Annotated in this window: 61 protein-coding genes, 5 tRNA genes, 3 rRNA genes and 2 pseudogenes (1 of these 71 running past the window's edge); 16 read left to right on the forward strand and 55 right to left on the reverse strand. The window is 40.3% G+C overall.

Annotated features, from left to right (window positions below; all coding sequences use genetic code 11):
* Positions 1–17 precede the first annotated feature (17 nt).
* The 8 genes and pseudogenes from rrf to F968_RS01320 form a co-directional block, all read right to left on the reverse strand.
* Positions 18–132 (reverse strand): 5S ribosomal RNA (gene rrf / locus F968_RS01285).
* Positions 133–311: 179 nt separating this feature from the next.
* Positions 312–3204, reverse strand: a 23S ribosomal RNA gene (locus tag F968_RS01290).
* 352 nt (positions 3205–3556) lie between these two features.
* Positions 3557–3632 (reverse strand) — tRNA-Ala (locus tag F968_RS01295).
* 55 nt (positions 3633–3687) lie between these two features.
* A tRNA-Ile gene (locus F968_RS01300) sits at positions 3688–3764 on the reverse strand.
* Positions 3765–3823: 59 nt separating this feature from the next.
* Positions 3824–5361: ribosomal RNA gene (locus tag F968_RS01305) — 16S ribosomal RNA — on the reverse strand.
* Together the 16S, 23S and 5S rRNA genes with 2 tRNA genes alongside form the textbook arrangement of a ribosomal RNA operon.
* 452 nt (positions 5362–5813) lie before the next feature.
* Positions 5814–6891: pseudogene (locus F968_RS01310) on the reverse strand (DUF6670 family protein).
* A gap of 17 nt (positions 6892–6908) precedes the next feature.
* Positions 6909–7742, reverse strand: a complete 834-nt coding sequence (gene pssA, locus F968_RS01315; protein WP_004789558.1) for a CDP-diacylglycerol--serine O-phosphatidyltransferase — start codon at positions 7740–7742, stop codon at positions 6909–6911.
* Between the two features lie 41 nt (positions 7743–7783).
* Complete coding sequence (locus tag F968_RS01320; RefSeq protein ID WP_004789560.1) at positions 7784–8641, reverse strand: 23S rRNA (adenine(2030)-N(6))-methyltransferase RlmJ; 858 nt, start codon at positions 8639–8641, stop codon at positions 7784–7786.
* Positions 8642–8758: 117 nt separating this feature from the next.
* On the opposite strand from F968_RS01320, the gene F968_RS01325 reads away from it, so the two are divergent.
* Entirely contained in the window at positions 8759–9364 is a 606-nt protein-coding gene (locus F968_RS01325; RefSeq protein WP_004789561.1) for a 2OG-Fe(II) oxygenase, read from the forward strand.
* 67 nt (positions 9365–9431) lie between these two features.
* On the forward strand, positions 9432–9959 hold the full coding sequence (locus F968_RS01330; RefSeq protein WP_004789562.1) for a hypothetical protein: 528 nt from the start codon (positions 9432–9434) through the stop codon (positions 9957–9959).
* 63 nt (positions 9960–10022) lie between these two features.
* On the opposite strand, the gene F968_RS01335 is transcribed toward F968_RS01330, so the two are convergent.
* The 4 genes from F968_RS01335 to F968_RS01350 all read right to left on the reverse strand — a co-directional run bounded on the left by F968_RS01335 (position 10023) and on the right by F968_RS01350 (position 14305).
* Positions 10023–10268, reverse strand: a complete 246-nt coding sequence (locus tag F968_RS01335) for a DUF2789 family protein (protein ID WP_002119522.1) — start codon at positions 10266–10268, stop codon at positions 10023–10025.
* 176 nt (positions 10269–10444) lie between these two features.
* Positions 10445–11431, reverse strand: a complete 987-nt coding sequence (locus F968_RS01340; protein WP_003653591.1) for a malate dehydrogenase — start codon at positions 11429–11431, stop codon at positions 10445–10447.
* A 211-nt stretch (positions 11432–11642) separates the two neighbouring features.
* Positions 11643–12305, reverse strand: coding sequence for a ribonuclease T2 family protein (locus F968_RS01345; RefSeq protein ID WP_004789563.1), 663 nt, complete (start codon positions 12303–12305; stop codon positions 11643–11645).
* A gap of 56 nt (positions 12306–12361) precedes the next feature.
* A complete protein-coding gene (locus F968_RS01350) occupies positions 12362–14305 on the reverse strand; it encodes a lytic transglycosylase domain-containing protein (RefSeq protein ID WP_004789565.1) in 1944 nt (647 codons plus the stop codon).
* A gap of 287 nt (positions 14306–14592) precedes the next feature.
* On the opposite strand from F968_RS01350, the gene miaB reads away from it, so the two are divergent.
* Genes miaB through ybeY form a run of 3 tightly spaced genes read left to right on the forward strand, consistent with a single transcriptional unit; the run spans position 14593 to position 17662 of the window.
* The gene (gene miaB, locus F968_RS01355; protein ID WP_004789567.1) at positions 14593–16044 is read left to right on the forward strand and encodes a tRNA (N6-isopentenyl adenosine(37)-C2)-methylthiotransferase MiaB; all 1452 of its coding nucleotides are present in this window, start codon (positions 14593–14595) and stop codon (positions 16042–16044) included.
* 37 nt (positions 16045–16081) lie between these two features.
* On the forward strand, positions 16082–17170 hold the full coding sequence (locus F968_RS01360; RefSeq protein ID WP_004789570.1) for a PhoH family protein: 1089 nt from the start codon (positions 16082–16084) through the stop codon (positions 17168–17170).
* Between the two features lie 9 nt (positions 17171–17179).
* On the forward strand, positions 17180–17662 hold the full coding sequence (ybeY, locus tag F968_RS01365; protein ID WP_004789571.1) for an rRNA maturation RNase YbeY: 483 nt from the start codon (positions 17180–17182) through the stop codon (positions 17660–17662).
* A 101-nt stretch (positions 17663–17763) separates the two neighbouring features.
* On the opposite strand, the gene F968_RS01370 is transcribed toward ybeY, so the two are convergent.
* Complete coding sequence (locus tag F968_RS01370) at positions 17764–18648, reverse strand: energy transducer TonB (RefSeq protein WP_004789574.1); 885 nt, start codon at positions 18646–18648, stop codon at positions 17764–17766.
* A gap of 232 nt (positions 18649–18880) precedes the next feature.
* On the opposite strand from F968_RS01370, the gene F968_RS01375 reads away from it, so the two are divergent.
* The 3 genes from F968_RS01375 to F968_RS01385 all read left to right on the forward strand — a co-directional run bounded on the left by F968_RS01375 (position 18881) and on the right by F968_RS01385 (position 21071).
* Entirely contained in the window at positions 18881–19552 is a 672-nt protein-coding gene (locus F968_RS01375) for a hypothetical protein (RefSeq protein ID WP_004789576.1), read from the forward strand.
* A 158-nt stretch (positions 19553–19710) separates the two neighbouring features.
* Positions 19711–20424: a DUF3108 domain-containing protein gene (locus tag F968_RS01380; protein ID WP_004789577.1), complete on the forward strand. Its 714-nt coding sequence runs from the start codon at positions 19711–19713 to the stop codon at positions 20422–20424.
* Positions 20425–20495: 71 nt separating this feature from the next.
* Positions 20496–21071 carry a xanthine phosphoribosyltransferase gene (locus F968_RS01385; protein WP_004789579.1) on the forward strand — a complete coding sequence of 192 codons (576 nt, stop codon included), beginning with the start codon at positions 20496–20498 and terminating at the stop codon, positions 21069–21071.
* Between the two features lie 47 nt (positions 21072–21118).
* Here F968_RS01385 and wrbA read toward each other — a convergent pair whose 3' ends face one another.
* Positions 21119–21727, reverse strand: coding sequence for an NAD(P)H:quinone oxidoreductase (wrbA, locus tag F968_RS01390; RefSeq protein WP_004789581.1), 609 nt, complete (start codon positions 21725–21727; stop codon positions 21119–21121).
* A gap of 360 nt (positions 21728–22087) precedes the next feature.
* Here wrbA and F968_RS01400 point away from each other — a divergent pair, with 360 nt between their 5' ends.
* Entirely contained in the window at positions 22088–23335 is a 1248-nt protein-coding gene (locus F968_RS01400) for a YihY family inner membrane protein (RefSeq protein ID WP_004789583.1), read from the forward strand.
* A 107-nt stretch (positions 23336–23442) separates the two neighbouring features.
* Here the strand turns inward: F968_RS01400 and F968_RS01405 are convergent, their stop codons facing one another.
* Both F968_RS01405 and F968_RS01410 read right to left on the reverse strand, forming a co-directional pair.
* Positions 23443–24084 carry a fumarylacetoacetate hydrolase family protein gene (locus F968_RS01405; RefSeq protein WP_004789584.1) on the reverse strand — a complete coding sequence of 214 codons (642 nt, stop codon included), beginning with the start codon at positions 24082–24084 and terminating at the stop codon, positions 23443–23445.
* Positions 24085–24123: 39 nt separating this feature from the next.
* A complete protein-coding gene (locus F968_RS01410) occupies positions 24124–24621 on the reverse strand; it encodes a YcxB family protein (protein WP_004789586.1) in 498 nt (165 codons plus the stop codon).
* 223 nt (positions 24622–24844) lie between these two features.
* Between F968_RS01410 and F968_RS01415 the strand changes: the two genes are divergently transcribed.
* Entirely contained in the window at positions 24845–25537 is a 693-nt protein-coding gene (locus F968_RS01415; RefSeq protein WP_004789589.1) for a nitroreductase family protein, read from the forward strand.
* A gap of 113 nt (positions 25538–25650) precedes the next feature.
* Here F968_RS01415 and F968_RS01420 read toward each other — a convergent pair.
* Positions 25651–25727, reverse strand: a tRNA-Arg gene (locus F968_RS01420).
* Positions 25728–26307: 580 nt separating this feature from the next.
* Between F968_RS01420 and F968_RS01425 the strand changes: the two genes are divergently transcribed.
* The gene (locus tag F968_RS01425) at positions 26308–28488 is read left to right on the forward strand and encodes a beta strand repeat-containing protein (RefSeq protein WP_004789591.1); all 2181 of its coding nucleotides are present in this window, start codon (positions 26308–26310) and stop codon (positions 28486–28488) included.
* 70 nt (positions 28489–28558) lie between these two features.
* On the opposite strand, the gene F968_RS01430 is transcribed toward F968_RS01425, so the two are convergent.
* The 3 genes from F968_RS01430 to F968_RS01440 form a co-directional block, all read right to left on the reverse strand.
* Positions 28559–29152 (reverse strand): HAD-IB family hydrolase, encoded by a 594-nt coding sequence (locus F968_RS01430; RefSeq protein ID WP_004789593.1) that lies wholly within the window; start codon positions 29150–29152, stop codon positions 28559–28561.
* 106 nt (positions 29153–29258) lie between these two features.
* A tRNA-Arg gene (locus F968_RS01435) sits at positions 29259–29335 on the reverse strand.
* Positions 29336–29345: 10 nt separating this feature from the next.
* A tRNA-Ser gene (locus F968_RS01440) sits at positions 29346–29436 on the reverse strand.
* A gap of 261 nt (positions 29437–29697) precedes the next feature.
* Here F968_RS01440 and rnr point away from each other — a divergent pair.
* From rnr to F968_RS01460, 4 genes are all read left to right on the forward strand, one after another.
* Positions 29698–32112: a ribonuclease R gene (gene rnr / locus F968_RS01445; protein ID WP_004789594.1), complete on the forward strand. Its 2415-nt coding sequence runs from the start codon at positions 29698–29700 to the stop codon at positions 32110–32112.
* A gap of 134 nt (positions 32113–32246) precedes the next feature.
* On the forward strand, positions 32247–34301 hold the full coding sequence (locus tag F968_RS01450; protein WP_034596063.1) for a M3 family metallopeptidase: 2055 nt from the start codon (positions 32247–32249) through the stop codon (positions 34299–34301).
* Between the two features lie 40 nt (positions 34302–34341).
* On the forward strand, positions 34342–34551 hold the full coding sequence (locus tag F968_RS01455; protein ID WP_004639498.1) for a YheV family putative zinc ribbon protein: 210 nt from the start codon (positions 34342–34344) through the stop codon (positions 34549–34551).
* 11 nt (positions 34552–34562) lie between these two features.
* On the forward strand, positions 34563–34988 hold the full coding sequence (locus F968_RS01460; protein ID WP_004789596.1) for a hypothetical protein: 426 nt from the start codon (positions 34563–34565) through the stop codon (positions 34986–34988).
* Between the two features lie 162 nt (positions 34989–35150).
* Here F968_RS01460 and F968_RS01465 read toward each other — a convergent pair whose 3' ends face one another.
* The 5 genes from F968_RS01465 to F968_RS01485 form a co-directional block, all read right to left on the reverse strand.
* Complete coding sequence (locus tag F968_RS01465) at positions 35151–37346, reverse strand: TRAP transporter large permease subunit (RefSeq protein WP_004789597.1); 2196 nt, start codon at positions 37344–37346, stop codon at positions 35151–35153.
* A gap of 178 nt (positions 37347–37524) precedes the next feature.
* Entirely contained in the window at positions 37525–38100 is a 576-nt protein-coding gene (gene rrtA / locus F968_RS01470) for a rhombosortase (protein WP_004789598.1), read from the reverse strand.
* An 83-nt stretch (positions 38101–38183) separates the two neighbouring features.
* Positions 38184–39272, reverse strand: a complete 1089-nt coding sequence (locus tag F968_RS01475) for a hypothetical protein (protein WP_004789599.1) — start codon at positions 39270–39272, stop codon at positions 38184–38186.
* Between the two features lie 769 nt (positions 39273–40041).
* The gene (locus F968_RS01480) at positions 40042–40431 is read right to left on the reverse strand and encodes a hypothetical protein (RefSeq protein WP_034596065.1); all 390 of its coding nucleotides are present in this window, start codon (positions 40429–40431) and stop codon (positions 40042–40044) included.
* A gap of 6 nt (positions 40432–40437) precedes the next feature.
* Positions 40438–40695, reverse strand: a complete 258-nt coding sequence (locus F968_RS01485) for an FAD assembly factor SdhE (RefSeq protein ID WP_004789602.1) — start codon at positions 40693–40695, stop codon at positions 40438–40440.
* Between the two features lie 189 nt (positions 40696–40884).
* Between F968_RS01485 and F968_RS01490 the strand changes: the two genes are divergently transcribed.
* Positions 40885–42057 (forward strand): acyl-CoA dehydrogenase family protein, encoded by a 1173-nt coding sequence (locus F968_RS01490; RefSeq protein ID WP_004789603.1) that lies wholly within the window; start codon positions 40885–40887, stop codon positions 42055–42057.
* 51 nt (positions 42058–42108) lie between these two features.
* Here F968_RS01490 and F968_RS01495 read toward each other — a convergent pair whose 3' ends face one another.
* The 30 genes and pseudogenes from F968_RS01495 to F968_RS01640 form a co-directional block, all read right to left on the reverse strand.
* Positions 42109–43599, reverse strand: a complete 1491-nt coding sequence (locus F968_RS01495; protein WP_004789605.1) for a flavin-containing monooxygenase — start codon at positions 43597–43599, stop codon at positions 42109–42111.
* Between the two features lie 181 nt (positions 43600–43780).
* The gene (rplQ, locus tag F968_RS01500) at positions 43781–44158 is read right to left on the reverse strand and encodes a 50S ribosomal protein L17 (RefSeq protein WP_002049717.1); all 378 of its coding nucleotides are present in this window, start codon (positions 44156–44158) and stop codon (positions 43781–43783) included.
* An 18-nt stretch (positions 44159–44176) separates the two neighbouring features.
* On the reverse strand, positions 44177–45184 hold the full coding sequence (locus F968_RS01505; protein ID WP_003653641.1) for a DNA-directed RNA polymerase subunit alpha: 1008 nt from the start codon (positions 45182–45184) through the stop codon (positions 44177–44179).
* A gap of 17 nt (positions 45185–45201) precedes the next feature.
* Entirely contained in the window at positions 45202–45828 is a 627-nt protein-coding gene (gene rpsD, locus F968_RS01510; protein WP_003653643.1) for a 30S ribosomal protein S4, read from the reverse strand.
* 12 nt (positions 45829–45840) lie between these two features.
* The gene (gene rpsK, locus F968_RS01515; protein ID WP_001040166.1) at positions 45841–46227 is read right to left on the reverse strand and encodes a 30S ribosomal protein S11; all 387 of its coding nucleotides are present in this window, start codon (positions 46225–46227) and stop codon (positions 45841–45843) included.
* A gap of 19 nt (positions 46228–46246) precedes the next feature.
* Positions 46247–46603 carry a 30S ribosomal protein S13 gene (gene rpsM / locus F968_RS01520; protein WP_004789609.1) on the reverse strand — a complete coding sequence of 119 codons (357 nt, stop codon included), beginning with the start codon at positions 46601–46603 and terminating at the stop codon, positions 46247–46249.
* A gap of 105 nt (positions 46604–46708) precedes the next feature.
* Positions 46709–46825 (reverse strand): 50S ribosomal protein L36, encoded by a 117-nt coding sequence (gene rpmJ, locus F968_RS01525; protein ID WP_000867907.1) that lies wholly within the window; start codon positions 46823–46825, stop codon positions 46709–46711.
* 20 nt (positions 46826–46845) lie between these two features.
* Positions 46846–48165: a preprotein translocase subunit SecY gene (secY, locus tag F968_RS01530; RefSeq protein WP_171056864.1), complete on the reverse strand. Its 1320-nt coding sequence runs from the start codon at positions 48163–48165 to the stop codon at positions 46846–46848.
* A gap of 45 nt (positions 48166–48210) precedes the next feature.
* Positions 48211–48651, reverse strand: a complete 441-nt coding sequence (rplO, locus tag F968_RS01535) for a 50S ribosomal protein L15 (RefSeq protein WP_004789613.1) — start codon at positions 48649–48651, stop codon at positions 48211–48213.
* Positions 48652–48654: 3 nt separating this feature from the next.
* Positions 48655–48831: a 50S ribosomal protein L30 gene (gene rpmD / locus F968_RS01540; RefSeq protein ID WP_000849088.1), complete on the reverse strand. Its 177-nt coding sequence runs from the start codon at positions 48829–48831 to the stop codon at positions 48655–48657.
* A 6-nt stretch (positions 48832–48837) separates the two neighbouring features.
* Positions 48838–49335: a 30S ribosomal protein S5 gene (gene rpsE, locus F968_RS01545; RefSeq protein WP_003653653.1), complete on the reverse strand. Its 498-nt coding sequence runs from the start codon at positions 49333–49335 to the stop codon at positions 48838–48840.
* 2 nt (positions 49336–49337) lie between these two features.
* On the reverse strand, positions 49338–49688 hold the full coding sequence (rplR, locus tag F968_RS01550; RefSeq protein WP_003653654.1) for a 50S ribosomal protein L18: 351 nt from the start codon (positions 49686–49688) through the stop codon (positions 49338–49340).
* 14 nt (positions 49689–49702) lie between these two features.
* Positions 49703–50236 carry a 50S ribosomal protein L6 gene (rplF, locus tag F968_RS01555; protein WP_004789615.1) on the reverse strand — a complete coding sequence of 178 codons (534 nt, stop codon included), beginning with the start codon at positions 50234–50236 and terminating at the stop codon, positions 49703–49705.
* Between the two features lie 13 nt (positions 50237–50249).
* Positions 50250–50645, reverse strand: coding sequence for a 30S ribosomal protein S8 (rpsH, locus tag F968_RS01560; protein ID WP_004789617.1), 396 nt, complete (start codon positions 50643–50645; stop codon positions 50250–50252).
* An 11-nt stretch (positions 50646–50656) separates the two neighbouring features.
* Positions 50657–50962 (reverse strand): 30S ribosomal protein S14, encoded by a 306-nt coding sequence (gene rpsN / locus F968_RS01565; RefSeq protein WP_004789619.1) that lies wholly within the window; start codon positions 50960–50962, stop codon positions 50657–50659.
* Between the two features lie 9 nt (positions 50963–50971).
* Positions 50972–51508: a 50S ribosomal protein L5 gene (gene rplE / locus F968_RS01570; protein ID WP_004789621.1), complete on the reverse strand. Its 537-nt coding sequence runs from the start codon at positions 51506–51508 to the stop codon at positions 50972–50974.
* 15 nt (positions 51509–51523) lie between these two features.
* Positions 51524–51841 carry a 50S ribosomal protein L24 gene (gene rplX, locus F968_RS01575; protein WP_002116820.1) on the reverse strand — a complete coding sequence of 106 codons (318 nt, stop codon included), beginning with the start codon at positions 51839–51841 and terminating at the stop codon, positions 51524–51526.
* 9 nt (positions 51842–51850) lie between these two features.
* Positions 51851–52219, reverse strand: coding sequence for a 50S ribosomal protein L14 (gene rplN / locus F968_RS01580; protein ID WP_001982634.1), 369 nt, complete (start codon positions 52217–52219; stop codon positions 51851–51853).
* A gap of 92 nt (positions 52220–52311) precedes the next feature.
* A complete protein-coding gene (gene rpsQ / locus F968_RS01585; RefSeq protein ID WP_001291845.1) occupies positions 52312–52569 on the reverse strand; it encodes a 30S ribosomal protein S17 in 258 nt (85 codons plus the stop codon).
* Positions 52566–52763: a 50S ribosomal protein L29 gene (gene rpmC / locus F968_RS01590; protein WP_000849928.1), complete on the reverse strand. Its 198-nt coding sequence runs from the start codon at positions 52761–52763 to the stop codon at positions 52566–52568. Before rpmC ends, rpsQ begins: the two co-directional genes overlap by 4 nt.
* Positions 52763–53176: a 50S ribosomal protein L16 gene (rplP, locus tag F968_RS01595; protein ID WP_002049688.1), complete on the reverse strand. Its 414-nt coding sequence runs from the start codon at positions 53174–53176 to the stop codon at positions 52763–52765. Before rplP ends, rpmC begins: the two co-directional genes overlap by 1 nt.
* Positions 53116–53932 (reverse strand): annotated as a pseudogene (gene rpsC, locus F968_RS01600) (30S ribosomal protein S3). Before rpsC ends, rplP begins: the two are co-directional and overlap by 61 nt.
* A 1-nt stretch (position 53933) precedes the next feature.
* Positions 53934–54263 (reverse strand): 50S ribosomal protein L22, encoded by a 330-nt coding sequence (gene rplV, locus F968_RS01605; RefSeq protein WP_004639524.1) that lies wholly within the window; start codon positions 54261–54263, stop codon positions 53934–53936.
* An 11-nt stretch (positions 54264–54274) separates the two neighbouring features.
* Positions 54275–54550: a 30S ribosomal protein S19 gene (gene rpsS / locus F968_RS01610; RefSeq protein ID WP_001138119.1), complete on the reverse strand. Its 276-nt coding sequence runs from the start codon at positions 54548–54550 to the stop codon at positions 54275–54277.
* A 13-nt stretch (positions 54551–54563) separates the two neighbouring features.
* Positions 54564–55388, reverse strand: a complete 825-nt coding sequence (gene rplB / locus F968_RS01615; protein WP_004789629.1) for a 50S ribosomal protein L2 — start codon at positions 55386–55388, stop codon at positions 54564–54566.
* A gap of 11 nt (positions 55389–55399) precedes the next feature.
* Positions 55400–55720 carry a 50S ribosomal protein L23 gene (rplW, locus tag F968_RS01620; protein ID WP_003653662.1) on the reverse strand — a complete coding sequence of 107 codons (321 nt, stop codon included), beginning with the start codon at positions 55718–55720 and terminating at the stop codon, positions 55400–55402.
* Positions 55717–56319: a 50S ribosomal protein L4 gene (gene rplD, locus F968_RS01625; RefSeq protein ID WP_003653663.1), complete on the reverse strand. Its 603-nt coding sequence runs from the start codon at positions 56317–56319 to the stop codon at positions 55717–55719. Before rplD ends, rplW begins: the two co-directional genes overlap by 4 nt.
* Before the next feature lie 11 nt (positions 56320–56330).
* Complete coding sequence (gene rplC / locus F968_RS01630) at positions 56331–56969, reverse strand: 50S ribosomal protein L3 (protein ID WP_004639526.1); 639 nt, start codon at positions 56967–56969, stop codon at positions 56331–56333.
* Positions 56970–57027: 58 nt separating this feature from the next.
* Positions 57028–57339, reverse strand: coding sequence for a 30S ribosomal protein S10 (rpsJ, locus tag F968_RS01635; protein WP_000070912.1), 312 nt, complete (start codon positions 57337–57339; stop codon positions 57028–57030).
* Between the two features lie 252 nt (positions 57340–57591).
* On the reverse strand, positions 57592–57671 hold the final stretch of the coding sequence (locus tag F968_RS01640) for a type 1 glutamine amidotransferase (protein ID WP_004789634.1). It continues 649 nt past the right edge of the window; 80 of the gene's 729 nt are visible here — the last part of the coding sequence; the start codon falls outside the window, past its right edge; it ends in the stop codon at positions 57592–57594.

The raw sequence follows: 57671 nt of genomic DNA on the forward strand, positions 1-57671 counted from the left end.
GGGGTGTTTGAATAATGAGCTGGCGATGACTTACTCTCACATGGGAAACCCCACACTACCATCAGCGCTAAGAGGTTTCACTTCTGAGTTCGGGAAGGGATCAGGTGGTTCACTCTTGCTATGGTCGCCAGCACAACTGGTATGGATACTTGCATTGGTCTTAATATGCCGATGCGTTTTCCAAATCTTTACAGATGGGCTGATTGAATCTTACTTTATTTGTTCATTTTAGCTAAGCATATAACTAAATCAAGTTGCTTTGCATATTAATGAATCGATTGATGCTTTATATACAACTGCTTGGGTGTTGTATAGTCAAGCCTCACGAGCAATTAGTATTGGTCAGCTTCACATATCACTATGCTTCCACATCCAACCTATCAACGTCCTAGTCTCGAACGGCTCTTTAGAGGACATAAAGTCCTAGGGAAATCTTATCTTGAGGTAGGCTTCCCGCTTAGATGCTTTCAGCGGTTATCCCTTCCGAACATAGCTACCCGGCGATGCGACTGGCGTCACAACCGGTACACCAGAGGTTCGTCCACTCTGGTCCTCTCGTACTAGGAGCAGATCCTCTCAAATTTCCAGCGCCCACGGTAGATAGGGACCGAACTGTCTCACGACGTTCTAAACCCAGCTCGCGTACCTCTTTAAATGGCGAACAGCCATACCCTTGGGACCTGCTTCAGCCCCAGGATGAGATGAGCCGACATCGAGGTGCCAAACACCGCCGTCGATATGAACTCTTGGGCGGTATCAGCCTGTTATCCCCAGAGTACCTTTTATCCGTTGAGCGATGGCCCTTCCATACAGAACCACCGGATCACTAAGACCTACTTTCGTACCTGCTCGACTTGTGGGTCTCGCAGTTAAGCGCGCTTTTGCCTTTATACTCTACGCGTGATTTCCGACCACGCTGAGCGCACCTTCGTACTCCTCCGTTACTCTTTAGGAGGAGACCGCCCCAGTCAAACTACCCACCAGACATGGTCCTCGCCCCGGATTACGGGGCAGAGTTAGAACCTCAACATTACCAGGGTGGTATTTCAAGGACGGCTCCATTGGAACTAGCGTTCCAACTTCAAAGCCTCCCACCTATCCTACACAAGTAAGGTCAAAGTTCAATGTCAAGCTGCAGTAAAGGTTCACGGGGTCTTTCCGTCTAGCCGCGGGTACACTGCATCTTCACAGCGATTTCGATTTCACTGAGCCTCTGCTGGAGACAGCGCCGCCATCATTATGCCATTCGTGCAGGTCGGAACTTACCCGACAAGGAATTTCGCTACCTTAGGACCGTTATAGTTACGGCCGCCGTTTACTGGGGCTTCGATCAAGAGCTTCGCTTACGCTAACCCCATCAATTAACCTTCCAGCACCGGGCAGGCATCACACCCTATACGTCCACTTTCGTGTTTGCAGAGTGCTATGTTTTTAATAAACAGTTGCAGCGGCCTGGTTTCTGTGGCTGCCAATAGCTCAGACCGCGAGGGTCATCACCGTCAGCAGCGTACCTTCTCCCGAAGTTACGGTACCATTTTGCCTAGTTCCTTCAGCAGAGTTCTCTCAAGCGCCTTGGTCTACTCGACCTGACCACCTGTGTCGGTTTCGGGTACGATTCCTGTGTAACTGAAGCTTAGAGACTTTTCCTGGAAGCATGGTATCAGCCACTTCGCTGTACAAGTACAGCTTGCTATCAGATCTCAGCATAGAGCACCCCGGATTTGCCTAAGATGCATGCCTACTTCCTTCCACCTGGACAACCAACGCCAGGCTGACTTAACCTTCTCCGTCCTCTCATCGCATTACACAGAAGTATTGGAATATTAACCAATTTCCCATCGACTACGCCTTTCGGCCTCGCCTTAGGGGTCGACTCACCCAGCCCCGATTAACGTTGGACTGGAACCCTTGGTCTTTCGGCGAACGGGTTTTTCACCCGTTTTGTCGTTACTCACGTCAGCATTCGCACTTCTGATACCTCCAGCATACTTCTCAATACACCTTCATCGGCTTACAGAACGCTCCCCTACCACTTGACTAAAAGTCAAATCCGCAGCTTCGGCACATAGTTTTAGCCCCGTTACATCTTCCGCGCAGGCCGACTCGACTAGTGAGCTATTACGCTTTCTTTAAAGGGTGGCTGCTTCTAAGCCAACCTCCTAGCTGTCTATGCCTTCCCACATCGTTTCCCACTTAACTATGATTTTGGGGCCTTAGCTGGCGGTCTGGATTGTTTTCCTCTTGACTACGGACGTTAGCACCCGCAGTCTGTCTCCCGGATAGTACTCATAGGTATTCGGAGTTTGCATCGGTTTGGTAAGTCGGGATGACCCCCTAGCCGAAACAGTGCTCTACCCCCTATGGTATTCGTCCGAGGCGCTACCTAAATAGCTTTCGGGGAGAACCAGCTATCACCAGGCTTGATTAGCCTTTCACCCCTATCCACAAGTCATCCCCTGGCTTTTCAACGACAGTGGGTTCGGTCCTCCAGTTAGTGTTACCCAACCTTCAACCTGCTCATGGATAGATCGCCTGGTTTCGGGTCTATACCCAGCAACTAAACGCCCTATTAAGACTCGATTTCTCTACGGCTCCCCTATACGGTTAACCTCGCTACTGAATATAAGTCGCTGACCCATTATACAAAAGGTACGCAGTCACCGAACAAGTCGGCTCCCACTGCTTGTATGCATGCGGTTTCAGGATCTATTTCACTCCCCTCACAGGGGTTCTTTTCGCCTTTCCCTCACGGTACTGGTTCACTATCGGTCAGTCAGGAGTATTTAGCCTTGGAGGATGGTCCCCCCATATTCAGACAAGGTTTCACGTGCCTCGCCCTACTCGTCATCATTATGTGTGCCCTTTCGTGTACGGGAATATCACCCTCTACGTTCGCACTTCCCAGAGCGTTCCACTAAAACACACATAACTTAATGGGCTGATCCCCGTTCGCTCGCCGCTACTAAGGGAATCTCAATTGATTTCTTTTCCTAAGGGTACTGAGATGTTTCACTTCCCCTCGTTCGCCTTGCAACACTATGTATTCATGTTGCAATACCTACCTTAAAGTAGGTGGGTTCCCCCATTCAGAAATCTCCGGATCAAAGGATATTTGCCGCCTCCCCGGAGCTTATCGCAGGCTATTACGTCTTTCATCGCCTCTGACTGCCAAGGCATCCACCACATGCACTTAATTACTTGACTATACAACCCCAAACAGTCGTCAACACTTACAAGTGAGTGTTGTCCGTGCGATTCTTCATCGCTACTATCTGTTGTCTGTGTACTTAAACACTGTACAGCTTCAATCTAAATTCATATACCAAAACGCTTGATTCAGTTAATTTGCTAGTTCTCAATTCATCTAGATTAATTGCTTAATCTAAACTCTTGAGTGAACAATTTATTTCAGACTCAATTTTGCCAATCTGTTAATGAATAAACACGCCTTCGTCAGGTCATGCTTAATACCGTGATACTTAAATCACAGAAGTTAATAAACTAAGATCTAAATCTTTATTTACTAATTTCTGTAATCCGAACTTCTCTTAAGTTCTGGTGGAGACTAGGAGAGTCGAACTCCTGACCTCCTGCGTGCAAAGCAGGCGCTCTACCAACTAAGCTAAGTCCCCAGCTTACATCATCAGTCATGTATCTTTTATCTATAACTTCAACCAGTCAAAGTCATGGTGGGTCTGACAAGACTTGAACTTGTGACCCCACGCTTATCAAGCGTGTGCTCTAACCAACTGAGCTACAGACCCTCAGATACATCTATGAAGAACAACTTGTTGTGGATTCTTACCAATCGTCAATCTTTCGTTAAGGAGGTGATCCAGCCGCAGGTTCCCCTACGGCTACCTTGTTACGACTTCACCCCAGTCATCGGCCACACCGTGGTAACCGCCCTCTTTGCAGTTAGGCTAGCTACTTCTGGTGCAACAAACTCCCATGGTGTGACGGGCGGTGTGTACAAGGCCCGGGAACGTATTCACCGCGGCATTCTGATCCGCGATTACTAGCGATTCCGACTTCATGGAGTCGAGTTGCAGACTCCAATCCGGACTACGATCGGCTTTTTGAGATTAGCATCCTATCGCTAGGTAGCAACCCTTTGTACCGACCATTGTAGCACGTGTGTAGCCCTGGCCGTAAGGGCCATGATGACTTGACGTCGTCCCCGCCTTCCTCCAGTTTGTCACTGGCAGTATCCTTAAAGTTCCCGACATTACTCGCTGGCAAATAAGGAAAAGGGTTGCGCTCGTTGCGGGACTTAACCCAACATCTCACGACACGAGCTGACGACAGCCATGCAGCACCTGTATGTAAGTTCCCGAAGGCACCAATCCATCTCTGGAAAGTTCTTACTATGTCAAGGCCAGGTAAGGTTCTTCGCGTTGCATCGAATTAAACCACATGCTCCACCGCTTGTGCGGGCCCCCGTCAATTCATTTGAGTTTTAGTCTTGCGACCGTACTCCCCAGGCGGTCTACTTATCGCGTTAGCTGCGCCACTAAAGCCTCAAAGGCCCCAACGGCTAGTAGACATCGTTTACGGCATGGACTACCAGGGTATCTAATCCTGTTTGCTCCCCATGCTTTCGCACCTCAGCGTCAGTGTTAGGCCAGATGGCTGCCTTCGCCATCGGTATTCCTCCAGATCTCTACGCATTTCACCGCTACACCTGGAATTCTACCATCCTCTCCCACACTCTAGCTAACCAGTATCGAATGCAATTCCCAAGTTAAGCTCGGGGATTTCACATTTGACTTAATTAGCCGCCTACGCGCGCTTTACGCCCAGTAAATCCGATTAACGCTTGCACCCTCTGTATTACCGCGGCTGCTGGCACAGAGTTAGCCGGTGCTTATTCTGCGAGTAACGTCCACTATCTCTAGGTATTAACTAAAGTAGCCTCCTCCTCGCTTAAAGTGCTTTACAACCATAAGGCCTTCTTCACACACGCGGCATGGCTGGATCAGGCTTCCGCCCATTGTCCAATATTCCCCACTGCTGCCTCCCGTAGGAGTCTGGGCCGTGTCTCAGTCCCAGTGTGGCGGATCATCCTCTCAGACCCGCTACAGATCGTCGCCTTGGTAGGCCTTTACCCCACCAACTAGCTAATCCGACTTAGGCTCATCTATTAGCGCAAGGTCCGAAGATCCCCTGCTTTCTCCCGTAGGACGTATGCGGTATTAGCATTCCTTTCGAAATGTTGTCCCCCACTAATAGGCAGATTCCTAAGCATTACTCACCCGTCCGCCGCTAAGTGATAGTGCAAGCACCATCACCCCGCTCGACTTGCATGTGTTAAGCCTGCCGCCAGCGTTCAATCTGAGCCATGATCAAACTCTTCAGTTAAAAATCATTTTGCACCTTATTAAAGACAAGGTGCCAATTCTGGCTCATCAATTTTCTGACTTAAATTTCGCTCAAATAAACTTCGAGTAATTTAAACCAATCAATCAATGATAATATTTCGATTAATCAATCAGTAAAAATCCACACAAGTTGTTCTTCAATTCTCTTAATGATCTTCTTCCTGGTTCATCACCAGCAAGCTAGGTCGGCTATATTACTCTTAATCTCTTAAAAGTCAACAGGTAATTTCGATATTTTTAAAACTTATTCTCAAAACCAACTTCTCATCAAATTCATCACTTAAAGCAACCAATCTAATTCCAAGTAACTGTTTTTCAACAAGTTCTTATCTGCATCACCGCCGATGGATGTGCATTATAGACCATTAAAAACCTTTGGCAACCCCTTTTTTAATATTAGTGCAACAACAGTTCGCTTTTTAATCAAAAATGCTAAAAATAATCATTTTTTATATAAACATGGCTGTAAAAGCATCAATTTATCTAAAATTTTCTCGTCTTGATTCTTTTCCTGCCACCTAAGTGGGCGACAATCGATATATTCACAATATCCACCTTCACCTTGTAGACATTGTTCATTCCAACTTAATTGGTATTGAAAGCTTCCTGCATATCCCGCAGCTAATCCAAACTTGTAGTCACCACGGCTTTGTGCATAGAGTTCAAAAATAATTTTTCCATTTTTTTTACACTGCCAAGAAAATTCTCTGGGTAAATACATCTCTTTACCGTTCGGTGTTCTAACTTTTGGATAAACGCGATGGATATGTAAATTTACATCTTCAGTAAAGCTCTCAACAGGCTTCCCAAATTCTTGAATATCTAATCTTGAACATAAGATGATATTCCACTGATTTCTTATTTGTAAAAATGCAAGCTGAGTCGTTTCATTTAAATTAATAATTTGGCATGTGTAAAAACATAAAGATAAGAACGGTAAATGCAGGGCTCTTGCGTGTTTAAATCGTCCCAACCCTTCAACTTGATACTTTTGCCCTTTATAAAAAACTTCACCTTCACATAAACATAGTGTTGACCAATAGTCCGAAACACCCCACTGTAATGCAGAATTATTAGAGATATTTTCTGAAATATGAATAGTAAGATTACAACCCATTTCTAGGTCTAATCTCTGAAGATGGATCTTTGGGATTTTCCACTCAATCAAGTCTGTTTTATCAAACTTGTATTGTTCTGAGTCAAACTGGCACTGCCGCCGAATAGAATAAGTTTTTAAATGTCCCACACTATGTTGGCTATTACTTACAAGCACAGTTGCAGTATCAATTGCCGAAGTTGTAATGGTGTGAGCGTTATAACAAAGGGGAATTCGTGGCTGTCCAACTAGACTAATATAATTAAAGTAGCGCAGTGGAGCAGGAAGATTTGGTAGGATTAAGCCTTGATAAACTATTTTAAAAAAGCCGCGAGAAGGCTGATATACAACCCCCTCCTTAGCATTCAGGCCCAGCTGCTGTAATTGATTAATTTGACTTATCAACTTAGGCATACTGAACCTCTTCTATTTTATGTTTTTATTGTTTCGTTACTCTTGCGTGCAAATAGTGTCGTAACAAAACCAGAAAGAGCATAGAGAATTGAAACCGTCAAAATGCCCATTGGAATATTATAAGTGATTGCTGCAAAAATCAGTACTACTGGCAACATAACTACAAAGGGAACGCGTTTACGGTCCATTTGTTTGAAAGAGTAATATTTAATATTGGAAATCATGAGCAACCCCACAACAACCATAATCACAGCATTAATAGATTTAATCGCTATATCACGTAAATCAAAAATGAAAGGATAATCGCGAGCAACCCAAACAAGGGAAATAATGATAATGGCAGCGAGTGGGCTTGCAATTCCAATAAAATAGCGCTTATCAACAACACCAATTTGTACATTGAAGCGTGCTAAACGGAAAGCTGCACATGCTGTATAAACAAAACAACATGCTAACCCAATACGGCCTAAATCATGCAAACTCCAGCTATACATCAGCATTGCCGGAGCCACACCAAAAGCTAATAAATCAGAAAGAGAATCATATTGCTCGCCAAAAGCACTTTGTGCACCAATTGCGCGAGCAACTCGACCATCTAGACCATCTAGAAGCGCTGCTATAAAAATGGCATAAATAGCCTGGGTAAAATCCCCATTCATACTTGCAATGATAGAATAGAAACCAGACAACAAAGCGGCTGTCGTAATTAAGTTAGGCCAAAGATAAATACCTCGGCGCTTCACTTTTTGTCCTTCTGGATTATCCTCTTCTTCAACCACTTCGAATGTAATCCCATCAAATGAATGTTCATTATGAGTTAAATCTTGCTCTGGTTTAGGCGCATTTGTCATTATTTTCTATTCCAAACATGTGCATTGATTTAAGTTAACTGTTACTCACCTACTAACCAGCGAACAGCAGCGTGACCACCAGTTTCTTGCATGCGTAGATGCGGGAATAACCACTGTAGAGCCTGGTCAGCTTGTTCAGAGAACTGCCAAGGTGGGTTAATCACTAATAGACCACAACCATTCAAACCTACAGGTGTGTCATCTGGCCATACACAAATTTCGCAGACTAACTGACGGCGAATTCCTGTTTTAAACATTTTCTTTTCAAAACGTTCAATCATCGCTCGGTCTTTAATTGGATACCAAACTGCAAAAACGCCTGTTGGCCATTTCTTATGAGCTTGTTGTAACAGTTCAACTAATTGCGGAAAATCTTTACGCTCTAATTCGTAAGGCGGGTCGATCATGACCAAACCACGTTTTTCTTTCGGCGGAATTACGCCGAGCAGACCTTCGTAGGCATCACGTTCATGTAAACCTGCACGTTTATCATAAATGTTGTGTCGCAATTGTTGAAAGACATCGCGTTGCATTTCAAAAATTGTTGCCTTATCAATTTCACGCATGCCTTGCAAAGCAAACCATGGTGAGCCCGGATAACTACCTTTGCCTTCTTCAGAGCGTAGCTGTTCTACCAACTTCAAATATTGTTGGATTGCTTCAGGTGCCTGACGCTTTTCCATTTCAGATATTTGAACTAGACGGTGAATGCCTGTAAGAAACTCTCCAGACTTTTGTGCAGGTGCCAGAGATAAATCATATTTTCCTGCACCTCCATGCGTATCGATATAACGATAAGGTTTATCTTTAGCATTTAAACGGTTGAGAAGCTGTAGCAAAAGCACATGCTTCATAACATCTGCAAAGTTGCCCGCATGGAAATGGTGACGGTAATTCATGTTGACTTTAATTCCTCAATTCAACAAATAGTTTAACATGAAAAAAATATTCTTTCGTAAGGTTGTGATCATCTAAAATAGAGCGGCTTGATATTTTTACGATCTACTCGAGGTTATATGCTCTCTCACCCGCTTCCAGACTCATGGGATCTGGATCAAATTCTAGATGATTTAAATACGCATGGCTTTGCGATTATTAATCAAGCCTATTCGGATCAATATCGCGCTCAAGTCGCTAACGAGTGTAGCCATCATATTGATGAGTTTAGAGAAGCTGGCATTCAAAACGGCGTGATGAGTAATATTCGTAGCGATCATATTCTCTGGATTAATGATCAACTTCCTATTGCTCAACAGCATATTGAGACCTTAACTTCTTTCTCACAAAATCTAAATCAAGCATTCTATTTAGGAATTAAAGAAGTGGAAGCTCATTTCGCCCGTTATGGTTTGGGTGAGTTTTATGCTTTACACCGAGACAATCCTCAGCAAAAAAATGATCGTATTATCTCAACCGTTTATTATTTACATCCAGAATGGCAAGAAGATTGGGGTGGTCAACTGCGACTGCAAGATAAAAATGAGAAGTGGCATATTGTTAATCCAGAGCCCAATCGACTTGTAATATTTCAAAGCAATTTATTACATGAAGTATTAACTTCAAAACAACAAAGACTCTCTATCACAGCTTGGCTTCGTAGCGGAAATTCGATTTGGGTTTAATGATTACTCTTTAAATTTGGTAAATGAACCCGATATAAAAGCTATTGATTAAAGAAGGTAATGGCGTATGTCTATTGAAAGTAAAACAATTGTGAACCGAATTGGTGAAACAGACCAACTTTATTTGACTGAAAATACGCCTGAACTTGCTTTGGAGCGTGCAGAGTTACGCATGCAACTTGTCGTATTAAGTCGTGTTCGCCAAGAACAACTTCATTTTTTACAAGAAGCGATTGTTTTGCTTGAACAAGCTCGTATGGAATATGAAGAAATGCCATTGAGCTTATATCTTAATTTGTCTCTACACTTGGCCAAAGCGTATATGCTTTATTTTGAACTAAATAAAGAAAAACGTTTTGCGTTGATTACTCAACAAATTTTGAAGCCATTAGCACATCATGAACATGCTGATATTTATTTCTTCTTGGCTTATGCGTCAGCCGCTCGACAAGAGTCGGCATTGACACGCCATTGGTTAACTAAATATCTATCAACAAGCACGTGTGATCTTGAATTGCTTCATGGCCAACCTGTATTTGACCTTGTGCGTCATGAGCCATGGTACAAGGATCAATTAAAAATAAAGACACATTAAACAGTTAATGTAATTAGGCCTGTTTTATATATTGAATATAAAACAGGCCTTTGTTTTATTCGTTTATTTTTTCACACTATCTTCATGTAGTTGTTCATTAAGTTCATCAATTACCACAATCCATTCATCATCTTTTTCCCAATGACTCTTTAAAAAATCACTTTGACCTTTTGACCAAAAAGAGGCTTCATGCAATTTCTGTTCAGCAGGCAATTGATGTGTTTTGATAAAGTTTTCGATGCTTGCTTCATCTGAATCTAAACCCAGCTGATCAAATAAAAGCTCTAAAGTAGGTTGCTGCTCAAACATTGTTATTCTCCTATAACTTGTTTTAAATCATCTATTAACTAATCTAACAATAAAACCTTTTTATATGCATGATAATGTTTATATTTTCTTGTTGTTTTTTGTGTTTTGTTTCAAATGATTAAATATAAAAAAGCACTCTAAAAAGAGTGCTTTTTTTAACTTATCAAAAAGATAAATTATTTCAACATGTCAGCAATTGCTGCACGTTCTTCTTCAAGCTCATTTAACGTAAAGTTAATACGTTCACGGCTGAATTCATCAATTTCTAAACCTTGAACGATTTTGTATTCACCGTTTTCAGTTGTTACAGGGAAACCAAACATAACGCCTTCTGGAATACCATAAGAACCGTCAGATGGAATACCCATAGTTACCCATTTGCCGTTTGTGCCAAGTGCCCAGTCGCGCATATGGTCAATTGCAGCGTTAGCAGCAGAAGCAGCAGAAGACAAACCACGTGCTTCGATAATCGCAGCACCACGTTTACCAACAGTTGGAAGGAACACATCTTTGTTCCATGCCGCATCGTTGATTTTGTCTTTTAAGCTTTCGCCATTTGCAGTTGCAAAACGGTAGTCAGCATACATTGTCGGAGAGTGGTTGCCCCAAACTGTTAAGTGTTCGATATCAGCAACAGCAACACCAGCTTTTTGAGCAACTTGAGTCAACGCACGGTTGTGGTCAAGACGCAACATAGCAGTAAAGTTTTTCGCTGGAAGGTCTGGAGCAGAGTTCATAGCGATGTAAGCGTTAGTGTTTGCAGGGTTACCTACAACTAATACTTTAACGTCACGACTAGCAACTTCGTTTAATGCTTGACCTTGACCGATGAAAATTTCACCGTTAACTTTTAACAAGTCAGCACGTTCCATACCAGGACCACGTGGACGAGAACCTACCAATAAAGCGTAGTCAGCATCTTTAAATGCAACTTTCGGATCATCAGTCCCGATCATGCCAGCCAATAAAGGGAAAGCACAGTCATCAAGTTCCATCATTACGCCTTTAAGCGCTTGTTGAGCTTTTTCAACTGGAACTTCAAGCAATTGTAAAATAACAGGTTGATCTTTACCTAACATTTCACCGCTTGCGATACGGAATAATAAGCTGTAACCAATTTGACCTGCAGCGCCAGTCACGGCAACACGAACGGGTTGCTTCATGTAATTGTCTCCAATGAGTGTCCTTAATCGGGCTAAATAGGAATTCCATCTAACCAAATCATCATAAACGGCAAAGATTGTACTCTAAAGATGTGGCAGATGCATGTAAAAGCGACTCATTTTCACCAAAAGTCTGATAGAAAATACAAATTAATCTTTACAAATAGATTCAATGTATGGTCAGCATTTTTTTACGAAATGATAGTTACCTTTAATAACTACCTTTAATCGTGATTTCACCTGGGCAATTCGATACCACATGATTTGCACATTGTTTATATTGGCCTTTTACCGTGTAACACACCTTCACTTCTGTTAAAACAACATCTGAACGTGATAACTGACAAGTCAAACGAATACCATTTTGAGGCAAGCTCGGATTAAGACGAGTAAATTGCTGTTTTAAGGCCGACTGTTGAATTTCAACATTTGTCGAACTGGTAAGGCTAGCTGGAATTTTTAAACGTTCAGCAAAGTTAATGACTGTCCGGAAATATTGACTTGCATTCATAGGAACGCATCCCCCTACACTTTTCCAAAGCTGTACACGCGCATTATTGTCAGGCATGACCCGAGCTACGACTTTGGCTTGCAATGGGGAAAGAGCGGCCGAACTTTCTGTTGAACAATCGGTCTGATTTGTTTCAGGCATAAGGCCCGTAATTGTCAGTGAATATCCTTCAAGACATTTACGTTGTTTTTGTTTAGAGGGATCTAACGCACATGCGGCAGGTGTCATTTGTACGTGCATAACATATCCCTGTAAATTAACAGGTTCGGCATGCAAAACGGAACTCATCAATCCTACCCCTGCACAGATAAGCCACCATGCAAGTTGCAAAATTGAACGAAGTTCCAAATATCTATATTTCATTTAATTAAAACTTGAATATGCCAATTAAAAGAAGATCCATCATCAACCACCTAAACTTAAGGCGATGTACGCATTGGAATGACTTTCATACGTTGTGATAATGATTGAGCTCCTTGCCCCAATATCACACCATAATGTGTTGCATTCGTCATAACATGCTTGACATAGTCTCTGGTTTCTAACAATGGAATTGTCTCTGTATATTGGTCAGCCGAAATTGATTGAAAGTCCGGTTGCCAACGTCTTGCCCGATTAGGTCCAGCATTATAACCTGCCGTTGCCAAAACTGGATTATTACTTAATTGTCCCTGAATCATCGACAAATAAAATGTACCATAACGAATATTGGTATTCATTTCATTTAATGCCGCTGGATTATAGGTTTCGCCCATTTGACGTGCAATCAACTTTGCCGTATCAGGCATAATTTGCATAAGACCGCCCGCTCCGACATGAGAACGCGCAGAAGTCACAAAGCGACTTTCTTGACGCATTAAACCATAAGCCCACGCTGGATCAATTCCCGCATTGTAACTATGGCTTACGACATTAGTCTTATGAGGCGTGACATAACGATAAGTATCGTTATGTTTATTTGTTGTACGATCTGCTGCATAAATTGCACGATCATACCAGCCCATGTCATGAGCACGTTTTGCCGCAGCAAGTAACACACCATCGTCATGTTGAAGATAAGCTTGTCGAACCGCCCAGTTCCACTCTCGATTGGTATAGGTTGGATTTGCATTAATACGTCGTAAAGTAAAAGCACGATTAAAATGAATATTCTGGTCTAAACGGCGTAAATCACTTGCTGTAGGTTGATCATCATAAGGTTGGTGATTATAACGTTCGCCCAAACGATCTTTTGCTAAAAGGTTATGATAGTCATCGCCACTTTCAGCTAACTTCTTATAAATACGTTGCGCAGTATTTTTTGAATTACTGTCATTGCGCTGCTCTGTTGCACGAGCAAGCCAATATTGCCAGCGATCTTCTTGTTTTTGTGTCACGCTCATAGCATCAATGGCACGAATTAAACTTTCCCACGCACCAAATCGAATTGCCTGACGTGCATAAATTTCAGCCTCTTCAGGACTTAGAGGGTAACCATAACTGGCATCAAAATATTGAAGAACTTCACGATTGAAATTATTTTTCATGACCGTGGTGCCACCAATATAAGCCACGGTTCTATATAAATACTTTTGTATATTCTCTGGTGTACCTTGAGCGACACGTTGGACGTTCGAAAAAGCATTAGGTAAGTCATTATTAGCCAAACGACCTAATGCAAAAATCAAATAAGCATAGTCTGTATCATTTGTTTTAGGCGCACTCCACAAATAATTGAGTGGGTTAGCCTGAATTTGATTAAGCTGAGCCAAAGACAAATTCATACCTAAAGTCTGCGCCGTAGCAAGTGCCTGCCCCGTTAAACCAGAACGTAATTGCACCCAAAGGCGCTGTTGCTTATCTTGCTGACTCATTAATGGGCTAGATAACATCAAGCGTCCTAGACCCACACAAGACTCAGGTTGCGATTCGGTGGCTAACCATACATCTTTATATTCAGCAAAAACTAATGCATCACCGGTTTTGGCTCTCACCTGTGCCAATGCACAATTTTCAGCCTGATCAGGATTAGTGACATAAGATAGTAAAGGTTGTGCAGATGCGAAGTCAGCTTGTTTAACTTTTTCTTCAACATAATCGGCTGCTAATTTCTCAGCCATTGCTGATTGAGGATAACGTTGAGCAAAACTTACAATCGAAGCTGAAGGTTGAAAGCCAAGATTGGTATTAAGTTTCCAATATTCTGGATAGTACCCCAACACATCATTTTGCATAGCAAGCTGATATTGGTCTAATAACGCGGTATTGCCACTATTTGCAGCATTTAATGCATCATTGAACTGCTCTTCGGCAGCATAGGTAAATGAACAACCAAGTAAACACATAGCTCCTAACCAGCTACGATGCATATATTTATTTTTCATTAGACGACTATGGATTGATGAGCTCTTTCTACTTGGTCTCATAAATGTGTTAAACCCTGACTATTCACCTTCAAAGCATAGTTTAATTAGTCTTCGTGCTTTCTTTTGTTGTGTTATGTAACTCTATGATTCAACATCATTAAAATTCACATAATTTACTTCAAAAAAATGGTGTCACCTTCTAAAGGTTTACTGTTATGGGTTCAGTCCAAATGCTGCTATAATGAATGGTTTGACCCATTTTGGGCAAATTTATTCTTTTTTAGATCGATCTGTTAGGAGCCTGCATGACGGTTCAAACCTTCATTCCCAATGGTGCCAAAGCTGCCTCAGAAAACACTGTTACCCAGCCAACGCACACCTCTGATGTTTCAATAAAAAAACTTTATATTGAAACTCAAGGGTGTCAGATGAATGAGTATGACAGTCACCGTATGGCAGACCTTTTAGGGGACTCTCACGGTTACATTTTAACGAGCAACCCTAATGAAGCAGACATTCTGCTCATGAATACGTGTTCTATCCGTGAAAAAGCACAGGAAAAAGTATTTAGTGAATTAGGGCGCTGGCGTAAACTAAAAGACAAAAATCCAGATCTTGTGATTGGTGTCGGTGGATGTGTTGCCTCTCAAGAAGGCGACAATATTCAAAAACGTGCGCCTTATGTCGACATGATTTTTGGCCCTCAAACATTGCACCGTTTACCACAAATGCTTGATCAACATAATGCTCAAGTAGAAAAGCCCAAAAAAGACAAAATCAAACTCGTTGATATTTCTTTTCCAGATATTGAAAAGTTCGACTTTTTACCAGAACCACGCGTAGAAGGCTTTAAAGCATTTGTTTCTATTATGGAAGGCTGTTCTAAATACTGTTCTTTCTGTGTAGTTCCATATACACGCGGTGAAGAAGTTTCTCGACCTCTAGACGATGTACTTGCAGAAATTGCAGGCCTTGCTGAAAAAGGTGTGCGTGAAATTTCACTTCTTGGTCAAAATGTAAATGGTTATCGTGGTGAAACCTTCGAAGGTGGCATCTGTACTTTCCCTGAATTGTTACGACTCGTTGCAGAAATTCCGGGTATTGGACGCTTACGCTATACAACATCGCACCCACTTGAGTTCTCTGATGAGCTAATTCAGTGCTATGAAGATTTACCTCAAATGGTGTCACATTTACATTTGCCTGTTCAAAGTGGTTCGAATGACGTTTTACAGGCAATGAAGCGAAATCACACGATTGATGTTTATATCGATAAAATTGCGAAGCTACGTAAAATTCGTCCAGATATGCATTTATCAAGTGATTTTATTATTGGCTTCCCTGGTGAAACTGATGAAAATTTTGCAGAAACATTGCAATTTATCAAAGATTTAGACTTCGACCATTCTTATAGTTTTGTTTATTCGAAACGCCCAGGTACACCTGCATCGGACTTGCCAGACACCACACCTGAGCAAGTTAAAAAAGAGCGTTTAGCTCAAGTTCAGAAAGTCATTAAACAGTCTAGTATTGAAAAAACAGATGCCATGTTAGGTAAAATTGAACGTGTACTTATTGAAAAAGTATCTGATCAAGACCCTAATATTTTAATTGGTACTGCTGACAATACACGTCTAGTCACTTTCGTTGGTGATGCAACTTGGGTTGGTCGTTTTGCAGAGATCGAGATTACTGAAATTAAAACTTTAAATTTTGTTTACGGTGAGCTCTTGAATCTTGAACCTGACGTGGCGTAATGTAGAGGTATTCTAAAGTCTACTGAAAGGTTTTCTCTTGACTGCAGCGATTCGACGTACCGTAACATTTCCTGAAATTTCAATGGAACGTTTAAAGAGCATTCTAGGTGCCTATAATGGGCACCTGAAGCAAATTGAACAGCGTTTAGATGTCAAAATTACTCATCGTGGAGATGTTTTTCACATAGATGGTGAAATAGATGCTGTTGGGAGAGCCGAAGCATTATTGCAACGACTCTACGAAGAGTCTGAGGTATCCCAGCAAATCAGTGCTGATCTATTACACCTGCTCATTCAATCGTCACAAACTGAACGCAATTTCGAATTGGTTGGTGATGAAATGGATGAACACGATGCACCGCTTGATGTCTATTTCCAGACCCGAAAAGGCCGCATCAATCCACGTGGTGCCAATCAAAAACGTTATGTACAACGTATTTTACAAAGCGACATTTCTTTTGGTGTAGGCCCTGCTGGTACAGGTAAAACCTATTTAGCAGTTGCTGCCGCCGTAGACATGCTAGAACGTAACGAAATCCAGCGGATTTTACTTGTACGTCCTGCTGTGGAAGCTGGAGAAAAGCTGGGTTTCTTACCAGGTGATTTAACCCAGAAAATTGACCCCTATTTACGTCCTCTTTACGATGCACTTTACGAAATGCTTGGCTTTGAAAAAGTTGCTAAGTTAATCGAGCGTCAAGTAATTGAGGTTGCGCCTCTTGCATATATGCGTGGTCGTACACTTAACCATTCATTTGTCATTTTGGATGAAGCTCAAAACACAACACCAGAACAAATGAAAATGTTCTTGACCCGTTTAGGTTTTGGCTCTCGTGCAGTGATTACAGGTGACATTACTCAAGTAGACTTACCTCGAGGTCAACAATCTGGTTTGGCACACGCACTTCGCGTACTCGAAAATATTACAGAAATTCATATTACCCGTTTCCATTCCCGTGACGTTGTACGTCACCAACTGGTTCAAAAAATCGTTGAAGCGTATGAAGGATGGGATGGTGAACAACAGCGTCTTAATGCTGAAGCACGTGCTGAACGCAAAGCACGTCAAGAGGCATTAGTTGCTGAAAACGATACAGCAGCAGACTTGCAACATCAGGATGCTTAAGGATTTATTTTGAAAATCAGTTTAAGTTTACAACAAGACTTTCAATCACCTGAGTTAGAGCTCAAACGAGCTCAACTCAAAAAAATTATTGAGACAACTTTACGCCACGTTGGCTATAAAGAAGATTGCGAAATTGGCGTTGCTTGTGTCGATTTAGCAGAAAGCCAACAACTTAATCTGCAATATCGAGAAAAAGATAAACCAACTAATGTTTTATCATTTCCAAGTGATATTCCTGAAGAAGTTTTACCAATGCTTGATGCCTTACCTCTAGGTGATTTAGTTATTTGTATTCCAGTGGTATTACAAGAAGCATTAGAACAGAAAAAAACTGCCCAAAACCATTTTGCACATCTATTAGTACATGGTGTTTTACATTTGCTTGGTTATGATCATGAAACCAGTGATGAAGATGCAGAGGAAATGGAAGGGATTGAAGTCGAAATTCTAGCAAAGCTGAACATCGAAAATCCTTACCAAGAACAGATTTAATCATTATTGATTAGAAGAAAAACATAATCTGTCTTCAGATGGGATTTGTTCTAATTGATTATAATCAATGTGGATAAGCTAAGACTTATCCACATTTTTTATTAATGTACTTCAAATTCTGCTTGAGCCGGATCGAAACGCCACGTACGTACAATACGTAATTCAGAAATATCTTTCATATTGGCATCGAAATGCCCAAATGGTGCACCACGACGTACTGAAGACTTAGCTGCTTCATCTAATATTGAGTGTCCTGAGCTTTCAAGTAATCGAATTGCACGAATTCCTCCTTGAGCATTCAAAATCACCATTAAACGGACTTCGCCTCTTAGCTGTTGTTGTTTGGCTTCTTCTGGATAATAGCGATTACCATACAACTCTACTTTTTCACGGAACTTATCTAAATAAACAGCCGAAGCATCTTTCTTCGCTTGAATTCCATCTACAGTTTTGATTTTTTGTTGCCGACTGAAATCTTGTCTACGTTGTAAATATTGTGCTTCAAGACTCGCAACCATCGCAGCTTTTGCCTGAAATTGACTTTGTAATAGTTCTAGTTCTTTTTTCCTTTGACTCGCATCAGCTTGTTTTTGCCAACTCAAAACAGTCATTAAGACTTTTTCTTCAAATTTAAGCTCTCTTTGCTGCTGAACCTTTTGCAAACTTTCTAACTCTGCATTTCCTGTTGAAGCATCATTAGGCATCGGATTTGGAGTATCACTAGAGGTACGATGGGCTTCACGAAATGTGCCCGAACCCTGCTGGTCCGCTTGTGCTAAAAAATCTGCCTGCTGAACCGGCTCATTGCTTGATCGAATTGAAATTGCAATTTCTTTAGTAGATTGCTCTGACGGGCTAGGCATGGCAAAGTGGATGAGCAACACAAAAACATGCAGTAAGATTGCCAATATTGTTGCAGCAATAAAGACTCGGTCTTGCCACCAATCGTAAAAAGGCCCTATAGATAGACTTCTTTTGTTCAACATAATCTTAAAAGCATATAAATGCCTTATCCCCACGGTTTAATACCGAATAAAATATAAACTGATATTCAAATCTGGATAAAAGTGTGATTCACTTCAAATATAGAGTTTTATCCATTTTCATTTTGTCAAAATGTATCAATTAAATTTGTTACACTGCAATATCAAAACTCGTTTTTTATCATAATAAAGATTGTGTTGGTTCTTAAGTAAATTATCTTCTGGAAGTTCTTTTATGCAAACGCTATTTTCCTCATTAGTCAGACGCCTTAAAAAGGTCTACCAAAAAGCAGAAGCATTCATCGAAGAAGAAAGAGATTTTACGTTATCACAAACCTTTCTGAATGCGACTTTACAACGTTATGTTACCAATAATGTTGAATTTCTAGATGACCTTCACGCGGATCTTTATCATGACTGGTTAAGGTTATATGCAACCATGCATGTAAAAGGCCTAGAGACGACACTATCTGTTGATTTAAAACTGATTCAGATGGAATTTAATCAAGAACAACAGCTTTTGGTTTTTGAACAAATTAGTAATACACAAATTATTGAAGCGAAATATAAAAACTTTTGGCAGAAGATTGCCGTAAAAGCCGCTGTTTTTTACTACCATAAAATTTTGAAAAAAGATCCTTTAGGAATGATTCTGGAACGTTTTAATGTAGCAGAAGAACGTGATGAACTCATATTCCTTGATCTCAATCGCTGGTTTGGTAAAAAGGCCAGTATTATCGAGACATTAAGTAAAGTGCATGTAAATTACGCACGAGTTCGTGAGGCTGAGTTAGTCGTATTTGGAAATGTGAATTTAGCAGCATTACTTTATCGTGATCAGGACGATGATTTTGAAGATGAATTAGAAGATTCTGAAATCACACCAATCCAACAAAAAGATGTATAGCGCTGTGATGAATAAAAATGAATTAACTGCCAAAAAACACAAATAGATTACACATTTAGCATAAATCCTGATTTTTTCTCCATGATCAACAGGCATAATATGTTTAAGTTATAGATGCATCAGCACTGACTTTTCAGTCTGTACAAGGATATTTACTTATGGCAACAAAATTTCTGAAATCATTTGGCATCGCAACAGGTATTTCAACAACTTTGCTTTTTGCAGGTTTCTCAAGCCATGCACTTGCCATGAGCCCATTTCAGGCAAATTATCAGTTCACTTATAATAATAAAGGTATGGGTTCAGCTACACGTACCTTAAGCCAGCAAGGTAATAATTGGACTTATAATTTCACAGCAAAAGCAGGTGGAATTGCTTCAGCAAGTGAAACAAGTAAATTTAGTTTTGCTAATGGTAAAATTGGATCTCAAAGTTTTAGCCGTACCAGCAAAATTTTGATTCATAACAACACCATGAATATTAACTTTAATCCAAACAGTAAAACTATTTCTACCAAGAAAGATGATAAAGCTCGTTCTTTTGCTTGGCAGGCTGGTGTACTTGATGAGTTAAATGCAGAATTACAAGTTCGTGAAGATTTAAAAAATGGTTCACTTAAAACCTCCTACCCTCTTGCCGATGCAAAAGAAGTTGAAAATCGTCGTTTTGTGAAACAAGGCAATGAAAAAATTAAAACTTCTTATGGCACATTCGATACCGTAAAAGTTGTTTTAGAACATGGTAAACCAGACCGTAATACTATTTTCTGGTTAGCACCTAAATTGGACTACTTACCAGTTAAAGTCAGCCATGTTGATGGTAAAACTTCTTATGGCCTGTTATTAACAAGTTATACAGGTAAAACGAATTAAAGCTTGCATTTTTTCGGATGCTTTTTAAAATACGCATTTGCTTTAAAAGCATCCGTCTAGAGGATTCTCCCGTGCACGCACTAGAACAGAAAATCTTAACAGAAGGTATCGTTCTATCTGATCAAGTCTTGAAAGTCGACGCTTTCTTAAACCACCAAATTGATCCTGTATTAATGCAGCAGATTGGTAAAGAATTTGCCGCTCGCTTTAAAGATGCAGGGATTACCAAGATTATTACCATTGAAGCATCAGGTATTGCACCTGCAATCATGGCAGGTTTGGAACTTGGTGTACCTGTAATTTTCGCTCGTAAATATCAGTCATTGACACTAAAAGATGACTTATATCGCTCTAAGGTATTTAGTTTTACTAAACAAACTGAAAGTACAATTGCGATTTCAAACAAACACCTTCATTCAACTGATAAAGCATTAGTTATTGATGACTTCTTGGCGAATGGCCAAGCAGCATTAGGACTAATTGATTTAATTCACCAAGCAAATGCAGAAGTTGTGGGGGTTGGTATTGTGATTGAAAAATCATTCCAACCGGGCCGTGATTTATTGCTTGAAAAAGGCTACCGAGTTGAGTCATTAGCACGTGTTCTTTCTCTTACAGATGGTAAAGTTACTTTTGTAAAAGAATAAATTGTGCAAATAAAAAAGAGCGGATATCCGCTCTTTTTTTTGGCTGTTTAAAGAGAAACTACAAGCTTTTTAACAACTTCACCCAAACGCTTACCTTGAGCTTCACACAAAATCTTTTCATCCTGACTTAAGCTCTGGTCATGGCGGGGTCCGCTTACATGACTTGCCCCATACGGTGTTCCACCTGTTTTAGTGTTAGATAAAGCTGGAATTGCATTTGGTAATCCCAAAATCATCATCCCGTGATGAAATAACGGCGGCAACATCGTGAGTAAAGTACTCTCCTGCCCACCATGCATTGATCCAGAAGAAGTAAAAACACAAGCAGGTTTATTATGTAATGCCCCATTGAGCCAAAGACTCGTCGTTTGGTCCCAAAAATATTTCATTTCACTTGCCATATTGCCGAAGCGAGTTGGGGAACCCAACGCAAGACCCGCACAATTCGCCAAATCATCTAACGTACAGTAGATATCGCCTTCTGCCGGAATACTTGGTTCTGCTTCGACGACTACTGGAGCTATATTCGGTACTGTACGAATTTTCACTGCCATGCCCGCAGATTCAACGCCATTGGCAATTAAATGAGCCATTTCTTTAGTAGAACCATATTTACTGTAATAAAGTACAAGAACGTAAGGTTGCATCGGTTTCATGAATTTTGTTAAAAAGAACACTATACGGTATTTTTTATTTTTTTGGCGAAGGCAATTTTATGAAATTCTAGAGGTAATTGATTGTTTAGCGTTAAAGGCAACACGAGCAAATTTCTCAAATTCGTTGAGTAAAAGGTTCACCAACTTTTGATGAAACTTATGATCACACAACAGAAAGCCAACTTTTCTGAAAAGATTATGGCTACAATTTTTTCTATAGCGCATAGTAAACTTACAGAACGACTTTCATTCTTTAAGTTATTATTTTGCTTTAATCTACAATTTGAGTTCTTCAGCTCATACTTTGATAAGCTATTAATCGCCCAACATGATGACTAAAAAAATCGGGATAGACGACGTATGTTACAACGTTTTTTAAAGAAACTTCCTTTTTATAATAAAACCTGGTTTCAGTTCGTTTTATATGTATTTAAGCGTTTTGAAGCTGATCGGTGCCGTGAACAAGCAGGCTCTCTTACCTATACAACACTATTTGCGGTTGTACCGATGCTAACGGTTTTTTTAGTAATTATTTCTTCAATTAAAGCGTTAGAACCTGCAAGACAACAGCTTCAACATTTAATTTATAGTAACTTTTTACCTAAAAGTACCATCGCATTTGATAAAGCACTTAATGCTTTTACAGAAAAGTCGAGCAACTTGACTGTAATTGGCGTGCTATTTTTATTCGTCACAACAGTTCTAATGCTGACAACAATTGAAACTGCCTTTAATCGTATTTGGCGAGTAAAAGAAACCCGCAGTGGTATTGTAGGTTTTATGCGCTACTGGACTATTATTTCGCTTGGTCCCATTATCTTAGGTAGTGCCTTTGTTATTTCATCAACTGTTGCATCGATGAATTTATTAAGTAATAACTTTACAGGTTATCAACTTGATGGTGCCTTTCTACTTTGGCTCATTTCTTTTCTTCTTACTGTTTTGGGGTTCTTTATTTTATATTGGACTATTCCCAACCGCACAGTTCCGCTATTTTCAGCAGCAATTGCCGCATGTTTGAGTGCTGTATTGTTTGAAATACTCAAGAACTTATTTGGCTTTTTGATGTCAAACTTTACCAGTTATGAAATTATATACGGAGCATTTGCAGCAGTACCTATTTTTCTATTATGGGTTTTCTTGTCTTGGAATATTGTTTTACTTGGGGTCGAAGTGAGTTTTGCACTTACCGCTTTCCATTCAGGCAAAGAGCAAAAAAGACATCCTGTATTAATGTTACTCGATATTTTAGAACTATTTTATAAAAAGCAAAAAGTTGGTGAAAGTGTAAGTGACAAAGAGGCTTTAGAAATTTTAGGCCGTGGAGAGATTGGGCGCTGGCCTTCATATGTCCTTTTACTTGAAGAGCAAAATTTAGTTAAACGCACAGATAAAGATGAATATGTTCTTGCACGTAATTTGTCTCAAGTCGACTTTTGGACTTTCTTTACCGCTCTTCCATACCCATTACCTTTACGCCAAGATGTTCAAAATGTACATGATGACGATGAATGGATGGAAAAAATTGGTCCTGCCTTAATCGAGTCTAATGATTATTTAGCTGCAAAACTTTCTATTCCTCTTTCAACAATTTTTGAAGAGAAATAGAAAAAATAAAACTATTTATTAATATAAATATCTCCCACTTCTAGACAATAAAAAACCCTATTATTGAAAAAATAATAGGGTTTTTTATTGGAAAATTTAGGAATAGCTTATGCTTTCACAAAAGTTTTCCATACAAAATCTTGAGTTGCACCTTTCAATGTCATTTTTAACTGATCACCCGAGTGTAATGGCCCAACACCAGCAGGTGAACCTGTCATAATTACATCACCTGGTTCTAGTGAAAAGACCTGATTAATATCAGCTAATAGATCACCAATAGTAAACATTAATAATGCCGTATTACCATCTTGACGTAATTCATCATTAATATGGAAAGTGAATTTAGTTTCTTGCCAATCTGTAATTTCGCTCACATCTACCCAATCAGCTAATACACAAGCACCGTCAAAAGCTTTTGCACGTTCCCATGGATGACCTTTACTTTTCAGATCATTCTGTAAATCACGCATTGTTAAATCCAGACCTAATGTTACTGCACCAATCGCTTTTAATGCTTTTACAGGATTTGTTTCACCTTTTAAAGGCTGATCAATACGTAAAACTAATTCACACTCAAAATGACAACTGCCCCAAGCTGGATTCCAGGAAATACCGTCATTTAAACCAATCAAACTACTAGGTGGTTTAATAAATAATATAGGCTTGTCAGGCATAGCATTATTTAATTCTTTGACATGATCAGCATAGCTTCTGCCTACGCAAACGATTTTTGAAGGACGAGTATTCATGAGGCTTCCTTTGTTGTTGCGGCTAATAATTCCAATAATTTATTTCTTAAATGTGTTTTCAAATATCGTTTGATCTGAAACCTGTGTAAATGCTCGTTTTGGAACAATAATTACAGTTTTGTTTTTTAACTCAATCATGTACGTCAGCTTACCTTTAGCAAAGGTTTGCACATCCGCATATTGCACAACTTGCTTACGTTCACTGGAATAAAGCTCAAAATAATCTTGATAAAGGTCGATTCCCTGCTCGCTCTTTCCAAACTGGTAACGAACAAATTGACGTTTAAATAACATCGGTAAAAGCCAATAACGCATCAACCCTTGCATTACTAGAAAAAACAAACCTAATCCAACATAATATCGGCCAACGCCAGAGAAACCTAAATAAAGTCCCCAGATAATAATTGCAATACTAATCGCAGGTGTTAGAAAACGGGTAAATTGTTTTTTCCCAAATGTTACTAACGAAAATCCATCTTGTGATTCTTCTAAATTCAAATAGTAACGTAAAGATAAAGCTGTTTTTTGCTCAGTCATTGCAATGCATCAATACTCAATAAATCGAAACTATTAGAGCATATTCATTTCAGCTTTAAAATGAATCAAAGGCTATTTTTTGTTTTGTTTAAAAGGAGCTGTTATGGTTTGGTTGCAAAATATTTTTCGTTGCATATATGGAACGTAGATTCATATTTTTTGAGCTTATTTCACTTTTTAAAGTTTCTACAATAACAGCGTCACCTTTTTAGTGGAATGTCTCATGTCTTTTTTTGCAAAATTATTTGGCTTAAATCAAAAAGCAACAGTCTCAAAAGATGTGGTTACGCAAGCCACTCAAGAGACGAATCTTTCAAATGAACCAAGCTTTTTAGAATTAATTAAAAAACGTCGTTCAATTTATTCAATAGGAAAGAACTTAAAACAGTCCCCAACTGAAATTGAAAGATTAATTCAAGAGGCTGTAAAACATAGCCCATCTGCATTCAACTCCCAGTCTTCTCGCGTTGTAATTTTATTTGATCAATCCCACCAAAATTTCTGGAATATTGTTTTAGATGTATTAAAAACGATTATTCCAGCAGAAGCCCTAACTGGAACTGAACAGAAAATCCAAAGTTTTGCAGCAGGTGCAGGTACAGTTTTATTTTTTGAAGACCAACATGTGATTAAAGGTCTACAAGAACAATTTGAAGCATATGCAGATAATTTTCCAATCTGGTCTGAGCACTCAACAGCAATTGCACAATTTGCGGTATGGAACGTACTGGCTGAACAAGGCATTGGTGCTTCTTTGCAACACTATAATCCAATCATTGATGAGAAAATTAATGCTGCGTTTAATGTTCCCGCTCACTGGAAATTAAGAGCCCAATTAGTATTTGGTTCAATCGAAGGCGAAGCCGGAGAAAAAGCTTTTATTGAAGATGAAAGCCGCTTTAAAACATTTGGCTAATTTTCTACTTTTTAATTCTTTTCAAAGCTGGTTGCCACCGGCACTAGCTTTGAACAAAAATGACAAAAAATAGGCACAAAAAAACCGCTATATATAGCGGTTAATTCTTCAAGTGGTGCGCTCAGAGAGATTCGAACTCCCGACCCCTTAGTTCGTAGCCAAGTGCTCTATCCAGCTGAGCTATGAGCGCGTACTTGATGTTGCGCATTATACGCATTTTTTAAAGCTTAGGAAGCCTTTTTTCATCTTTCTGTCATCAACCGTCTAGTTCTTAGCCACACCTCTCTTTTACATAAAATAGTAGCTAAAATTATTGATGGGTTTCTTACCTAAGATGTATTTGAAATATTTTTTTTCAAATAAGTTTTATAGACTTTTTGATGTATTTCGCCATATATCTAAAAGCTAAAGTCGACCATTTCACTCAACATTATAGAAATAATATATTTCTAGCTAAGCCTTAACATTATAGACTTCAGTAAAATTTATCTAATATACTGCTTCAAATAAGTGGAAATATAAGAAAAAATATAATTAATTAAAAAAATATTATATAAAAACCATTATTATTTTTACGTCTAAATTAAATGAATTATTCTTTCTTTAAATATTATTTAATATTAAAAAATGTGACCAAAAATACACATTGACAGCTTTTGATATCTAACCAATACTAAATTCCAATTAATGAGATGCACATCTCATTAATTATGTAGCGCAATAAATAATACTTACTTAAAAATACATAATTATATAGGAAATAGACCAACATGTTTTTACTAAAAAATCTCGTATCTTCGATCTCAAAAGTTACTCAAGACTTGGGTAATGTTGTATCGGTAAATACCACTGTAAACACGGGTTCTTCTGTTGATGCACACGTTTCAACATCAGGCTTACTTTCAAATGTTATTTCTACAGTAACGAATACTGTTACCCACACAGCAACCGGCTTAGTTTCTGATGTAGTTGGCACTGTAACTGGTACTGTCGGTTCTACAAATCCATTAGAAACAGTAACCAATGTTGTGGGTGGTGTAACTGGTGGCAATCCTCTTGAAGTAGTCACTGATGTTATAGGTGGTGTGACTGGCGGAACTTCACCAATTTCCCCAGTCATTGATGTCGTTCAAGGTGGTATTGATATTCTTCAGGGTGTCGAAAGCCTAAAAACTGAAATTATCAACACTGGCATTGAAACTGTTGCTGGAACAATCATTGGAGTACTCCCACAAACTGAACATCCTGTTTCTGAAATTGCAGAACTTGGCACATTAACTTTTGAAACTTCTCGCGACACGGTAAATGGTGCTCTTGAAGTTGTTTCTGATTTAGTCGGTGGAGATATCTCAGGCGCAACTGCGTCAGCAACAGGTATTGTTGAAACACTTATCAATAATGGTACAACTGCTACAGGTATTGTCACTGGTGTGGTTGGAAGTGTTACCGATGTAGTTGGTGGCGTAACTGGTGGTGTTGGTGGTAACCCTCTTGAAGTTGTGACTGACATCATCGGTGGTGTAACAGGCGGCGTTGGTGGTAACCCTCTTGAAGTCGTAACCGACATCATCGGTGGCGTAACGGGTGGTATCGGTGGCGGCACATCACCAATTTCTCCAGTAATCGACGTAGTTCAAGGTGGTATCGATATTCTTCAAGGCGTTGAAAGCCTAAAAACTGAAATTATTAATACAGGTATCGACACTGTTGCCGACACAATCATTGGTATTCTCCCACAAACTGAACATCCTGTTTCTGAAATTGCAGACCTCGGCACATTAACTTTCGAAACTTCTCGCGACACGGTAAACGGTGCACTTGAAGTTGTTTCTGATTTAGTTGGCGGAGATATCCAAGGTGCAACTGAATCAGCAACTAGTATTCTGGGTACACTTATCAATAATGGTACAACTGCTGCTGGTATTATCACTGGTGTTGCAGGAAGTGTTACAGATGTAGTTGGTGGCGTAACAGGCGGTGTTAGCGGCAACCCTCTTGAAGTTGTGACTGACATCATCGATGGCGTAACAGGTGGTGTTGGTGGTAACCCTCTTGAAGTTGTGACTGACATCATCGGCGGTGTAACAGGCGGCGTTGCTGGTAATCCTCTTGAAGTTGTGACTGACATCATCGGCGGTGTAACGGGCGGTGCTGCTGGTAACCCTCTTGAAGTCGTAACTGACATCATCGGCGGCGTAACAGGTGGTATTGGTGGTGGAACATCTCCAATCTCTCCAGTAATCGACGTAGTTCAAGGCGGTATCGATATTCTTCAAGGCGTTGAAAGCCTAAAAACTGAAATTATTAATACAGGTATTGATACCGTAGCGGATACGATTATCGGTATTCTTCCACAAGTAGAACATCCTGTTTCTGAAATTGCTGACCTCGGCACACTAACTTTCGAAACTTCTCGAGACACAGTAAATGGTGCTCTTGAAGTTGTATCTGACTTAGTCGGTGGTGATATTCAAGGTGCAACTGAATCAGCGACTGGCATTATCGGTACACTTATTACTAATGGTTCTACTGCAACTGGTTTATTAACAGAAATCCTGGGCGGTGTAACAGGCACTATTGGTGGAGTTACTGGTGGTGATAGCCCTCTTGGCGTAGTAACTGATCTTGTTGGAGGTTTAACTGGTAGTGTTAGCGGTGATAGTCCACTCGGTGTAGTGACTGACCTTCTAGGCGGTTTAACTGGTGGCGTTACTGGTGGTACAGAAAACCCTATTGGTATCGTAACGGATATCGTGGGTAGCTTAACTGGTGGGGTGACTGGTCAAGGTGGCTTAGATGTCATTTCTAATTTACTTGGTGGATTAACAAGTGGCAGCCTACTCGGTGGAGTAACGTCTACAGTAACTAGCGTAACAAATGCAACGCATACTATCGTACCTCAGTCATTACTTACTGATAACTTCTTAGATAATTCTTTCCATACTGTTTAATATCATTAAAAGAAAGCCACTTTTATAAGTGGCTTTCTGATTTAATATAGTTTCAAATATTAATTTAATACTAATCAATCTCTTGCCATCTATAATACTTTTTATGTGCTAATTCCAACATTGCATAATCATTAGGAGTATCACCATAAGCATATATGGTCGGGTATTGGCTTAAATCATATTTATTTTTTATTCTATTTACTTTTTCCAAATAACCACAATCACCATCAATAAAATGGCCTGTTAAAATACCATTATGTGTTTCAAGTTGGTTGCATATAACATCTAAACCTAAAGAATGACACCAACTTTCTAAATAAACACCTAATGATGCTGATACAACAACAATCTGATCACCTTGTTGTTTATGCCAGAGAATACGCTCCAAAGCATTTTCACGAACACATATAGGAAGTACCTTTTTAGCAAACTCTTGTCCTATATCTTTTAGGGAATTCGCGTCATAACCCACATATCCTACTTGGCAGAGCTTAGTTCGAATGGTTTTATCCGTTACCCAACCAAGTTTATAGCCAGCTATATACGGTGCAAGCCGAATACCACCGACGAGTTGTGTTTTTCTGTCTAAAGAAAATTTAAGAAACAAGCTGAATGTGTCGTTATGAGTGATGGTGCCATCAAAATCAAATAAAGCTAGGTTCATTTATGATTATCTCTAATATAATTAAAAAGTTATAAATTTAGATTTATTAAAATTACTAAAAAATAAGCACAAAAAAACCGCTATAAAAGCGGTTAATTCTTCAAGTTGGTGCGCTCAGAGAGATTCGAACTCCCGACCCCTTAGTTCGTAGCCAAGTGCTCTATCCAGCTGAGCTATGAGCGCATTAAGTAAATGGCGGTGAGAGAGGGATTCGAACCCTCGATACCAGTAATAGGTATGCTTCCTTAGCAGGGAAGTGATTTCAGCCACTCATCCACCTCACCGGAACGAGCCGCCATAATACAAACTAAAACCACATTGTTCAAGTCATCATACTGAAATTTTCTTGTTTTTTAGTTCAATGAATTATTTTTTAAGCAATTTCCTCATTATTTTCGTCTTTTTCGATCAAACGCTTGTTAAGATAGATATTATTTCTTCATCAAAATACTGTAGTGCATAACACATTATTGCAAACCTGAACGTGCAGTTCGGGTCTGCATAGCTTATGCTAAACTTATCTGCCAAGCGTGAAACAAAACGACATGACAAAAAACTGGGCTGACCCTGAAGCGAAAGCTGAAGCTGAACGTTATGACAATCCTATTCCAAGCCGTACTCTGATTTTAGATACGTTGGAGCAGTTGCAAACACCACAATCTCATGCAGAGCTTGTCGATCATTTTAATATTCATGACCAAAAAAGTATCGAAGCATTAAGTCATCGTTTAAGTGCTATGGTTCGTGATGGTCAAATCATGAAAGACGGTTTTAAATTTCAGTTGGTGGCAGATCAACCAACATATGAAGCAACTGTTTATATTAATAGTAAAGGTTTAGGTACAGCACATATTGATGGTCAAACCGATCTTTTACTTCCTGAACGTGAATTACGTTTAGTATTTAATGGTGATCGAGTTAGAGTGCGCCAGACTTCAGTAGACCGTAAAGGTAAACCTTGGGGTTTTATCACAGAAGTTTTACAGCATCGTGTTAAACAATTAATTGGTAGATTGTCAGTTCATGAGGGTGAATATTTTATTCAACCCAACAATCCCAATCAGCATCAGCCTATTCCTTTAGAAAAAGAACTCGTAAAACATGCTGGGGCGAATGTTGGCGATATGCTACGTGTTGCAATTGATAGCTATCCGACCCGTGAAGAGTTTTCAACAGCACATATTATTCAGTCTATGGCAGACAAAGCTGATACAGAAATTATCATTCCACAAACCATTCTTGAATTTGGTTTGCCATATGAATTTCCAGATCAGGTATTAAAAGAAGCAGAAAGTTTTAAAGAGCCATCTGCTCAAGACCGTGAAGGTCGTATTGATTTAAGAGATTTGGCATTAGTTACAATTGATGGTGAGGACGCTCGGGATTTTGATGATGCAGTTTATGCAGAAAAACGTCCGGGTGGGGGTTACCGCGTTGTAGTCGCAATTGCCGATGTCAGCCATTATGTACGCTTAGACTCAGCCCTCAACGAAGAAGCTGAGGAACGAGGCACTTCGGTATATTTCCCACACTTTGTATTACCAATGCTACCAGAGGCTTTGTCAAACGGCTTGTGTTCTCTGAATCCTCACGTAGACCGCTTATGTATGATCTGTGACCTTAAGCTCTCTCGTTCAGGCCGTGTAACTGGTTACGATTTTTATCCGTCGGTTATGCACTCAAAAGCACGTTTGACCTATACACAGGTAGCGCAATACTTTGAAGGCGCAACAGATGCGATTCCAAAAGATCGTGATGTTCATAAATCTTTAAATACACTTTTCCAGCTTTATCAAATTTTGAAAAACTTGCGTGCTGACCGCCATGCAATGGAATTTGAAACCATTGAAACGTACATGACTTTTGATGAGTTGGGTGGAATTAAAGAAATTTTGCCACGTACACGTAATGAAGCACATAAGCTCATTGAAGAATGTATGTTGCTTGCTAACGTTGCTGCAGCTGAATATGCATTAGAACATGATGTTCCAATGTTATATCGTGTGCATGAAGCTCCAGAGTTTTCACGTATTCAAAAAGTAAAAGACTTTGTGAAATTGCTTGGTCTACCCTTCCCTGACCAACCAACTCAAGCAGACTATCAAAAAGTTATTGAAGCGACCAAAGACCGTATTGATGCACCAAGTATTCATGCCGTTTTATTACGCTCAATGATGCAAGCTTATTATGGCGCAAAAAATGCGGGACACTATGGTTTGGCTTATGAAGCCTATACCCATTTCACTTCGCCAATCCGTCGTTACCCAGATTTATTGTTACACCGTGCTATTAAGGCACACTTGAAACAAAAGCCTTATCCACTCTCTGGTGCTGCGCTTGATGATGCTGGTGAACATTTTTCTCAAACTGAACGCCGTGCAGATGAAGCTTCTCGTAGCGTAACAACTTGGTTGAAGTGTCACTATATGCAACAGCATTTGGGTGACGAGTTTATTGGTATCGTAAGTGCAGTAACCGAATTTGGTTTATTCATTACACTTAAAGATCTATACGTCGATGGCATGATTCATATTAGCCAACTCGGCGATGACTTCTTTATTTATGACCAAGCGAGCCAAAATCTGGTAGGTCAAAATCGTGGTCAAGTCTTTGGTTTAGGCGATGAAGTTAAAATTCAGGTGGCTGGCGTAAATCTTGAAGAACGTAAAATTGACTTCCAGCTTCTTCAACAAGTCACGCATGCAGGAAGAGTCGTTCGTAGCCGAGCTCCACGCACAACTAAAACCTCTTCACAGGCAACTGAAGAAGTTTTCAGTAAACCAACAAGTAGTGAGGGTGAAAGACCTGTTCATAAAAAGAAAGAAAAAGCTAAGGCGAGTTCTTATACTAAAAAGTCTGGTAAAAAACCTTCTGCAAAAGCCGAAAGTAAACCAGAAAAAGTAAAGAAAAAGTCTAAGCCTAAAAAGAAAAAGGCCAATGCAAAATCAAAGGCTGAATAATTAAACACTAGATGTTGCCAGCCTAGAAATAAGTCCCGATTTGGGACTTATTTCTTTTTAAAAAGCTTATTTTGCACATTAAACTTGATTTCTGGCTTGAGAGGACCTACATCTAATAACATGTTTAAAAAATAATGTGGCTAACAGCAATGACTTTACAGCAAGCGACCTTACCAACCCCGCGTTTTGATGAAATTAAATTAGAAAATTTAAAACAAGACATCCAACAAGCGATTCAAGCAGGCCAAGAATTTTTAAATACACTTACCGCTGTACCTACTGATACCGCTCAACAACTTGCCGTACTTGAACAAGTCGATACACTTGAAAACAACCTTAGTGAATCATGGGGTGTTTTATCACATTTTAATGCGGTGATGAACAATGCTGAAACCAGAGAAGTCTATCAATCGTTATTACCAGCCTTGAGTGAATATTACACTCAACTTGGCCAACACACGGCGCTCTATCAAACTTATCAGCATATCCACGATGGTCAGGGCTATACGTCTCTTAGTCCAGCCCAACAAAGTGCTATTCGACTCGCTTTACGTGATTTTAAACTTTCTGGTGTGGCTTTAGAGGGCGAAGAGAAAAAACGCTATGCAGATATTTCTGCTCGCCTTTCACAGCTTTCTTCTGATTTTTCTAACCATGTACTTGATGCAACACAAGCGTACTTTAAACCGCTTACAGAAACTGAGCTAAAAGGTCTTCCTGAAAGTAATGTTGAGTTATTAAAACAATACGGTAAACAACGTGAACTCGATCAAGCTGTAGCAACTCTAGATTTCCCAGCTTATTTTGCAATCATGACGTATGCAGATGACCGCGCTTTGCGTGAAGAGCTTTACAGAGCTTATGTCACTCGTGCATCTGATCAGTCCGAACAAACTGAGTTTGATAACAGCAAAATTATGGAAGAAATTTTAAGTCTTCGTCAGGAAATGGCGAAGTTACTTGGTTTCAACAACTATGCTGAATATTCTCTTGCGAGCAAAATGGCACCAGATGTAAAAACTGTACATGACTTTTTAGTTGATCTCGCTGAGCATGCTCGTTCCCCTGCTCTTCAAGAAGTTGCTGAACTTCAAGAGATTGCCAAGCAAGATGGTATTGACGAACTTAAACCTTGGGATAGTACTTACTATTCTGAAAAACTCAAACAGCAACAATTCAACTTATCGCAAGAAGCATTAAAACCATACTTCCCTGCACCTAAAGTCATTCAAGGTTTATTCCAAATCGTGCAGCGCTTATATGGTATTAGCATCATCGAAAGACAAGCACCAGTCTGGCACCCTGATGCACGTTATTTTGAATTAGAAGATCAAGGCCAAGTGATTGGTGGCTTCTTCTTTGACATCTATGCACGTACGGGTAAACGTGGCGGTGCATGGATGAATGGTTTCCGCTCACGCATGCAAACTGTTCATGGTTTACAAAAACCAATTTGCTACATGGTGTGTAACTTCACGCCTCCAGTAGGCGATCAACCTGCTTTACTCACCCATGATGAAGTGATCACATTATTCCATGAGTTTGGACATGGTTTACATCACATGCTAACTGAAGTAGATAATATTTCCGTTGCAGGAACTCATGGTGTTGCTTGGGATGCAGTAGAGCTACCAAGCCAGTTCATGGAATTCTGGTCATGGGATAAAGAAAGCCTAGATGTATTAAGTGAACACATCGATAGTAAACAAACTTTGCCACAAGAATTACTCGATGCTTTATTAAATGCACGATTCTTCCAGTCTGGTATGCAAACTTTACGTCAGCTTGAATTTGCATTGTTTGATTTGACTATTCACACTAAAACACCTGCGTTGAATAGTGAGCAAATTCAGCAGACCTTAGATGACATTCGTAAGCAGTATGCAGTTGTTCCTGCCGTGGATTACAACCGCTTCCAGCATAGCTTCAGTCATATTTTTGCTGGTGGTTATGCGGCAGGTTATTACTCTTACAAATGGGCAGAAGTTTTAGCAAGTGATGCATTTGACCGTTTTGAACACGAAGGTATTTTCAACACTCAAACTGGCAAAGAATTCCGTCAGGCAATCTTAGCAGTGGGTGGTAAGGATACTGCACTTGAAGCATTTGTGAGTTTCCGTGGCCGTGAACCTAAAATTGATGCACTGTTACGTCATCAAGGTTGGACGAATGACACTAAAACCGCTTAAACTATAGGCCTAAATTGATCGTGTGGTTAGGGTGATAAAGATGAAAAAACGTTTCATTGCTGGGGCTAAATGTCCAAAATGTGAAGCAACAGATCGGATTGTCATGCTAACCACCGCTGAAGACGAATGGATTGAATGTATCGAATGCGGTTATAGTGAAAATCGTCCGACTCATATTGATGAGCCTGAAGCGCCCGCTGTACCTGATGAAGTTGGAGTAATACAGTTCAAGCCTCGTCGTCCTGACTAAAGGTCTTAGAGATGCCACTACAAAGAAAACAAAACTCAAAACTATTGTGGATTTTAATTGGGGGCTTAAGCATTCTTGTAGTGCTTTTTTTAGCTGCACAATGGTTTTTCAAAAAAACCGAGTCATCCGCACCAATGGTTGATCCTCAACCTGTTTCGACGCCCGCTCCTGCTAAAACCGCTGATCCATCATCAAGTTCAGAACCTGTAGCAGAAGCTGCAAGTTCACAACAGCTTGTGAATGAAGATGTACTCAAACAGCCTGTACCGGCTCAAGAGTCTTTAGCAAAAGAAGAAGTGTCTAAACTCGATGATATCCATCGCCAGCTAAAAGATCAGGAAGCAACTTTAAAAGCTCAGCATGCTGATGCTGATCAATTAACTAAACTCAAAGAAGAACAAGTTAAATTGCTTGAAACTCAGCTCAAACAGCAATAGTTTTTCAATGGGAAATAAAAAAAGCTAAAGACAGATAACTTTAGCTTTTTTTATTTTAATTAATAATTCCAGCCATTCTTTTTCCTAAATTTATTGAATCTTCTTAATAAAAAAGCCCTCCATTTAGGAAGGCTTTTTGTATAACCAATACTTTAATTTAAGTTAATGATACCAACCGAATAGCTTAAATACATATGGCACATAAGTTACCAATACCAGTGATGAGAATAAAACAATAATTGGTAGCAACCAGCGCTCATAACGGAAGTAGAAACTTGTATATTTCTCTTTCGCTTCAGCATCAGCAGCGTTCACTTCATCATCTCCGACGGACAACCGCGTGAGTAGATGGTTCAAGGCAACTGGTGGAGTTACATAACCAAATTCGAATGCAACCAACACAATCATCCAGAAATGAATTGGATGAATACCATTTTCGTATGCTACAGGCGCAATGGTTGCAGCAACTAAAATTACAGCACCAAATGGATCTGTACACATACCAATAATGGCAAGTAACAGTGCAATACATGCTAATGATATATAGATACTACCTAAATGAGTCGGCAATAATTCAACCACTTCAGAACGTTCAATTAAACCACCAACACTTGCAGACAATGCCATCAGAATAATTAGTGCGCCAATATGGCCTACAGTTTCTGAAGTTGCAAAACGCAGCGCTCCACCAAAACCAAGACGGAACTGAGAACTATGCGGATCATGTGCTCGAAGGAATGGTGATTTCTGTTCGTGTTCACGAACAATCGCCTCATGAATATTGATCGCAGGATCTTCTTTTGGCGCTACCAATTTGTCATACAAAATCATTGCGATCAGGACTAATGGCAAAATTACTGGAGCAGTAAATTCATTCATTCCTGTGTCTAACGCATATTTATAAATAGCAAGAACAACAGCAGTGATCAGAATGTATGGAATTACAGGTATAAAGGCGCGCATCATGCCTGGAATCGCAACTTTTGGCGAATTTACACGGAACTTCTCTTCAGCCAAGAGTAATGAAACACCCAAGAAAATAAATGCTGTTAACCAAAATACATAAACACCATGGCCAAACAACTCATCGGACGTTACATGACGGCTGTCCAGCATCGCAATTAAAACGACCAGTAGACATGGACGTACTACTACCCCTAAAGAACCAGACATTGCAGATACAGCCAATGCATATTGACGGCGAGCACCCGCATTCCAGACTTCTTTATAAATAATTGCACCTGCTGCAATAACGAAAATACCTGACGCGCCTGTATAAGCCGTCGGTACCGCAGCTGCAATTAGAATCAACCATGTTAAAGTTTCTGGTGCCAAATTCCATGGGCGAAGCACATTAAGGAACAAGTCCATAACGCGTGTTTGAGTTAAAAGCATACCTGCCCAAATAAACAAGGCAAGGTTTAAGAAAATACCTGAGAATTCAACCAATAAACCAAGGTAAATCCCTTGCCCCATTGGATAATCCATAAAGAATGTGAATACTATGCCCGTAATCAAAGCCATGTAAGCATATAAAGGCACACTTAGTAGAGCTAAGCCAATATTACCGCCTTCACGTTTTGGTGGAGGTGAAACAAATAATTGATAAAGACTAATCAAAGTCAGAACAACAAATAAAATCATCCATATCCAGTAAATAGTTACTGTTTCATAGGTAGGTGTCACCCCAGAATTGATAACTGAACGATACTGGCTAATTACAGAGAAACTGAGTAGAGCATTAGCAACCACCATAAAGATGGAATAGACTTTATAATCTATTTTTGTTGCCGGATTACGTAAGCCAATATGGTGAAATTTTAACGATGCTGTAATCGCAGAAATTAGAACCATAAAAATCAGTAAAATTGCTCGATTTTCTGTACCAAATTTAAAAATACCAAAGAAGCCTGTCTCGATGGCGCGATAAGTACGTACCCCTGGGTTAGCTTCGATATATTTAATGGTTTTATCATACGCCTGATATTTCTCATCACATTGTTGCTGCGCTGCGAGAAGCGATGCACGGACATCACTTTCTGACGCTGCACCAAAGAAACTCGAAAAATCATCAGATGCATTCGCTTTCATTTGTTCTTTGACTTGAGCATCGATATTTGGATGTCGATCACAAGTCGGTTTTTCAGGTTCAGCACGCAAAAATGAATATTGCATACCTATCGCAGGATCACCATAAAGACGTTCCCCGATACGTAATAATTGTCCGTGGATCATCTCCCCGGTACCAATGATTAGTGTCATTAATAGTAGAATGAGGATGACGAATGTTGAGATCCATTCGTTCCAGATATAACCCAACAGACCTAATCCAGATCTTTTTTCTTGATGTTCTTGCATAAATATTCCAATTTTGTTCTCCCAAAAACCTGAAAAACAGGAGTTTGAGTCATGCAATTTTCTTGGTCAGGGGTTAATTCCTTCCCCCTTCTACCAATCCCTTTATTCAACGATCAAATTTGCATCAAACTTTATTAATAAAGAATGACTAAAATCACTTTTTTAACAGTTTGTATTGTCAATATTTCTTTTTTAATCTTTGAGCAAGCCAATAGCAGCCCCCAAAGATTGCTCCACCAATTGCTCCATATAAGTGAGCTTCAGTTAAAACTGGGCTCCCTATTAACTGGGCAGTTCCTGTTTGCCCAAAAGTATTTTCCCATATCAGTTTTGCAATAATTAATCCTAAGACCAGAAAAGCAAAATTCCGTTCTTTACGATATTGCAAATAAACTAAAGCAACTGCTGTATAGAGCCCATGTAAAACACCTGACAAACCAGCATATGCCTCGATATAAGGTAAATAAAAATAGAAGACCAAGCTAATGAAAGGTGGCAACAGTAAAAGTAGACTTAAAAGATGCCACGCTTTGGTGTGCGGAAAAATAAACGGTAAACAGGCGAATGCCATCATATTTAAAAGGAAATGAATCCACCCAACGTGTACCCAATGTGCAGTCCATAAACGCCAGAATTCACCAAGTAAACTTTCCCGCCAATAAATAAAAGTATCAGGAAATACTTGTAGACATGCAGATATGGAAATGCACACTGCGACCAAAAGCACTTTATTATTCAGTACATGATCTTTCATGGCACACTCCTTGAAATTAAACTTCTTACAATTATTGTAGAACTTAACAATAGACTCGCAAGAAGTTAGTCTTTCAAATATGTTTACTGTGCTGCTGGTGGAGCAGATGAATCCGCAGGAGCTTCAGATGCGGCTCCGCCATCAAATAACTCATCTAGCTCTGCTGCACCTTCGTTCTTATCGTCCCAGAAATGTGACATGCCATCATCTCCAGTACGCACACCAGTATGCTCAGTCCAGTAGCGGTCAGAAATACCGCGTACAATCAGACCTGCCATACTATCGATTAACTTAAAGTTCGGATTAACAGGCTTATCATCAGCTTGAGAAGCGGCATATGATCTTAATGCATCACGGATTTTTGCATCATCACCACTTGCTTGAGCAGCTACTGCATATAAAGCATGAGATAAGCGAACACCTTTTTGCTCGCCAATCTGCATTGACTGTTTTAGAGTTTGGTATGGATCAGGTTTCCCTTCATCTGCCCCAGGTAATAAAGTCCAGATAACAGCACGCGTTGCGTTAGGCGCTCCCCAGAATTTTTCATTATCTAGACAAACCATGCCACGCTCTACAATAGCGGCGATATCCTTTGGAACATTGACTGCGCCACCAGAGTTAATATCATTGGTCACAGCCTGAAGGCCACTAATCATTCCAAGTAAATAAACTGTTTGATCAGTATCACTACGCATTGTTGGACAAGAATCACCTAAATGGTATTTATATTTAGATTCCCAACGATCAGCAAACAACTTATAGCCTGTATATTGACGCTCAGCAGCAATTGCTGCCCAACGCTTTTGTGCAATACGTGCATCTTGAGCTTCAGTTACTTGCCCTGCTTTTGATGCACGCAAATAACGTAATTCCTGTTCTAATGCTTGATTCTCAGCACATACACCTGAAGCCGCATACATTAATACCGCAACACGCGTTGGATCTGCACCCATACCTTTAGTAGACATGATTGCTGGTGTTAAAGCACTACCAGTATTACAAACCATTTCAGCATCTTGCATTGCCAGAATAGGCGGAACGACGTGCTTTTCCGTAAAACCTAAAGCAACATTTGCTCCGGTTTTCACGACGTATGAACAACCTGATAAAACTGAAGCTGCAAGAAAACTCATCGCCAAACCTTGGCTTATTTTTTGGACTTTAGACATCTTCCTGTCCTCTATGTAATTTGTTTTTTCCTTTTCAGATGTACATTAGCAGATGCATATCTTGAATAAAAGAGTAATTACTCTAATTGTAGCGCTTATACTTTGACACACTTCACAGCAGATAAAATTGACAGTTTTTCTGGGAAACAGAAATTTTAGGCAAAAAAAAGTAGCATTGCGACGGTTCAGCACATGCTACTTATTAACTGAGATAAGCTTTTAACGGCTTATATTATTTTTGTTCTATATAATCCTTAAGTAAAGTTCCTGCTCTTCCTACTACCACAGCCATAACTACTGCAATTAACAGAAACATCCACATTGAAATCTCCATGAGAGACCTCCTTACTACAATCGCACCCAGTTATAAACTGGACACTTGATGAAATTAATCGACTAACCAATTTAATAATTGACTGATCGACGACCTTGCATCCTCTGTCTCTTAACTTTGTTAAAATTAACTCTGTTAAGATGTTCCCTGAGTAAAGTTCCTGCTCTTCCTATCACCACTGCCAGAATGATGGCAATGACCAAGAACGACCATGTTGGCATCTCCATTTTGAGACCTCCGACACACTTTACGTTGGTGTTTGTACTTTAACCGATCAAATAGATACCCATAGGTGAAATTGTCAGACAATTGTATTTCCTTAGCTTTTTTCTATATTTTAATTAGACAATCCTGATCTCAAGCAAAAAAATAAAGATTAAGTTATTGTTTTTTATAATTTTTAAATAAATATACAAATGTAGAATTGTCTAACAATTAATGAAGTTTCTGTAGGACTTTTAACTTCCTCCAATACTGCAAAGGAAGTTGATCAAACCAAATTATGGCTACTTTCACAGGTGCCCCCTCAAAATAAATCATCATAAATAGCTGATAATCAATTATTTTATTAATTTCTACACGGTAAATCACTTTTTTAGGAAGATAAACAACTGACCAAGATTTTTGATCTAAATATGCAATTTGAGAAATTCGTGATTGTTTTAAAAATAATAGGAAACCAATAGATAAAAGGATCAGACTAAATAGCCACCACATAGGTGATAACAATTGATAAAGTAGGATTGCTAAACTCAAGCCAATAAAAAGCTGAAATATTATCGAGAAACGACTATATTTCAGCTCAAAATTCAATTCTTTTATCAAAACAGTTTAGCCATGTACGTACTGTTTTAATTTATAAATAAATTCACGTAACTCTGTGCGTGGAGGTTCAGAAACTTCCATGAACCAATCTAGCAAATCTGGATCTTCTTGTTCTACTAATTCTGCAAATAAGGCCTTTTCTGCCGGATCCGCATTTAAATAATAGTTTTTTACATAAGGGTCAAAATAGACGTCAATTTCTTTTAAGCCGCGGCGTGCTCGATAAATTACTTTACGTTCTTCCAAGGTCATTTCGTCAGACATTTATTTCCCCATCTGCGTTGATAGTGCACCTAGTTTACCTGATCACATTCCAAAGATCGCTAAAAATATCAAATTGACCAAATTTATCATCTTGTACTTATAATTGAGCATTCATCACATTGTTCGTCATGAAATGCTTCCGTATGTTTAAGGAAATAACATCACACCTAAACCAAGGAAGAAATACAAATGCAATCTGGTGCCATCCGTCCTATTCCAAATATGTTACCGAGACGACTATTTAACGAAGAGCATGAAGCTTTCCGCGAGACAGTACGTAAATTCTATGAAAAGGAAGTTGTTCCCAATATTGAAAAATATGAAAAACAGCAACATGTTGATCGAGATCTTTGGAATAAGGCTGGAGAATTAGGTCTTCTTTGCACCACAATGCCAGAGCAATATGGTGGGTCTGGAGTAGACCGCTTGTACAGTATGATCTTAATTGAAGAACAAGCTTATGCTATGGATTCTAGTACGGGTTTTTCTTTACATTCAGATATTGTTGCGAATTACGTAAATAACTTTGGTAATGAAGAACAAAAACAAAAGTGGTTACCAAAAATGGCAACCGGAGAAGTGGTCACGGCTATTGCCATGACTGAGCCTGGTACTGGTTCTGATTTACAGGCAGTGAGAACCACAGCTGTACTTGATGGCGATGAGTATGTCATTAATGGTTCTAAAATTTTCATTACCAATGGTTACTTATGTGACATGGTCGTAGTCGTTTGTAAAACGGGTAATAACGACAAGGGTTCAGCGAACTTATCGCTCATTATTGTTGAAGCAGACAGAGCTGGCTTTAGCAAAGGTAAGCCTCTTAATAAAATTGGAATGAAAGGCCAAGATACATGCGAATTATTTTTTGATAACGTTCGTGTTCCTAAAGAAAATCTCTTAGGTATGGAAGGCATGGGCTTTATCATGCTCATGAAAGAATTGGCTTGGGAACGAATGCTAGTCGCTATTATTTGTCAGGCAGGCGCTGAAGCCGCATTTGCACATACTGTCCAATATACAAAAGACCGTAAAGCATTTGGCAAACCTGTTAGTGCATTTCAAAATACGCGTTTTAAACTTGCTGAACTGAGAACAGAAATAGATTTCTGCCGTACCTATCTAGATCGTTGTATGGAATTACAACTTGAAGAAAAATTGAGTGTGGAAGCTGCTGCAGCAGCTAAATATAAAATTTCAGATATGTTCTCAAAAGTTGTAGATGAATGTCTTCAATTACATGGTGGTTATGGTTACATGCTTGAATATCCAATTGCTCGTGCCTACATAGATCATCGAGCAAATCGAATTTATGCAGGTACCAATGAAATTATGAAAGAATTAATCTCTAGAACACTTTAATAAATTCAATATAAAAGGGGCATTACGCCCCTTTTATTTATCTAATATCTATTAAGATACTAGTTTTGGCTTACGCTCATTCGTTTCTAAACGTTTATGAAAATGTAGAACACCATCTTCAAATTTTGAATTTTTTAGTGACTTTCTATCTTCTAAATAGTTATTAGTAACTTGCCATGGAGCATGCTTACCTTGTTTTGGAAGCTCATGTGCTGCACGACTGATATAACCTGAAGACAATTTACCCATTACAGTATCTTCTTCCATTTCAGTTTTATCACCAGACGGAACCACTTCATCATAACTATTTTTGTCCATATAGTTTAACAAGCGACAAATATATTCTGCAGCGATATCAACCTTAAGCGTCCATGATGCATTTACATAACCAATAATCATGGCCATATTTGGTACATCACTCAACATAACACCGTTGTAAAGCATATGTTCAGATGAATTAAGAGTTTTGCCATCAATAGTAGCCTGAACCCCACCCATAATTTGAACTTGCAAACCAGTTGCAGAAATCACAATATCCGCATCAAGATGTTTACCAGATTTAAGTAAAATACCTTTTTCAGTAAATTTCTCAACTTGATCAGTTTCTACACTCGCTTTACCTTCACGTAAAATCTTAAATAAGTCACCATCAGGTACTACACATAGACGTTGATCCCAAGGATTGTATGAAGGTGTAAAATGCTTCATATCAACTTTACCCTTTAACTGCACTTCAATTGCTTTTAAGAGTAAACGACGTACAGTCTTTGGATGCTTCTGAGACAATGCATAAATAGCGCGCTGCATACCAATATTACGTGCACGGGTAAATTTATACGCCGCTTCTTCAGACATAAATTTACGCGTTTTTTCATAAATGAAGTCGATAGAAGGCACACTAGCAATATACGTTGGTGAACGCTGCAACATCGTTACATGACCAGCCCCACCTTTCGCCATTGCCGGCACTAAAGTAATCGCTGTTGCGCCACTACCAATAATAACGACCTTTTTACCTGTGTAATCTAAATTTTCAGGCCAATGCTGCGGATGAATGAGTTGCCCTTTAAATGCTTCTTGATTTGGGAAAGAAGGCGCATATCCTTGATCATAGTTATAGTAACCAGTACACCCAACAACAAAATTAGCAATCCAAGTCTGTTGTTTTTTCTTGCCATCTTCAATTACAACCTGCCATTTCTTTGATTCAGAATCATAATTAGCAGAAAGTACACGATGACCAAAGTGAATTTTTTCTTTTAATTTATATTCATCAATAACTTCACCTAGATATCCTTTAATAGAAGCACCATCAGCTAGTACATTCGCTTTACACCACGGCTTAAAATTAAAACCAAATGTGGACATATCTGAGTCTGAGCGAATACCAGGATAACGGAAAAGATCCCATGTTCCACCAAAAGATTCACGACGCTCTAAAATTTCAAATTGGCGTTGTGGAGAATTTTTTGATAAATGGGCAGCAACTCCAATTCCTGAGATACCTGCGCCAATGATTAAAATATCAACTTGCTTTTCCATTTTATTTTTATACCCATTGTTGAGAATATAAGTTTATTAAAGCACAATTTTGACAATACACAATGTCAAGTTTGACCGTTTATCCGTTTTTTTATGTCACTTGAGGACATTTTTATAATTTTAGTAATTATCAAAAATAAAAAAGACCGGTATAAAACCGGTCTTTTTTGAATAAAATCAATTATTCAGCTGAAGTATTCACTTCACGATCTACTAGCTCAACGTAAGCCATCGGTGCTGCATCACCAGCACGGAAGCCCGCTTTAAGAACACGTAGATAACCGCCGTTACGTTCTTTGTAACGAGGGCCGAGTACGGTAAATAATTTACCTACAGTTGCAGCATTACGAGTACGAGCAAATGCTAAACGACGATTTGCTACAGTATCGTTTTTTGCTAGAGTGATTAAAGGCTCAGCAACACGACGTAATTCTTTAGCTTTAGGAACAGTTGTTTTGATCAACTCGTGTTCAAATAAAGAATTAGCCAAGTTTTGGAACATCGCTTTACGATGGCTGCTTGTACGGCCTAATTTCACACCACTATTACGATGACGCATGGTGATAGTCCTACTTAATTAACGGCTACGATAGGCAAAACGGTCGTCCATACGAAGACTAGCTGGTGGCCAGTTTTCAAGACGCATACCGAGTTGTAAGCCTTTCGATGCCAAAACATCTTTGATCTCTGTTAACGATTTTTTACCAAGGTTAGGAGTTTTTAACAACTCAACTTCAGTACGTTGAACAAGATCACCAATGTAGTAAATATTTTCTGCTTTCAAACAGTTAGCAGAACGAACAGTAAGCTCTAGATCATCTACTGGGCGAAGCAAGATTGGGTCAACTTCTTCACGAGGCTCTTGAGCAACTGGAGTTTGGTCTTTCTGAAGATCAACAAAAATTGCAATTTGTTGTTGCAAGATTGTTGCCGCTTTGCGGATTGCTTCTTCAGGATCAACTGTACCATTTGTCTCGAGGTCGATTACCAGTTTATCTAAATCGGTACGTTGTTCTACACGCGCATTTTCAACGGTGTAAGAAACACGCTTAATCGGGCTATAAGAAGCATCTAATTGCAAACGACCAACAGGACGTGTTTCACCTTCAGGGAAACGAGAATCAGATGTTTCATAACCACGACCTTGAGCAACCTTCAAGCGCATTTTTAATGAGCCTGAAGCACTCAAAGTACCGATCAAATGTTCTGGGTTAACCACTTCAACATTATGAGGTAAACGAAGGTCAGCAGCAGTAATTTCGCCAGGACCTTGTTTCTCTAATGTTAAATATGCTTCATTTTGATCGAACAGCTTAATAGACAATCCTTTTAGGTTCAGCAAGAGCTCGACGATGTCCTGCTGCAAGCCTTCTAAAGTACTGTACTCGTGCTCGACACCTTCTATCTCCACTTCAACCACAGCAGCGCCAGGTAAAGAAGACAATAGAATGCGACGTAAAGCATTACCTAGAGTATGGCCAAAACCACGCTCTAAAGGTTCTAGAATCACTTTTGCCGAGGTCCCGCTAACCGCTTCGACCTTGATCGCTTGCGGAGTTAGAAACTCGTTTGCAGTACGCGTCATTATTGCTACCTCAAGGATTATTTAGAATACAATTCTACAATCAAGCTTTCATTGATTTCAGCAGGTAAATCAGCACGATCTGGTGCAGCTTTAAACGTACCTTCAAGCTTAGAATGATCAACATCCATCCAAGCTGGAATACCACGTTGTGCAGCTAACTCAATCGCGTTTTTAATACGCAATTGTTGTTTAGCACCTTCGTGAACCGCAATTACATCACCAGCTTTAACTTGAATAGATGCGATGTTTACACGACGACCATTCAAAGTAATGCTACGGTGACTTACTAACTGACGAGCTTCTGCACGTGTAGAACCAAAACCCATGCGATAAACAACGTTATCAAGACGGCTTTCAAGCAATTTCAACAAGTTCTCACCTGTTGCGCCTTTAACACGAGCTGCTTCTTTATAGTAGTTACTAAATTGACGTTCTAACACACCGTAAATACGACGGACTTTTTGTTTTTCACGTAATTGTAGTGAATACTCAGATTGCTTACCACCGCGTGCCTGACCATGTTGACCAGGTGCTTTGTTAGCTTTTTTAGTTTTGACGTCAAAAGGTTTAACGCCAGATTTAAGTTGCAGGTCTGTCCCTTCGCGGCGAGAGAGTTTGCATTTTGGACCAATATAACGAGCCATGAATGTTTCTCCTTACACGCGACGTTTTTTAGGTGGACGGCAACCGTTGTGAGGAATTGGCGTCACATCGGTAATGCTGTTAATTTTATAACCCACTGCGCCTAATGCACGAACCGCAGACTCACGACCTGGACCAGGACCTTTTACAAGGACATCCAGATTTTTCAAACCGTAATCCAAAGCTGCTTTACCAGCAACTTCAGCAGCTACCTGAGCAGCAAACGGAGTTGATTTACGTGAACCACGGAAGCCTTGTCCACCAGAGGTGGCCCAAGCCAATGCATTACCTTGACGATCAGTAATCGTAACAATGGTGTTATTAAAAGACGCGTGAATGTGTGCAACACCTTCAGAGACGGTACGAGTGACCTTCTTGCGTGTGCGAGTATCTTTAGCCATCTTTTAGCTTCCAGAAATCTTACTTTTTAATCGGTTTGCGCGGACCTTTACGGGTACGTGCGTTAGTTTTGGTGCGTTGACCACGGACAGGCAAGCTGCGACGATGGCGAAGGCCGCGATAGCAACCCAAATCCATTAAACGTTTAATGTTCATGGAAATTTCGCGACGTAAGTCACCTTCGGTAGGAACCTTAGCAACTTCTGCACGAATCGCATCAAGCTGAGCATCGTCCAACTCACGGATCTTAGTAGTTTCAGTAATACCAACTGTAGCTAAGATATTCTTAGCAGTATGGCGACCGACACCAAAGATGTAAGTGAGGGAGATAACAGCATGCTTGTTATCCGGAATGTTTACACCGGCAATACGAGCCATTCACTTTCTCCAAAAAGGCAGTAGAGATAATCAACCGCCCCACAAAATCTTGAGGGGCGGATATTAACCCAATTCGCCTACTGAAATCAACAGGTCTTGATTAGATTAACCTTGACGCTGCTTATGACGAGGTTCTGCGCTACAAATTACGCGAATAACCCCATTACGACGGATAACTTTACAGCTACCACAAATTTTCTTTACAGAAGCTTGTACTTTCATGATGAAACCTCTAAGTGCGCTTATCCCTTAGGATGAGCAGTCGTTTTTCTCATTAATGTTTGATTATCATATTGATGAGATGTTAAGTGCGCTTGTAGCTGAGCCATAAAGTCCATAACAACGACAACTACGATTAGTAATGATGTACCACCCAAAGAGAATGGGATACCAAAAGAACTTTGTAGAATCATTGGCATTAAACAAATGACCGTAATATAAATCGCACCAATAAACGTCAAACGATTAAGAATATGATCTAAGTAACGAGCAGTTTGCTCACCTGGGCGAATACCAGGCACATAAGCTCCGCTGCGTTTTAGATTTTCTGATACTTCCTTAGGGCTAAATACTAAAGCCGTATAAAAGTAACAGAAAAAGATAATTAACGCACCAAAGAGCACCAAATACAAAGGCTGTCCAGGCGACAATACTAAAGCTAAATCTTGTAAGCTACGCTTAATTAATCCAGCATTTGCATCTGCACTTCCCACCCATTGACCAAGACTCGCTGGGAACAATAGTAAAGAACTTGCAAAAATCGCAGGAATCACACCAGCCATATTAATTTTTAATGGTAAATGTGTCTGCTGTGCTGTAAATATACGACGACCTTGTTGCTTTTGTGCATAATTCACTGGAATACGACGTTGTGCTTTTTCAATAAACACAATGGCAGCCAGCACACCTACAGACAAAAGACCAAAGATCACAAGACCAATTAAGCTTGTCTGACCATTATCTACTGATGAAACTGATTGCATAATTAATTTAGGCAAACCAGACACAATACCAGCAAAAATAATCATTGAGATACCGTTACCAATACCTCTTTCAGTGATTTGTTCACCTAGCCACATTAAGAACATAGTTCCAGCGACAAGTGAAGTAACTGCTGGTATATAAAACTCAAGACCAACTGACAGAGTAATACCCTGACCAATCAAACCTGCGCACATACCAACTGCCTGAACCACTGCAAGCAATAACGTACCCTGACGCGTATATTGATTAATTTTACGCTTACCTTGCTCACCTTCCTTTTTCAAGGCTTCTAGTGAAGGAATTACCGTAGACATTAACTGCACAATAATTGAGGCAGAAATGTAAGGCATAATTCCTAAAGCAAGAATAGACATTCGCTCTAAAGCACCGCCAGAAAACATATTGAATAGCCCAAGAATAGTTCCTTGGTTCGCATGAAATAAATTTTCTAACGCAGCATTATTAATGCCTGGTACTGGAATATGCGCTCCTAGTCGAAAGACCAGCAATGCACCGATTAGAAAACTCATCCGGCGAATAATTTCACGATATTTCACGTGAAATGGCTGACCTTTCATCATGTTGACATGACCTGAAGAACTAGGAGACATAGACACTCGAGATTACTCCTCGACTTTGCCGCCAGCTGCTTCAATTGCAGCTTTAGCGCCTTTAGTCAATGCAACACCTTGAACAGTGAATGCACGAGTGATTTCACCAGAAAGTACGATACGAGCACGAACTTGGTCACGACGAACAACATTCGCAGCTTTCAAAGTTTCTAGGCTAACGATGTCGCCTTCAACTTTGCTTAACTCAGATAAACGTACTTCAGCAGTTTTTAAAGCGATTTGGCTAGTGAAACCGAATTTAGGTAAACGACGATAAATCGCTGTTTGACCGCCTTCAAAGCCTGGACGAACGCCACCACTTTTACGTGATTTTTGACCTTTGACACCACGGCCACCAGTCTTACCAACGCCAGAACCGATACCACGGCCTAAACGACGGTTTTCACGTTTTGCACCTTCCGCAGGCGCAAGCTCATTTAAACGCAGAGTCATGGCTTATTCCTCTACACTAACCATATAGTAGACTTTGTTGATCATACCGCGGTTAGAAGGCGTATCTTGCACTTCTACAGTATGACCAATACGACGCAGACCTAAACCTTGTAAGCAAAGCTTGTGATTTTTCAAGCGATGTGAAGAAGATTTAGTCTGGGTAACTTTAATCGTTTTCATGATTGATTACCCTTGAATTTCTGCTACTGATTTACCACGTTTCGCAGCGACTTTCTCAGGAGAAGTCATATCACGCAAACCTTTGAAAGTTGCGTTTACTACGTTTGCAGCATTAGTAGAACCATAACATTTAGCAAGTACGTTATGCACGCCCGCAGCTTCTAGAACGGCACGCATTGCGCCACCAGCGATTACGCCAGTACCTTCAGAAGCAGGTTGCATGTATACACGGCTTGCGCCATGACGAGCATTCACAGGGTGTTGTAAAGTAGTACCTGCAAGGTCTACAGTAATCATGTTGCGACGTGCAGCTTCAAGTGCTTTAGAAATAGCAGCTGGAACTTCACGTGCTTTACCACGACCAAAACCAACACGACCATTACCATCACCCACAACAGTTAATGCTGTGAAAGAGAAGATACGACCGCCCTTAACAACTTTGGCTACACGATCAACGGCAACCAGCTTTTCAACAAGACCTTCGTTTTGTTCAACTTTAGCCATGATTAGAACTCCAAGCCGTTTTCACGAGCAGCATCAGCCAAGGCTTTGATACGACCATGATATTTAAAACCAGAACGGTCAAATGCAACTTTAGTTACACCAGCTGCTTTCGCGCGTTCTGCGATTAAAGCACCTACTTTAGTAGCCGCGTCTACATTACCTGTAGTACCGCTACGTAAAGATGCATCCAAAGTTGAAGCTTGCGCTAAAACTTTGCCACCATCTGCTGAAATAACTTGAGCATAGATGTGACGCGGAGTGCGGTTTACACACAAACGAGTCGCACCCAATGCACGGATGTGCAAGCGTGTGCTTTTCGCACGACGCAAACGGGTTTGTTTCTTTTCGTTCATAAGAACCTCGCGCCTTATTTCTTCTTAGCTTCTTTACGAAGAATGACTTCATCCGAATAGCGAACACCTTTACCTTTATATGGTTCAGGAGCACGATACGCACGGATTTCTGCCGCTACTTGACCTAACAACTGCTTGTTTGCTGATTTCAAAATGATTTCAGTTGCAGTTGGAGTTTCCGCTGTTACACTTTCAGGTAAAGCGTAGTCAATTGGGTGTGAGTAACCAAGGTTAAGGTTTATAACAGTACCCTTAACCGCAGCTTTATAACCAACACCAACTAGCTGCAACTTACGTTCGAAGCCTTCACTAACCCCTTTTACAAGGTTATTCAATACAGCGCGAGCAGTACCAGCTTGCATCCAAGCATCTTTCGATTCTTTAACTGGAGCAAGTTGAAGTTTACCTTCTTCCTGTTTTAGCTCGACCAGCGCATGCAGGTTGAAAGACAACGTACCTTTGCTGCCTTTCACTTCGACCTGCCGGCCGTTCTGAGTAACTGTTACACCATTCGGTACAGTTACTGGGGCTTTAGCCACACGAGACATGAGGAATCACCTATTAAGAAACAAAAGCAATAACTTCACCACCAACGCCCGCAGCACGTGCAGCGCGATCAGTCATGATGCCTTTGCTTGTAGAAACAATTGCAATACCTAAACCTTGCTTAACGCTTGGAAGTTTATCTTTACCACGGTATTGGCGAAGACCTGGACGGCTTACGCGCTTAACCATTTCGATAACTGGTTTGCCTTCGAAATATTTTAAAGTAATTGTCAAAGTAGATTTTGTCTCTTCTTGAGCAACTTCTACGTTTGAAACATAACCTTCTTGTTGAAGTACGTTTGCAATTGCAACTTTCAACTTAGAAGAAGGCATAGAAACAGTTTGTTTCTTAGCCATTTGTGCGTTACGAACACGTGTTAGCATGTCGGCAACGGTATCTTGCATACTCATTTAGTCGCTCCTTACCAGCTTGCCTTAACAACGCCTGGTACATCACCCTGCATTACTGTGTCACGTAATTTGTTACGGCTTAAACCGAACTTACGGAAGTAACCATGAGGACGACCAGTTAAACCACAACGGTTACGAAGACGTACCGGAGATGCATTACGTGGCAACGCTTGTAACTTTAACATCGCTTCGAAACGTTCTTCTTCACTTGCATTTACGTTTGCAATCGTAGCTTTTAATTCAGCACGTTTTGCAGCGTATTTAGCAACTGTTTTTTCGCGTTTCAATTCGCGATTAACCATACCTTTCTTAGCCATATCGACCTCTTATTTGAACGGGAAGCCGAATGCACGCATAAGCGCACGGCCTTCGTCATCGGTGCGAGCAGTCGTAGTAATAGTAATATCCATACCACGAATACGATCAATCTTATCGAAATCGATTTCAGGGAAAACGATTTGCTCTTTCAAACCCATTGAGTAGTTACCACGACCATCAAATGATTTCGAAGAGAAACCACGGAAGTCACGGATACGAGGGATTGCGATTGAGATCAAACGGTCCAAGAATTCGTACATTTGGTCGCCACGTAAAGTAACTTTACAACCAATCGGCCAACCGTCACGGATTTTAAAACCAGCGATAGATTTGCGAGCAAGTGTAATTACTGGTTTTTGACCAGCAATTAATTGCATGTCGACTACAGCGCCATCTAATAATTTCTTATCAGTTGCAGCTGCGCCTACACCCATGTTTAGGGTAATTTTTGTGATGCGTGGAATTTCCATCACGTTCTTAATGCTAAGTTCTTCTTTTAACTTTGCTTTAAGTTCATCATTGTAACGTGCTTTAAGTCTGGCCATTGCCTTTTCAACCTATTACTTCGCTACCGCCACTGATTCACCATTTGATTTATAAACGCGAGTTTTCACGCCATCAATCACTTGGTAACCAACACGGTCAGCCTTCTGGGTTGTAGCATTTAAAATTGCCACGTTTGAAATATGAAGCGAAGCTTCTTGAGTAACGATACCGCCTTCAGCGCCAGTTACACGATTCGGCTTTTGATGCTTCTTCACTAAGTTAAGGCCTTCAACCTTAACGCGGTCTTCAGAAACAGACAATACAGTACCCTGTTTGCCTTTTTCTTTACCTGCGATCACGATAACTTGATCGCCTTTTTTAATCTTAGCCATGATTGCCTCTTATAGAACTTCAGGAGCCAATGAAATGATTTTCATGAACTGTTCAGTACGAAGTTCACGAGTCACTGGTCCGAAGATACGAGTAGCAATCGGAGCTTTGTTGTTGTTCAGGATAACTGCAGCATTATCATCAAAACGGATCACAGAACCATCTGGACGACGAATGCCGAATTTAGTACGAACTACAACCGCATTCATCACGTCACCTTTTTTAACACGTGCGCGTGGGATTGCTTCTTTTACAGTAACTTTAATAATGTCGCCAACAGAAGCATAACGACGATGTGAACCACCAAGTACTTTAATACATTGTACGCGGCGAGCACCACTGTTGTCTGCTACGTCGAGCATAGTTTCGGTTTGAATCATTGCCCTACTCCAAAACCGAGCATCACCGGTCACAATTTCGAAAGGCTCAAAGAGTACTCGAAATTGACCGATGATGCAACAAGAACGTCGAATTACTCAGCAGCTGCTTCAACTACTTCCACTAAAGTCCAAGCTTTAGTTTTAGAAATTGGGCGGCTTTCTTTGATTGTCACAACATCACCAATTTTAGCGACATTGTTCTCATCATGAGCGTGTAACTTAGTTGAACGGCGAATTGACTTGCCATACAACGGGTGTTGAACGCGGCGTTCAATAAGAACAACAATAGATTTATCCATTTTGTCACTTACGACTTTGCCGGTTAACGTGCGGACTGTTTTTTCACTCATTGTCCGTTCCCCTGTTTTTCGGTAAGGAGTGTCTTAATACGAGCAATTGTCTTACGAGCAACTTGCACTTCGTGCGATTTACCCAACTGACCAGTTGCTTTCGCCATACGAAGACGGAATTGGTTAAGCTGTTGCTCATCAAGCAAAGCTTTCAACTCTTCTACCGACTTTTCACGTAAATCTTTAGTTTTCATTACATTACCGTCCGAGTCACGATAGTGGTTTTAAACGGAAGTTTAGCAGCAGCTAAAGCAAATGCTTCACGCGCTAATTCTTCGTTCACACCTTCAATTTCGTACAGGATCTTACCTGGTTGGATCTGGCAAACCCAGTATTCCACGCTACCCTTACCTTTACCCATACGCACTTCAAGAGGCTTTTGAGTAATTGGTTTATCCGGGAATACGCGAATAAAGATTTTACCACCACGCTTAATACGGCGGCTAATAGTACGACGTGCAGCTTCAATCTGACGCGCAGTCATACGACCACGTTCAGTTGCTTTGATTGCAATCGAACCAAATGATACTGTACTACCACGATGCGCTAGACCAGTATTACGGCCTTTGTGCACCTTACGGAATTTGGTACGTTTAGGTTGCAACATGGATTATTCTCCCTTGTCAGCAGCACGGTCACCGCGACGACCACGACGCTCTTGACCTTCACCACGACCACGACCACGTTTAGCTGGACGATCTTCAGCAGGAGCAGGGTTCATGACTTGTTTCATGCCACCTAAAATCTCGCCACGGAAAATCCAAACTTTAACACCAATCGTACCGTAAGTTGTTTCTGCACGCATAGTTGCATAGTCAATGTCTGCACGTAATGTATGCAAAGGTACACGACCTTCACGATACCATTCCGTACGAGCAATCTCTGCACCACCTAAACGGCCAGACACTTCAACTTTGATACCTTTAGCACCAGCACGCATAGTGTTTTGAACCGCACGCTTCATAGCACGACGGAACATTACACGCTTTTCTAATTGAGAAGCGATTGCTTCAGCAACTAAACGCGCATCTAAGTCTGGGCGATCAATTTCATTGATACTTACTTGCGCAGGAACACCCATAATGCTGGTAAGTTCGCGCTGTAATTTCTCAATATCTTCGCCTTTTTTACCGATTACGATACCAGGACGAGCTGTGCTAATTGTTACTTTAGCAGCGCCTGATGGACGTTCGATAAGAATGTTGCTGATCATCGCATTCTTAAGTTTTTTAGTTAAAAACTCACGAACTTGAAGATCTTTAAGCAAGTATTCAGCGTATTGTTTCGGACTCGCATACCAGTTAGCGTTATGACGTTTCACAACACCTAGGCGGATACCGATTGGATGAACCTTCTGACCCATATCAAACCCCTACCTTAACGGTGATGTGACAAGTACGCTTCGTAATACGATCTGCACGGCCTTTAGCACGTGGCATAATACGTTTAAGGCTAACACCTTCATCAACGTAAATCGTAGAAACTTTAAGATCGTCAACATCTAAACTGTTATTGTGTTCAGCGTTTGCAATCGCAGATTCCAATGCTTTTTTTACTAAAACAGCAGCTTTTTTATTGCTGAAGTTTAAGATATTCAAAGCATGCGCAACAGATTTGCCGCGAATAAGATCTGCAACCAAACGTGCCTTTTGTGCCGAGATAGCGGCACCGCGTAATTTAGCAGTTACTTCCATCATGACACCTATTAACGTTTAGACTTCTTGTCAACACCGTGACCACGATAGGTACGAGTTGGCGCGAATTCACCGAGTTTATGACCAACCATATGCTCAGTAACAATTACTGGAACGTGATTACGACCATTATGAACAGAAATTGTTAAACCAACAAAATCTGGAAGGATCATCGAACGACGAGACCAAGTTTTAATCGGCTTGCGAGAGTTACTAGCAACAGCCGCTTCAACCTTAGCGAACAAGTGCGCATCGACGAATGGGCCTTTTTTCAGAGAACGAGGCATTAGTCAGATTCCTTTACTTGACGCGACGGTCGCGAATAATCATCTTAGTCGTACGCTTATTGGTACGTGTCTTGTACCCTTTAGCTTTTTGACCCCATGGGCTTACAGGTTGAATACCTTTGTTACGCCCTTCACCACCACCGTGCGGGTGATCAACTGGGTTCATCGCCATACCACGTACGGTAGGACGAACACCACGCCAGCGCGCAGCACCAGCTTTACCCAATGAACGAAGGTTGTTTTCTTGGTTAGAAACTTCACCAATTACAGCGCGGCATTCAACATGAATTTTACGCATTTCGCCTGAACGAAGACGAACAATCGCGTAAGAACCATCACGACCCAATAACTGAACAGAAGCACCAGCAGAACGCGCTAATTGCGCACCCTTACCAATTTTAAGTTCAACGTTATGAAGTGTAGAACCGATAGGCATGTTACGAAGTGGCAAGCAGTTACCTGGACGAATTGGAGCATCGTTACCAGATTGTACTTTATCGCCAGCACGTAAGCCTTTAGGAGCAATGATATAACGACGCTCACCATCAGCATATTTCAACAAAGCAATATGTGCTGTACGGTTAGGATCGTATTCAATGCGCTCTACAACAGCTGGGATGCTGTCTTTATTACGCTTAAAGTCAACGATACGATAGTGTTGCTTATGACCACCACCAACGTGACGAGTTGTAATGTGACCGTTATTATTACGACCACCAGTACGTTTTTTTGCTTCAACCAACGGTGAGTAAGGCGCGCCTTTGTGAAGGTGGTCATGAACCACTTTCTCTACAAAGCGACGTCCTGGAGACGTTGGCTTACATTTTTGAATCGGCATAATTTTCGTCCTTATTCCGCTGCGCTTTCAGCGGTATCGCCCAAGTCAGCCATTTCAACATCTTGGCCAGCTTTCAGGGTGACGTATGCTTTTTTAACATCAGAACGACGTCCTAATGTTTTACCAAAGCGCTTAGTTTTACCTTTAGTAATAGTAGTGTTAACTTTAACAACTTCTACACCAAAAAGTTTTTCAACTGCTTTTTTAACTTCAAGTTTAGTAGCATTAATATCTACTTTAAATACTTGAACGCCAACAGTATCACCTAAAACTTGTGCCTTTTCTGAGAAGACTGGTCCTTTAAGGACTTGATAGATACGTTCGTTGTTCATCCGAGTTCTACCTCAATTTTCTTAGCAGCAGCTACAGACATCACAACTTTATCAAACGCGATCAAGCTTACAGGATCGATTGCAGTAGCATCCACCACATCTACATGCGGAAGGTTGCGTGCTGCAAGATATAAGTTCTCATCTACAGCTTCAGTAACGATCAATGCACGAGCGGCATTTAAATCGCCAAGCTTTGCAAGCAATTCTTTAGTTTTTGGAGCTGCAATAGCAAACTCTTCAACTAATACAAGACGATCTTGGCGAACAAGTTCAGCTAAGATACATTGCATTGCACCGCGATACATTTTACGGTTTACTTTTTGAGACCAATCTTGTGGACGAGCAGCAAAAGTTTTACCACCGCCAACCCAGATTGGGCTACGAGTAGAACCCGCACGAGCACGACCAGTACCTTTTTGACGGAATGGTTTTTTACCACCGCCAGAAACGTCTGCACGTGACTTCTGAGCACGAGTACCTTGACGACCACCTGCTAAGTAAGCAGTAACAACTTGGTGTACAAGAGCTTCGTTAAATTCACGTCCGAAAGCAACTTCAGACAATTCAACAGCAGAGCCGGAAACAGTTTTCAAATTCACGGTATTTCCCCTCAGGCCTTGATGGTAGGACGTACAATCACGTCACCGCCAGTTGAACCAGGAATTGCACCTTTAACAACTAAAACAGAACGTTCAGCGTCAATAGATACGATTTCAAGACCTTGTACTGTTACGCGTTCATCACCTAAGTGACCAGCCATTTTTTTGCCTTTGAACACGCGACCAGGAGTTTGGTTTTGACCTGTAGAACCTAATACACGGTGAGAAACTGAGTTACCGTGAGTAGCGTCTTGGGTACGGAAGTTCCAACGCTTAACACCACCTTGGAAACCTTTACCTTTTGATTGACCAGTTACGTCAACTACTTGACCAACTGTGAACAAATCAACACCAATAGTACCGCCAACTTCACGACCTTCAAGCTCAGCTTCAGTAACACGGAACTCTTTAACTAAACGACCAGCAGCAACACCAGCTTTCGCGAAGTGACCTTTCTGAGCGTTAGTTACGCGAGATTCGCGACGTTCACCAGTAGTTACTTGAACAGCTTGATAACCATCAGTTTCAAGTGTTTTGATTTGCGTAATGCGGTTTGGATCGACTTCGATGACTGTAACAGGTACAGAAACACCTGCATCTGTAAAGATGCGAGTCATACCACATTTGCGACCGACTAAACCAATAGCCATGTGCATAAACCTCTAAAAAAGCGGCCTAATTAACTTAAAAGTTAATCAACCGAAAGCCTTAACCCAAAGCGATCTGAACATCAACACCAGCCGCAAGATCTAATTTCATCAATGCATCAACAGTTTTATCTGTAGGTTGAACGATGTCGATCAAACGTTTGTAGGTGCGGATTTCGTACTGGTCACGCGCATCTTTGTTAACGTGCGGTGAAGTAAGAACGTTGAAGCGTTCGATGCGAGTAGGCATCGGAATTGGACCACAAACTTGTGCGCCAGTACGCTTAGCGGTTTCTACGATCTCTTGAGCAGATTGATCAATCAGACGATGATCAAAAGACTTCAAACGGATACGAATTCTCTGGTTAGACATACCAGTAAACTCCAAGCCAAACATATAAAGAATCACCTTTGACGCATCTCACCCATTGGTAAGTGTCAAAGGCAGTGAAAATCACTAAGGTCATGATCGATGCCACGACTGTAATGCACATTTACCACTTTCTTCGCAGTAAATGCCCCTCCTATTGAGGGTCGCTCATTATAACGATTGTTTAAGTCTTATGCAATTCTCTTTTTCTATTTTCTCCACAAAACCTGCTTTAATCGTGTATTGGGAACTAAACTAAGCACTTATTACAAATTCAATCGCTTTATTTAGAAGTTGATTACCTTGTTCAAATTTTTGTGCTTCGGAAGAATATA

This window comes from Acinetobacter sp. NIPH 817 (assembly GCF_000368405.1).
Taxonomy (GTDB): Bacteria; Pseudomonadota; Gammaproteobacteria; order Pseudomonadales; family Moraxellaceae; genus Acinetobacter.

Bases quoted from the DNA above. Each gene is read 5' to 3' on its own strand.
- pssA (WP_004789558.1), bottom strand. From the start codon at position 7,742: ATGACAAATGCGCCTAAACCAGAGCAAGATTTAACTCATAATGAACAT.
- F968_RS01320 (WP_004789560.1), bottom strand. From the start codon at position 8,641: ATGAATTACCGTCACCATTTCCATGCGGGCAACTTTGCAGATGTTATG.
- F968_RS01325 (WP_004789561.1), top strand. From the start codon at position 8,759: ATGCTCTCTCACCCGCTTCCAGACTCATGGGATCTGGATCAAATTCTA.
- F968_RS01330 (WP_004789562.1), top strand. From the start codon at position 9,432: ATGTCTATTGAAAGTAAAACAATTGTGAACCGAATTGGTGAAACAGAC.
- F968_RS01335 (WP_002119522.1), bottom strand. From the start codon at position 10,268: ATGTTTGAGCAGCAACCTACTTTAGAGCTTTTATTTGATCAGCTGGGT.
- F968_RS01340 (WP_003653591.1), bottom strand. From the start codon at position 11,431: ATGAAGCAACCCGTTCGTGTTGCCGTGACTGGCGCTGCAGGTCAAATT.
- F968_RS01345 (WP_004789563.1), bottom strand. From the start codon at position 12,305: ATGAAATATAGATATTTGGAACTTCGTTCAATTTTGCAACTTGCATGG.
- F968_RS01350 (WP_004789565.1), bottom strand. From the start codon at position 14,305: ATGAAAAATAAATATATGCATCGTAGCTGGTTAGGAGCTATGTGTTTA.
- miaB (WP_004789567.1), top strand. From the start codon at position 14,593: ATGACGGTTCAAACCTTCATTCCCAATGGTGCCAAAGCTGCCTCAGAA.
- F968_RS01370 (WP_004789574.1), bottom strand. From the start codon at position 18,648: ATGTTGAACAAAAGAAGTCTATCTATAGGGCCTTTTTACGATTGGTGG.
- F968_RS01375 (WP_004789576.1), top strand. From the start codon at position 18,881: ATGCAAACGCTATTTTCCTCATTAGTCAGACGCCTTAAAAAGGTCTAC.
- F968_RS01380 (WP_004789577.1), top strand. From the start codon at position 19,711: ATGGCAACAAAATTTCTGAAATCATTTGGCATCGCAACAGGTATTTCA.
- wrbA (WP_004789581.1), bottom strand. From the start codon at position 21,727: ATGAAACCGATGCAACCTTACGTTCTTGTACTTTATTACAGTAAATAT.
- F968_RS01400 (WP_004789583.1), top strand. From the start codon at position 22,088: ATGTTACAACGTTTTTTAAAGAAACTTCCTTTTTATAATAAAACCTGG.
- F968_RS01405 (WP_004789584.1), bottom strand. From the start codon at position 24,084: ATGAATACTCGTCCTTCAAAAATCGTTTGCGTAGGCAGAAGCTATGCT.
- F968_RS01410 (WP_004789586.1), bottom strand. From the start codon at position 24,621: ATGACTGAGCAAAAAACAGCTTTATCTTTACGTTACTATTTGAATTTA.
- F968_RS01415 (WP_004789589.1), top strand. From the start codon at position 24,845: ATGTCTTTTTTTGCAAAATTATTTGGCTTAAATCAAAAAGCAACAGTC.
- F968_RS01425 (WP_004789591.1), top strand. From the start codon at position 26,308: ATGTTTTTACTAAAAAATCTCGTATCTTCGATCTCAAAAGTTACTCAA.
- F968_RS01430 (WP_004789593.1), bottom strand. From the start codon at position 29,152: ATGAACCTAGCTTTATTTGATTTTGATGGCACCATCACTCATAACGAC.
- rnr (WP_004789594.1), top strand. From the start codon at position 29,698: ATGACAAAAAACTGGGCTGACCCTGAAGCGAAAGCTGAAGCTGAACGT.
- F968_RS01450 (WP_034596063.1), top strand. From the start codon at position 32,247: ATGTGGCTAACAGCAATGACTTTACAGCAAGCGACCTTACCAACCCCG.
- F968_RS01455 (WP_004639498.1), top strand. From the start codon at position 34,342: ATGAAAAAACGTTTCATTGCTGGGGCTAAATGTCCAAAATGTGAAGCA.
- F968_RS01460 (WP_004789596.1), top strand. From the start codon at position 34,563: ATGCCACTACAAAGAAAACAAAACTCAAAACTATTGTGGATTTTAATT.
- F968_RS01465 (WP_004789597.1), bottom strand. From the start codon at position 37,346: ATGCAAGAACATCAAGAAAAAAGATCTGGATTAGGTCTGTTGGGTTAT.
- rrtA (WP_004789598.1), bottom strand. From the start codon at position 38,100: ATGAAAGATCATGTACTGAATAATAAAGTGCTTTTGGTCGCAGTGTGC.
- F968_RS01475 (WP_004789599.1), bottom strand. From the start codon at position 39,272: ATGTCTAAAGTCCAAAAAATAAGCCAAGGTTTGGCGATGAGTTTTCTT.
- F968_RS01485 (WP_004789602.1), bottom strand. From the start codon at position 40,695: ATGTCTGACGAAATGACCTTGGAAGAACGTAAAGTAATTTATCGAGCA.
- F968_RS01490 (WP_004789603.1), top strand. From the start codon at position 40,885: ATGCAATCTGGTGCCATCCGTCCTATTCCAAATATGTTACCGAGACGA.
- F968_RS01495 (WP_004789605.1), bottom strand. From the start codon at position 43,599: ATGGAAAAGCAAGTTGATATTTTAATCATTGGCGCAGGTATCTCAGGA.
- rplQ (WP_002049717.1), bottom strand. From the start codon at position 44,158: ATGCGTCATCGTAATAGTGGTGTGAAATTAGGCCGTACAAGCAGCCAT.
- F968_RS01505 (WP_003653641.1), bottom strand. From the start codon at position 45,184: ATGACGCGTACTGCAAACGAGTTTCTAACTCCGCAAGCGATCAAGGTC.
- rpsD (WP_003653643.1), bottom strand. From the start codon at position 45,828: ATGGCTCGTTATATTGGTCCAAAATGCAAACTCTCTCGCCGCGAAGGG.
- rpsK (WP_001040166.1), bottom strand. From the start codon at position 46,227: ATGGCTAAAGATACTCGCACACGCAAGAAGGTCACTCGTACCGTCTCT.
- rpsM (WP_004789609.1), bottom strand. From the start codon at position 46,603: ATGGCTCGTATTGCCGGTGTAAACATTCCGGATAACAAGCATGCTGTT.
- rpmJ (WP_000867907.1), bottom strand. From the start codon at position 46,825: ATGAAAGTACAAGCTTCTGTAAAGAAAATTTGTGGTAGCTGTAAAGTT.
- secY (WP_171056864.1), bottom strand. From the start codon at position 48,165: ATGAAAGGTCAGCCATTTCACGTGAAATATCGTGAAATTATTCGCCGG.
- rplO (WP_004789613.1), bottom strand. From the start codon at position 48,651: ATGACTCTGCGTTTAAATGAGCTTGCGCCTGCGGAAGGTGCAAAACGT.
- rpmD (WP_000849088.1), bottom strand. From the start codon at position 48,831: ATGAAAACGATTAAAGTTACCCAGACTAAATCTTCTTCACATCGCTTG.
- rpsE (WP_003653653.1), bottom strand. From the start codon at position 49,335: ATGGCTAAAGTTGAACAAAACGAAGGTCTTGTTGAAAAGCTGGTTGCC.
- rplR (WP_003653654.1), bottom strand. From the start codon at position 49,688: ATGAACGAAAAGAAACAAACCCGTTTGCGTCGTGCGAAAAGCACACGC.
- rplF (WP_004789615.1), bottom strand. From the start codon at position 50,236: ATGTCTCGTGTGGCTAAAGCCCCAGTAACTGTACCGAATGGTGTAACA.
- rpsH (WP_004789617.1), bottom strand. From the start codon at position 50,645: ATGAGTATGCAAGATACCGTTGCCGACATGCTAACACGTGTTCGTAAC.
- rpsN (WP_004789619.1), bottom strand. From the start codon at position 50,962: ATGGCTAAGAAAGGTATGGTTAATCGCGAATTGAAACGCGAAAAAACA.
- rplE (WP_004789621.1), bottom strand. From the start codon at position 51,508: ATGGCCAGACTTAAAGCACGTTACAATGATGAACTTAAAGCAAAGTTA.
- rplX (WP_002116820.1), bottom strand. From the start codon at position 51,841: ATGGCTAAGATTAAAAAAGGCGATCAAGTTATCGTGATCGCAGGTAAA.
- rplN (WP_001982634.1), bottom strand. From the start codon at position 52,219: ATGATTCAAACCGAAACTATGCTCGACGTAGCAGACAACAGTGGTGCT.
- rpsQ (WP_001291845.1), bottom strand. From the start codon at position 52,569: ATGAGTGAAAAAACAGTCCGCACGTTAACCGGCAAAGTCGTAAGTGAC.
- rpmC (WP_000849928.1), bottom strand. From the start codon at position 52,763: ATGAAAACTAAAGATTTACGTGAAAAGTCGGTAGAAGAGTTGAAAGCT.
- rplP (WP_002049688.1), bottom strand. From the start codon at position 53,176: ATGTTGCAACCTAAACGTACCAAATTCCGTAAGGTGCACAAAGGCCGT.
- rplV (WP_004639524.1), bottom strand. From the start codon at position 54,263: ATGGAAGTAACTGCTAAATTACGCGGTGCCGCTATCTCGGCACAAAAG.
- rpsS (WP_001138119.1), bottom strand. From the start codon at position 54,550: ATGCCTCGTTCTCTGAAAAAAGGCCCATTCGTCGATGCGCACTTGTTC.
- rplB (WP_004789629.1), bottom strand. From the start codon at position 55,388: ATGCCGATTCAAAAATGTAAGCCAACGTCTCCAGGACGTCGCTTTGTA.
- rplW (WP_003653662.1), bottom strand. From the start codon at position 55,720: ATGAACAACGAACGTATCTATCAAGTCCTTAAAGGACCAGTCTTCTCA.
- rplC (WP_004639526.1), bottom strand. From the start codon at position 56,969: ATGGCTATTGGTTTAGTCGGTCGCAAATGTGGTATGACTCGCATCTTT.
- rpsJ (WP_000070912.1), bottom strand. From the start codon at position 57,339: ATGTCTAACCAGAGAATTCGTATCCGTTTGAAGTCTTTTGATCATCGT.